General features: G+C 65.3%; 51 protein-coding genes, 1 tRNA gene and 1 pseudogene (1 of these 53 running past the window's edge). 12 read left to right on the plus strand and 41 right to left on the minus strand.

The genetic code is table 11. From position 1 onward, the window contains the following. Positions 1-41 precede the first annotated feature (41 nt). From TEP_RS13525 to ffh, 11 genes are all read right to left on the minus strand, one after another. Positions 42-449, minus strand: a complete 408-nt coding sequence (locus TEP_RS13525) for a DUF1801 domain-containing protein (RefSeq protein ID WP_132825618.1) — start codon at positions 447-449, stop codon at positions 42-44. Positions 450-483: 34 nt separating this feature from the next. Then, positions 484-918: a DUF1801 domain-containing protein gene (locus tag TEP_RS13530; RefSeq protein WP_132825619.1), complete on the minus strand. Its 435-nt coding sequence runs from the start codon at positions 916-918 to the stop codon at positions 484-486. 77 nt (positions 919-995) lie between these two features. Then, on the minus strand, positions 996-1,370 hold the full coding sequence (locus TEP_RS13535) for a DUF6404 family protein (protein ID WP_025873817.1): 375 nt from the start codon (positions 1,368-1,370) through the stop codon (positions 996-998). Between the two features lie 81 nt (positions 1,371-1,451). Beyond that, positions 1,452-1,853: a 50S ribosomal protein L19 gene (gene rplS, locus TEP_RS13540; RefSeq protein WP_117309826.1), complete on the minus strand. Its 402-nt coding sequence runs from the start codon at positions 1,851-1,853 to the stop codon at positions 1,452-1,454. Positions 1,854-2,004: 151 nt separating this feature from the next. Further along, entirely contained in the window at positions 2,005-2,763 is a 759-nt protein-coding gene (gene trmD / locus TEP_RS13545) for a tRNA (guanosine(37)-N1)-methyltransferase TrmD (RefSeq protein WP_132826538.1), read from the minus strand. A gap of 8 nt (positions 2,764-2,771) precedes the next feature. After that, positions 2,772-3,284 carry a ribosome maturation factor RimM gene (gene rimM / locus TEP_RS13550; protein WP_049470186.1) on the minus strand — a complete coding sequence of 171 codons (513 nt, stop codon included), beginning with the start codon at positions 3,282-3,284 and terminating at the stop codon, positions 2,772-2,774. Between the two features lie 45 nt (positions 3,285-3,329). Continuing rightward, on the minus strand, positions 3,330-3,590 hold the full coding sequence (gene rpsP, locus TEP_RS13555; protein WP_025873821.1) for a 30S ribosomal protein S16: 261 nt from the start codon (positions 3,588-3,590) through the stop codon (positions 3,330-3,332). Positions 3,591-3,740: 150 nt separating this feature from the next. Then, entirely contained in the window at positions 3,741-4,523 is a 783-nt protein-coding gene (locus tag TEP_RS13560; RefSeq protein ID WP_132825620.1) for an aminotransferase class IV family protein, read from the minus strand. Beyond that, positions 4,520-5,596: a nitronate monooxygenase gene (locus TEP_RS13565; protein ID WP_132825621.1), complete on the minus strand. Its 1,077-nt coding sequence runs from the start codon at positions 5,594-5,596 to the stop codon at positions 4,520-4,522. The genes TEP_RS13560 and TEP_RS13565 overlap by 4 nt, the downstream gene beginning before the upstream one ends. Positions 5,597-5,684: 88 nt before the next feature. Then, the gene (locus tag TEP_RS13570) at positions 5,685-6,119 is read right to left on the minus strand and encodes a hypothetical protein (protein WP_025873823.1); all 435 of its coding nucleotides are present in this window, start codon (positions 6,117-6,119) and stop codon (positions 5,685-5,687) included. Positions 6,120-6,174: 55 nt separating this feature from the next. Continuing rightward, on the minus strand, positions 6,175-7,551 hold the full coding sequence (ffh, locus tag TEP_RS13575) for a signal recognition particle protein (protein ID WP_132825622.1): 1,377 nt from the start codon (positions 7,549-7,551) through the stop codon (positions 6,175-6,177). A gap of 122 nt (positions 7,552-7,673) precedes the next feature. Between ffh and ccsA the strand changes: the two genes are divergently transcribed. Then, positions 7,674-8,468 carry a cytochrome c biogenesis protein CcsA gene (ccsA, locus tag TEP_RS13580; RefSeq protein WP_025873825.1) on the plus strand — a complete coding sequence of 265 codons (795 nt, stop codon included), beginning with the start codon at positions 7,674-7,676 and terminating at the stop codon, positions 8,466-8,468. Positions 8,469-8,579: 111 nt separating this feature from the next. Here the strand turns inward: ccsA and TEP_RS13585 are convergent, their stop codons facing one another. The 4 genes from TEP_RS13585 to radA all read right to left on the minus strand — a co-directional run bounded on the left by TEP_RS13585 (position 8,580) and on the right by radA (position 14,874). Beyond that, positions 8,580-9,044: a hypothetical protein gene (locus TEP_RS13585; protein ID WP_132825623.1), complete on the minus strand. Its 465-nt coding sequence runs from the start codon at positions 9,042-9,044 to the stop codon at positions 8,580-8,582. 108 nt (positions 9,045-9,152) lie between these two features. After that, positions 9,153-11,459: a tetratricopeptide repeat protein gene (locus TEP_RS13590; protein ID WP_132825624.1), complete on the minus strand. Its 2,307-nt coding sequence runs from the start codon at positions 11,457-11,459 to the stop codon at positions 9,153-9,155. Between the two features lie 48 nt (positions 11,460-11,507). Then, the gene (locus TEP_RS13595; protein ID WP_132825625.1) at positions 11,508-13,364 is read right to left on the minus strand and encodes an ATP-binding protein; all 1,857 of its coding nucleotides are present in this window, start codon (positions 13,362-13,364) and stop codon (positions 11,508-11,510) included. A 133-nt stretch (positions 13,365-13,497) separates the two neighbouring features. Further along, complete coding sequence (gene radA, locus TEP_RS13600) at positions 13,498-14,874, minus strand: DNA repair protein RadA (protein WP_132825626.1); 1,377 nt, start codon at positions 14,872-14,874, stop codon at positions 13,498-13,500. Positions 14,875-15,022: 148 nt separating this feature from the next. Here radA and TEP_RS13605 point away from each other — a divergent pair, with 148 nt between their 5' ends. Further along, entirely contained in the window at positions 15,023-17,080 is a 2,058-nt protein-coding gene (locus TEP_RS13605) for a bifunctional diguanylate cyclase/phosphodiesterase (RefSeq protein WP_132825627.1), read from the plus strand. A gap of 267 nt (positions 17,081-17,347) precedes the next feature. On the opposite strand, the gene cyoD is transcribed toward TEP_RS13605, so the two are convergent. From cyoD to cyoA, 4 genes are read right to left on the minus strand one after another with little or no spacing between them, the layout of a single operon-like run. Continuing rightward, positions 17,348-17,689 carry a cytochrome o ubiquinol oxidase subunit IV gene (gene cyoD, locus TEP_RS13610; RefSeq protein WP_132825628.1) on the minus strand — a complete coding sequence of 114 codons (342 nt, stop codon included), beginning with the start codon at positions 17,687-17,689 and terminating at the stop codon, positions 17,348-17,350. Beyond that, a complete protein-coding gene (cyoC, locus tag TEP_RS13615; protein WP_025873832.1) occupies positions 17,689-18,327 on the minus strand; it encodes a cytochrome o ubiquinol oxidase subunit III in 639 nt (212 codons plus the stop codon). The genes cyoD and cyoC overlap by 1 nt, the downstream gene beginning before the upstream one ends. Next, positions 18,324-20,321 carry a cytochrome o ubiquinol oxidase subunit I gene (cyoB, locus tag TEP_RS13620; protein WP_132825629.1) on the minus strand — a complete coding sequence of 666 codons (1,998 nt, stop codon included), beginning with the start codon at positions 20,319-20,321 and terminating at the stop codon, positions 18,324-18,326. The genes cyoC and cyoB overlap by 4 nt, the downstream gene beginning before the upstream one ends. Before the next feature lie 2 nt (positions 20,322-20,323). Beyond that, positions 20,324-21,367 carry a ubiquinol oxidase subunit II gene (gene cyoA / locus TEP_RS13625; protein ID WP_080149400.1) on the minus strand — a complete coding sequence of 348 codons (1,044 nt, stop codon included), beginning with the start codon at positions 21,365-21,367 and terminating at the stop codon, positions 20,324-20,326. An 809-nt stretch (positions 21,368-22,176) separates the two neighbouring features. Here cyoA and TEP_RS13630 point away from each other — a divergent pair. Then, complete coding sequence (locus TEP_RS13630; RefSeq protein WP_132825630.1) at positions 22,177-22,545, plus strand: hypothetical protein; 369 nt, start codon at positions 22,177-22,179, stop codon at positions 22,543-22,545. Beyond that, complete coding sequence (locus tag TEP_RS13635) at positions 22,545-22,862, plus strand: hypothetical protein (protein ID WP_132825631.1); 318 nt, start codon at positions 22,545-22,547, stop codon at positions 22,860-22,862. Before TEP_RS13630 ends, TEP_RS13635 begins: the two co-directional genes overlap by 1 nt. A 557-nt stretch (positions 22,863-23,419) precedes the next feature. Here the strand turns inward: TEP_RS13635 and TEP_RS13645 are convergent. The 5 genes from TEP_RS13645 to TEP_RS13670 form a co-directional block, all read right to left on the minus strand. Next, on the minus strand, positions 23,420-23,812 hold the full coding sequence (locus tag TEP_RS13645) for a hypothetical protein (RefSeq protein ID WP_132825632.1): 393 nt from the start codon (positions 23,810-23,812) through the stop codon (positions 23,420-23,422). Between the two features lie 4 nt (positions 23,813-23,816). Further along, positions 23,817-24,806: an RHS repeat-associated core domain-containing protein gene (locus TEP_RS19945; RefSeq protein WP_240790704.1), complete on the minus strand. Its 990-nt coding sequence runs from the start codon at positions 24,804-24,806 to the stop codon at positions 23,817-23,819. 1,256 nt (positions 24,807-26,062) lie between these two features. Beyond that, positions 26,063-27,046 (minus strand): RHS repeat-associated core domain-containing protein, encoded by a 984-nt coding sequence (locus tag TEP_RS19950; RefSeq protein ID WP_240790705.1) that lies wholly within the window; start codon positions 27,044-27,046, stop codon positions 26,063-26,065. A 502-nt stretch (positions 27,047-27,548) separates the two neighbouring features. Further along, positions 27,549-28,226 (minus strand): fibronectin type III domain-containing protein, encoded by a 678-nt coding sequence (locus tag TEP_RS13665; protein WP_132825633.1) that lies wholly within the window; start codon positions 28,224-28,226, stop codon positions 27,549-27,551. 17 nt (positions 28,227-28,243) lie between these two features. Next, a complete protein-coding gene (locus TEP_RS13670) occupies positions 28,244-28,558 on the minus strand; it encodes a DUF5076 domain-containing protein (RefSeq protein ID WP_240790706.1) in 315 nt (104 codons plus the stop codon). A gap of 748 nt (positions 28,559-29,306) precedes the next feature. Between TEP_RS13670 and TEP_RS13675 the strand changes: the two genes are divergently transcribed. Further along, entirely contained in the window at positions 29,307-29,642 is a 336-nt protein-coding gene (locus tag TEP_RS13675; protein WP_132825634.1) for a hypothetical protein, read from the plus strand. Positions 29,643-29,729: 87 nt separating this feature from the next. Here the strand turns inward: TEP_RS13675 and TEP_RS13680 are convergent, their stop codons facing one another. The 6 genes and pseudogenes from TEP_RS13680 to TEP_RS13705 form a co-directional block, all read right to left on the minus strand. Continuing rightward, positions 29,730-30,146, minus strand: a complete 417-nt coding sequence (locus tag TEP_RS13680; RefSeq protein ID WP_132825635.1) for a hypothetical protein — start codon at positions 30,144-30,146, stop codon at positions 29,730-29,732. Between the two features lie 348 nt (positions 30,147-30,494). Beyond that, positions 30,495-31,025, minus strand: a complete 531-nt coding sequence (locus TEP_RS13685; protein ID WP_132825636.1) for a hypothetical protein — start codon at positions 31,023-31,025, stop codon at positions 30,495-30,497. After that, positions 31,003-31,962: an RHS repeat-associated core domain-containing protein gene (locus TEP_RS19955; RefSeq protein ID WP_240790707.1), complete on the minus strand. Its 960-nt coding sequence runs from the start codon at positions 31,960-31,962 to the stop codon at positions 31,003-31,005. Before TEP_RS19955 ends, TEP_RS13685 begins: the two co-directional genes overlap by 23 nt. A gap of 261 nt (positions 31,963-32,223) precedes the next feature. After that, a tRNA-Thr gene (locus TEP_RS13695) sits at positions 32,224-32,299 on the minus strand. 84 nt (positions 32,300-32,383) lie between these two features. Continuing rightward, positions 32,384-33,388, minus strand: coding sequence for a 2-hydroxyacid dehydrogenase (locus tag TEP_RS13700; RefSeq protein ID WP_132825637.1), 1,005 nt, complete (start codon positions 33,386-33,388; stop codon positions 32,384-32,386). Between the two features lie 98 nt (positions 33,389-33,486). Next, positions 33,487-36,384, minus strand: a pseudogene (locus TEP_RS13705) (autotransporter outer membrane beta-barrel domain-containing protein). A gap of 267 nt (positions 36,385-36,651) precedes the next feature. On the opposite strand from TEP_RS13705, the gene TEP_RS13710 reads away from it, so the two are divergent. From TEP_RS13710 to TEP_RS13730, 5 genes are read left to right on the plus strand one after another with little or no spacing between them, the layout of a single operon-like run. Beyond that, positions 36,652-37,152, plus strand: a complete 501-nt coding sequence (locus TEP_RS13710) for a sigma-70 family RNA polymerase sigma factor (protein ID WP_080149532.1) — start codon at positions 36,652-36,654, stop codon at positions 37,150-37,152. After that, complete coding sequence (locus TEP_RS13715; protein WP_117309814.1) at positions 37,149-38,117, plus strand: FecR domain-containing protein; 969 nt, start codon at positions 37,149-37,151, stop codon at positions 38,115-38,117. Before TEP_RS13710 ends, TEP_RS13715 begins: the two co-directional genes overlap by 4 nt. Positions 38,118-38,158: 41 nt before the next feature. Further along, on the plus strand, positions 38,159-40,942 hold the full coding sequence (locus TEP_RS13720; protein ID WP_240790710.1) for a TonB-dependent receptor: 2,784 nt from the start codon (positions 38,159-38,161) through the stop codon (positions 40,940-40,942). Between the two features lie 45 nt (positions 40,943-40,987). Continuing rightward, positions 40,988-41,956 (plus strand): hypothetical protein, encoded by a 969-nt coding sequence (locus tag TEP_RS13725; RefSeq protein ID WP_132825639.1) that lies wholly within the window; start codon positions 40,988-40,990, stop codon positions 41,954-41,956. Next, entirely contained in the window at positions 41,953-42,657 is a 705-nt protein-coding gene (locus TEP_RS13730) for a hypothetical protein (protein ID WP_132825640.1), read from the plus strand. Before TEP_RS13725 ends, TEP_RS13730 begins: the two co-directional genes overlap by 4 nt. Before the next feature lie 8 nt (positions 42,658-42,665). Here TEP_RS13730 and TEP_RS13735 read toward each other — a convergent pair whose 3' ends face one another. The 7 genes from TEP_RS13735 to murJ form a co-directional block, all read right to left on the minus strand. Beyond that, a complete protein-coding gene (locus TEP_RS13735) occupies positions 42,666-43,331 on the minus strand; it encodes a lysoplasmalogenase (RefSeq protein WP_132825641.1) in 666 nt (221 codons plus the stop codon). Then, entirely contained in the window at positions 43,328-45,211 is a 1,884-nt protein-coding gene (locus tag TEP_RS13740; RefSeq protein WP_132825642.1) for a M61 family metallopeptidase, read from the minus strand. Before TEP_RS13740 ends, TEP_RS13735 begins: the two co-directional genes overlap by 4 nt. A gap of 257 nt (positions 45,212-45,468) precedes the next feature. Beyond that, on the minus strand, positions 45,469-46,419 hold the full coding sequence (gene ispH, locus TEP_RS13745) for a 4-hydroxy-3-methylbut-2-enyl diphosphate reductase (RefSeq protein WP_100435971.1): 951 nt from the start codon (positions 46,417-46,419) through the stop codon (positions 45,469-45,471). A 27-nt stretch (positions 46,420-46,446) separates the two neighbouring features. Continuing rightward, positions 46,447-46,971, minus strand: coding sequence for a signal peptidase II (lspA, locus tag TEP_RS13750; RefSeq protein WP_032975973.1), 525 nt, complete (start codon positions 46,969-46,971; stop codon positions 46,447-46,449). Continuing rightward, entirely contained in the window at positions 46,971-49,802 is a 2,832-nt protein-coding gene (gene ileS / locus TEP_RS13755; protein WP_132825643.1) for an isoleucine--tRNA ligase, read from the minus strand. Before ileS ends, lspA begins: the two co-directional genes overlap by 1 nt. After that, the gene (locus TEP_RS13760; RefSeq protein WP_132825644.1) at positions 49,799-50,746 is read right to left on the minus strand and encodes a bifunctional riboflavin kinase/FAD synthetase; all 948 of its coding nucleotides are present in this window, start codon (positions 50,744-50,746) and stop codon (positions 49,799-49,801) included. Before TEP_RS13760 ends, ileS begins: the two co-directional genes overlap by 4 nt. 75 nt (positions 50,747-50,821) lie before the next feature. Next, positions 50,822-52,426, minus strand: coding sequence for a murein biosynthesis integral membrane protein MurJ (gene murJ / locus TEP_RS13765; RefSeq protein WP_132826541.1), 1,605 nt, complete (start codon positions 52,424-52,426; stop codon positions 50,822-50,824). Between the two features lie 116 nt (positions 52,427-52,542). On the opposite strand from murJ, the gene rpsT reads away from it, so the two are divergent. Next, positions 52,543-52,812: a 30S ribosomal protein S20 gene (gene rpsT, locus TEP_RS13770; RefSeq protein ID WP_025873851.1), complete on the plus strand. Its 270-nt coding sequence runs from the start codon at positions 52,543-52,545 to the stop codon at positions 52,810-52,812. A gap of 203 nt (positions 52,813-53,015) precedes the next feature. Here the strand turns inward: rpsT and obgE are convergent, their stop codons facing one another. The 4 genes from obgE to rplU are packed head-to-tail and all read right to left on the minus strand — an operon-like array spanning position 53,016 to position 54,857. Further along, entirely contained in the window at positions 53,016-54,071 is a 1,056-nt protein-coding gene (obgE, locus tag TEP_RS13775; protein ID WP_032975970.1) for a GTPase ObgE, read from the minus strand. Then, a complete protein-coding gene (locus TEP_RS19790) occupies positions 54,068-54,205 on the minus strand; it encodes a hypothetical protein (protein ID WP_165933929.1) in 138 nt (45 codons plus the stop codon). The genes obgE and TEP_RS19790 overlap by 4 nt, the downstream gene beginning before the upstream one ends. 59 nt (positions 54,206-54,264) lie before the next feature. Then, entirely contained in the window at positions 54,265-54,528 is a 264-nt protein-coding gene (gene rpmA / locus TEP_RS13780) for a 50S ribosomal protein L27 (protein WP_049467623.1), read from the minus strand. A gap of 11 nt (positions 54,529-54,539) precedes the next feature. Then, positions 54,540-54,857 carry a 50S ribosomal protein L21 gene (rplU, locus tag TEP_RS13785; protein WP_093817644.1) on the minus strand — a complete coding sequence of 106 codons (318 nt, stop codon included), beginning with the start codon at positions 54,855-54,857 and terminating at the stop codon, positions 54,540-54,542. 318 nt (positions 54,858-55,175) lie between these two features. Here rplU and uvrA point away from each other — a divergent pair, with 318 nt between their 5' ends. After that, a protein-coding gene (gene uvrA, locus TEP_RS13790; protein ID WP_132825645.1) for an excinuclease ABC subunit UvrA crosses the window boundary here: on the plus strand, positions 55,176-57,671 show its 5' portion. The gene runs 498 nt beyond the window's last position; only the first 2,496 of its 2,994 coding nucleotides appear in the window; its start codon is at positions 55,176-55,178; its stop codon lies off the right edge, out of view.

The following is a 57,671-nucleotide window of genomic DNA, read 5'->3' on the forward strand; positions in this document are numbered from 1 at the left end:
ATACCTGGGAAGTCCATGGGATTGCCGGCCAGCGGCCGGCACTACCGTTTTTTCTTTTCCGCGTTGTGCCTGGCGGCGGCGCGCAGCAGTGCTTTCAGCGCCGTAGCGTTGGGCATGCCGCCTTCGTGGATGTCGATCGCGCGGCGGGTACCGCCTTCCAGGCTGGCATTGAACAGACGCTTCGGGTCCGGCAACGCGGCGCCGTGGGCGAAGGTCAGCTTCACCGCCTGCTTGTAGGTTTCGCCGGTGCACAGGATGCCGTTGTGCTCCCACACCGGTGTGCCGCGCCATTTCCAGGTTTCCTCCACGTCCGGCAGCGCCTCGTGGATCAGCGCGCGCACGCGGGTGAGGATGTCGCCGCGCCAATCAGCGAGCTCGGCGATGCGGGCGTCAATCAGGGCGGCAGCGGGGAGAGCGGCATCTGCGGGATCGGACTTCTGCGTGGCCATCGCGTGGTCTCGTTCGGGGAAAGAACCTGGGGGATTACATGCGTTCGCCAGGCAGCTGGCTGGCCTGTCGCACCCAGTGGAGGAACCGCGCCTCGTCCAGCGGCTCGTCCTCAAGGATGTGCAGGTAGCGCGTGTCGGCGCTCTTGGACGGTTCAGGCGGAACAGGCTGCAACAGCGCGCCGCGGAAGAACGCGACCTTGATGTAGCGGGTGAAGCAATGGAAGCTGAGGAACCAGCCCTCATCGGCGGCGATGCCGTACATCGGCGAGTTCCACTTCACCGCCTTGTGCACGCCGGGCACGGCCTGTTCAATCAGTGCGTCCAGGCGCGTCCCGATGGCCCGCTTCCAGCCCGGCATGGCAGCAATATAGGCCTGCACGGGCGCATCGCCCTCACCCTTGGCGATCTGCGGATTACCGCCGGACAGCAGCTTAGGCGCGGCACTGCTGGCGGGTCGCTTGGCGGGCATCGCAAGAGCCATGAAGGGCGAAGGCCCGAGCGTACGCCGCCGCCCCGGCAGCGGTCACGGCGCACTGCGCCATGGCCTCACAGGCTGCTGCGGAACTGGCGCCAGGTGGGCAGCTTGCGGGCCCCGCGCAGGAACCACATCAGGGTGGCCATCACCAGGCCGAACATCACGCCTGCCGCCACCCCGGCAAGCAACAGCAGTTCCAGCGCCGGGGCCCTGCCCTGCCACAACAGCAGCCACATCAGTACCGTCCAGAAGACGCCAAACAGCAGGCCCTGCAGCAGCGTATTGGTCAGGAAACCGGCCAGTATCGGCGGCGGCAGCGCTACACCCAGCCGCCACAGCATGCGGTGCAGCAAGGGGGCCGCCTCCCTCCGTGGCACCCCGGAACGGTCCAGGAAGCGCAACGCTACCTGGATGTCCGCCGGGTATCGATGGTCGGTCTCATCCATCCACTGAAACTACCGAGGCGGCAGCACAAACGCAAACGGCCGCCCAAAGGCGGCCGTCGCGGCAACAACCGGAGTTGTTTATCAGCCCTTGGTTGCCAGGCGGGCAACCTTGGCGGCAGCAGCAGCAGCCAGATCTTCCTTGATGCGGGCAGCCTTGCCTTCCAGGCCACGCAGGTAGTACAGCTTACCGGCGCGGACCTTGCCACGGCGCTTCACTTCGACCGAGTCGATGATGGCGCTGTGGGTCTGGAACACGCGCTCGACGCCGTAGCCGTGCGAGATCTTGCGCACGGTGAACGAGGAGTTCAGGCCGCCGTTCTTGGTCGCGATGACAACGCCTTCATAGGCCTGCACGCGCTCGCGGGTACCTTCCTTCACCTTCACGTTGACGACAATGGTGTCGCCCTGGCTGAACTGCGGCAGTTCGCGGGTGATCTGGGCGGATTCGAATTCCGCGACGATGGACTTGTTCAGCTTGCTCATGGGTTACACCGATTCATTGTTCGGGTGGGCGTGTCATTCGACAGCGTGGGCTCATGCAGTCACCGGACTGTGCTGCACGTTTGTTTTGGGTACTGCGCACCGGCCGGGGCCGGCGTAATTGGCCATGATAGCCGATAAAGCAGGGTTGGCGCTAGGCCTTGCCCTTTTCCGACGGGACCTGGCGGGCCAGGGCCAGAAGCTTGCGGTCGGCCTTGCCCAGCGCCTGTTCATCCAGCAGGTCCGGGCGCCGCTGTGCGGTACGTATCAACGACTGCTGCCGGCGCCAGGCGGCGATGGCGGCATGGTTGCCCGAGCGCAGCACGTCCGGCACGTCCCCCAGCGGATGCTGGGCCGGCTGGCTGTAATGCGGGCAGTCGAGCAGGCCGAGGTCACCCTCGAAACTGTCCTGCGCCGCGGATTCGGCGTCATTCAAGGCGCCTTCCTGCAGCCGGGCCACCGCGTCGATGATGACCGCCGCCCCCAGCTCGCCGCCGGACAGCACATAGTCGCCGAGGGAAATCTCCTCATCGACATTGGCGGCCAGGAAACGTTCGTCGATACCTTCATAGCGGCCGCAGAGCAGGACCATGCGCGGCAATGCCGCCAGTTCCCGCACCTTGGCCTGGGTCAACGGCGCGCCCTGCGGGCTGAGATGGATCACCCGTGCAGGCGTCGGATCGGCCTCGCGGATGGCCTGCAGGCACGCCTGCAGCGGTTCGATCAGCATCACCATGCCCGGGCCACCGCCGAACGGACGGTCGTCCACCCGGCGGTAGTTGCCCTCGGCGTAGTCACGGGGATTCCAGCCATGCAGGCTGAACAACCCCTTTTCCTGCGCACGGCCGACTACACCCAGTCCAGCGGACTGGGCGAGGAAATCGGGGAACAGGGTGATGACGTCGAAACGCATGCTCAAGCTCAGAACTCGGGGTCCCAGTCGACCACGACCAGATTGGCCTCGAAGTCGACCGAGGTGATGAAGTCCGGCAGTACGAACGGAATCATCCGTTCGCGATCGCCGCGCACGACCATCACATCGTTGGCGCCGGTACTGAACAGGTGCGAGACCTGGCCGAGGGCAACGCCTTCGACGGTCTTCACATCCAGGCCTTCCAGATCGACCCAGTAATACTCGTCGGCATTCGGCGGCGGCAGCGCACTTCGGGCCACGAAGACCTCGGTGCCATGCATCGCCTCGACCGTGTCGCGATCCTCGATGCCCGGGAAACGGGCCACCAGGTGCTTGCCGGTATCCCGGCCACGGGCGCCTTCAAGCGTCGATTCCTGCCCGTTGGGGCTGCGCAGGATCCACGGTTGGTAACGGAAAATAGCGGAACGCGGCTCGGTCCAGGACTCGAGCTTTATTTCGCCGCGCACACCAAAAGCGCCGACAATCCTGCCAAGCAGGATGCGGCGCTCGTTATCTTTCATCTGCGTTCAATCAGATGGGCCGCACCAGGGCGCGGCCCGTCAGGATCAGGCCGCAGCGGCCTGGGACTTGCTCGCTTCCTTGATCAGGTTGCGAACTTTCTCGGTCGGCTGGGCGCCGTTCTTGACCCAATGGTCAACGCGGGCCAGGTCCAGCTCGATGCGCTTCTCGCCACCCTGTGCAACCGGGTTGTAGAAGCCGACGCGCTCGATGTTGCGGCCGTCGCGGGCGCTGCGGACGTCGGTGACGATGATGTGGTAGAACGGACGCTTCTTGGCGCCGCCGCGGGTCAGTCGAATCTTGACCATGGTGGTTTTTTCCTATTGCCCAGTCGCCAGGATGGCGCGGTAAGCGGGCGATTATAGCGGCAGAGTCCGGCCGAGCCAACCCCGGGTGTCTACCCCCGGGGTCAGATCCCTTTTGTCGAGCAAAAGGGATCTGATCCCAGCGGTTGCCGTTCAGGAAAGCGACTGCCAGGGCACCCCCGCCAGCACCGCCCTGCCCTGTTCGGCCAGGGCTTGCGAACCCGGCAGCGCCTGACCATTGATGGCATCCAGCGCCCACAGCCCGCTGGCGTTGCAGGCGAAGGCGGCCTGCATGCCGGCCAGCTCCTCCAGCCGCAACGGCCGGGTCTGCTGCCGCCCCACCCAGCCTGCCTGCAGCAGCGCTTCAGCGGTTCCCCGCAGCGCAGGCGCCTGCGGCCAGATCAGGTGTTCGCCGTCATGCACGGCCAGGTTCCAGGTCGTGCCCTCGCTGAACTGCCCGTCGGCAGTGACGAACAGCGCATCGTCGAAACCCGCTGCCAGCGCCGCACGGCGCTGGGCGAACAGGCCAAACGTACCGACATGCTTGATCTGCGGCAGCTCTCGCTGCCATGTCGCGCTGCGTACGCGTTTCGGCGCGGTCAGCGCGACCGGCGCGGAGACGGCAATCAGTACATCCACCGGCACGCTTGCCAGCGGCGCGCGGAAATCGAAACGGCGCGAGAACACGGTGACCCGCATCGATGCGTCGACCTGGCCGGCCTGTTGCAGCGCCTGCGCCATCCACGCCTGCACCTGCGCGATTTCGAGCCCGCTGCCGAAGAGTTCCTGCGTTGCCCGCGCCAGCCGCTGCAGATGCAGATCAAGCCCCTGCACCGCGTTGCCGCGCACCTGCAACGAGGTGAAGTGGCCGTAGTTGGTCAGAGCCGGCAGCAGGTCTTCGGCCCGCGCCGTTGCGCCGTTGCAGGTCACCGTCATCGCAGCAGCGCCTGTGCCTGTTCCCACATGCCACGCAGCACGTCGGCGGCCGGCGCTGCCGGTGCCATCCATGCCGACTGCCCGGCCCAGGCCTGCATCGCAGCAAGCCGGTTTTCCTGCGTGGCCTGCTTGCGCATCGGTCCGGTCAGGCCACGCTGCACCGGGTACGGGCGCGGCGCGGGTGCGCCCTCGGCAGCAGCGGCACGCACGTAGGCAGTCGCCAGGCCGCGGCCCAGGCGCCCACTGAACGCGCGCGTCGGCCAGGTGTCTTCGGGTTCGCTGCGGGCCAATGCATCGGCCCATGCCGGCGCCACCGCTGCTTCGGGTGTGCGCAGGAAGGCCGTGCCGATCTGCACGGCGCTGGCCCCGAGCATCAAGGCAGCAGCAATGCCGCGACCGTCGCCGATTCCGCCCGCAGCGATCACCGGAATATCCAGGTTGTCCGCCAGCCGCGGCAGCAGTGCGAACAGGCCGACCAGCTGCTGCTCTGCACGCATCGGATCGAAGGCGCCGCGATGGCCGCCGGCTTCGGCGCCCTGCGCGACCACCGCGGCAGCACCCGCGTCCTGCGCAGCGCGCGCTTCGGCCAGCGTCGTAGCGCAGGCGATCCAGGCGATGCCCGCATCCTTCAACTGCTGCACATGACGCGGCGACAGCACGCCCATGATGGTCGAGGCCACCGCCGGCCGTGCCGCCAGCAGCGCACTGAACTGCTCCTCGAAATCGGCAGGCGTGGCATCCGCTGCGCTGGCCGCAACCTCCGGCCCCCACTGGCCCAGGAACGCACGCGTGGCGGCCTCGGCGGCCACATCGCGCACCGGCGCGGGATCGGGCAACCACAGGTTCACCTGCGCCGGCCCGCTGGACGCTGCACGGAAGTCCTGCATCCAGCGACCGATATCCGCCGCCGGCGACAACACGGCCCCCATCGCGCCCATGCTGCCGGCGTTGGCCAGCGCGGCGGAAAGCGGAACCGGACAGGCACCGGCCATCGGTGCCAGCAGGATCGGCAGCTGCAATGAAAAACGCCGACAGAAATCGTCGGCGCGTTCGAGAATCGGCGAAAGGCTCACGCGACGCACCTGTGGGAGGAGTCGCTGCCAGCATACGCCAGACACTGTGGACGGGAGCGTCGCCGCGGGCGATCCGCTCCCGCCCGGCTCAGCGTGCAGACACCGCGTAGGTGCGGACGAGCTGGCTGTCCATTTCTTCGTTGAACTTGAACGTCACATAGCGCGCGTCATCAGCGGCGAACTCTTCCTCGGCGCTGGCGCGACCGATCTCGGTGCCCTCGGCATCCAGCGCACGCGCCACCAGCTTGCCCTTGAACGCCTTGTCGGCCACCACGTACACCGCCGCGTCCTTGGAGCCCATGCCACGGCTCTTGCCGAGGGTGACGGTGAGGCCCTGCGCGGCCAGGCCCGGATCGGCCTGCAGCGTCACGTTCATGCGCTTGTCCACGCCCTCGCCCAGCCCGGCGACGAAATCGGCGGCGGTACCACTGATGGCACTGCCGGCCTTCTGCGACACGGAGGTGTCGTCCTTGCAGGCAACCAGGCCCAGGGCCAGCGCCATCACCACGATCGACTTGTTCATGCACATTCCTTTGATTGATTCCGCGGGTTGTTCAAGCGTTCCATGCAGCGCGCGCTCAGCGGAACGGCATGCCACGGCCGCCCATGGCGCCCATCATGCCCTTCATGCTGCGCATCATGCCCTTCATGCCGCCGCCGGCCATCTTGCTCATCATCTTTTCCATCTGCATGTACTGCTTCATGAGCTTGTTGACGTCGGCCGGGGTCACGCCCGAGCCCTTGGCGATGCGGGCGCGACGCGAGCCATTGAGCAGGTTCGGGTTGCGCCGCTCCTTCTTGGTCATCGAGCTGATGATGGCGATCATGCGCGGCACTTCCTTGCCCTGGCTGACCTGCTGCTTGAGGTGCTCGGGAATCTGGCCCAGGCCCGGCAGCTTGTCCATCAGGCCGCCGATGCCGCCCATGTTCTGCATCTGCTCGAGCTGGTCGCGCATGTCGTTCAGGTCGAACTTCTTGCCCTTGGCGACCTTCTCGGCCAGCTTCTGCGCCTTGTCCTTGTCGACCTGTTGCTCGACCTGCTCGACCAGCGACAGCACGTCGCCCATGTCGAGGATGCGGCTGGCGATACGGTCCGGGTGGAACACGTCCAGGCCTTCCGGCTTTTCGCTGACACCGACGAACTTGATCGGCTTGCCGGTGATGTAGCGCACGCTCAGCGCGGCGCCGCCACGGGCGTCACCGTCGGTCTTGGTCAGCACCACGCCAGTCAGCGGCAGGGCATCACCGAAGGCCTTGGCGGTATTGGCCGCGTCCTGGCCGGTCATGGCATCGACCACGAACAGCGTCTCAGCCGGGTTGACCGCAGCGTGCAGGGCCTTGATCTCGGCCATCATCGCTTCGTCGATGGCCAGGCGGCCGGCGGTATCGACCAGCAGCACGTCGACGAACGACTTGCGCGCGTCATCGATGGCGGCGCGGACGATGGCCTCCGGCTTCTGCTCGGCGCTGGACGGGAAGAACAGCACGCCCACCTGGTCGGCCAGCGTCTTCAGCTGCTCGATCGCCGCCGGACGGTAGACGTCGGCCGAGACCACCATCACCTTCTTCTTGCGCTTTTCCTTCAGGTGCTTGGCCAGCTTGCCGACCGTGGTGGTCTTGCCGGCGCCCTGCAGGCCCGCCATCAGGATGATGGCCGGCGCGGGAACGTTGAGGTTCAGGTCGCTGGCTTCGGCGCCCATCACCGCGGTCAGCTCGTCGCGCACGACCTTGATCAGGGCCTGGCCCGGGGTCAGCGACTTCAGCACTTCCTGGCCGACCGCGCGCACCTTGATGCGCTCGATCAGGGCCTGCACCACCGGCAGCGCGACGTCGGCTTCGAGCAGCGCGATGCGGACCTCGCGGGTCGCCTCGCGGATGTTCTCTTCGGTCAGGCGGCCACGGCCGCGCAGGCGCTCGATGGTGCCGGAAAGGCGCTGGGTCAGGGACTCGAACATGCGGCGCAACCTGTCTGAAAGCGGGGGACAATAAGGCCCACAGTATAACGGGTCCATCGCGCTCCCCGGACTGCGACGCCACGCCCGTCGCCAGCACCGCGGGGGTATGCGAAACTTCAACGATGACAATCGTTCTCATCGCCGTCCTGCTCTACCTGGCCGCCAGCGCCCTGCTGGTGCGCGCCCTCGGTCGCAACGACGGGGTCACCTCGCCCGCGTGGCTGTGGCCTGCGCTGCCGGCGATGCTGCTGCATGGCGGTTATCACGTGCTGGTGGCAATGCGCACGACCGGCGGCCCGGACATGCACTTCTTCGCCGCGTTGTCGCTGGTCGGCCTGGGAATGGCCTGGCTGACTTCGCTGGTGGGCGCGCGCGGGCGCATGTCCACCCTGGGCGTGGTGGTGTTCCCGCTGGCCGCGCTGCTGCTGGTGGTCTACCACGGCTACGGCCATGAACCGAGCAAGGTGCTGGGCTGGCGCCTGGCCAGCCACGCCTGGCTGGCACTGCTGGCCTACGCCACGCTGAGCATCGCCGCACTGCTTGCGATCATGCTGTGGCTGCAGGAACGTGCGCTGCGGCGCCGTGAATTCCGTCCGTGGCTGCGTGCGCTGCCGCCGATGGCCGATCTGGAATCGCTGCTGTTCCGGGTGATCACCGTCGGCTTCGCCCTGCTGACCCTGACTCTGGTTACCGGCGTGCTGTTCGTCGATGACCTGCTGGCGCAGAAGCTGGTGCACAAGACGGTGCTGAGCGTGCTGTCGTGGATCGTGTTCGGCGTGCTGCTGATCGGCCGCCGCCGCTATGGCTGGCGCGGCACCAAGGCGGTGCATTGGACGCTGACGGCGATGCTGTTGCTGCTGCTGGCGTTCTTCGGCAGCCAGTTCGTGATCGAGCTGGTGTTCGGGCATTCGCGCTAGAGGCGTGCCGACCAACGGTCGGCACCCACCCCAACATCACCTGGTCGTGCCGGCCAACGGTCGGCAATCGGAGCACGGTAGATCCACGCCATGCGTGGATGCCCCGGATGCTCAGGGCAGCGGTTGGGCCAGGATCCTGCGCACCGAGCGACTACTGTTGGTGAGTATGTCGTCGACCTGCCAGCAGCCCTCGCCTTTGCGCACCATCGGCAAGCGGGTCACGTAGGCCTTGCCCCAGACCGGATAGCGCATTTCGACCTGGCCGGCCGTGGCCGAGGCCTGCTTCCAGCTGTAGCGCACCGGGCTGTCGATCTCCCCGTCCTGCGCGTCCAGCCACGGATCGGAATCGAGCGTGCAGATACCCTCTTCGCGCACCTGGCAGGCACGCTCGCCGTGCAGCGCCTTGGCAAACGCCGCGCTGACCAGTGCCTGCGGCGGCTCAAGCAGGTCGCCCTTGCCGGTGGTCGCCTCGAAGAAGGCCCGCGCCACGTCAGCCGGTTGCTGGCAGGCCGGCGCGGCCTGCACGGTGGGGGCCAGCAGCAGGCCGATGATCACCCACATCCCTGTCTTTCCCATATCCAGTTCCTTGACGGTGGAAGGACGCCGGGCATGGCCCGGCGCTAGCCATGCGTGCTGCCCGGTTGCGCCGGGGCCATGCCCGGCGAACGCGCAGCGCGGCAGGGATTACAACCCGTACCGTTCGATCACGTCCAGATGCGGCTGGCGGTCCTGGTCGCAGGCCTCGGCCAGGCGCAGCCAGCAGTGTGGATGTGCCCAATCCGCCGTGGCCTGCTGCAGGAAGCGGTGCAGCGCCAGCGGCGCATGGTCCTGCGGCTGGGCGACGGTGAACAGCAGGCCCGGCAACGTCCCGCCTTCCACGCCCGGATCGGTCACGGTGTAGTCCTCGCGGTTGTGTGACCACACCTTCCATCCCTGCGCCTCGGCCGCCTCGGCAAACGCACTCCAGGCGTCCTCGCCCGGATGCGCGCCGTCGACCATCCAACTGCGCGCGAAACCGCCACGCTCCAGCACGTGTACCTGCTCATAGGTGGGGATGAACTGCTTGCGGGCTTCCTCGTCCTCCGGCGCCGGGTGCACCAGCGAGGCATCGAACACCACCCAGTCACCCACCTGCTGGGCACGGTTGACCGGCGCATTCTCGACGATGCGCGCAGTGACCGGGCCACTGCGGCGGGCGTAGTACTCCATCGGCTCACCGTTTTCATGGCTGCGGATGATCACCCACCCCCACGGCTCCTCGACCACGCCGTCCTGGCTGGACAGCTCCATGCCGATCGCTGCCGCCGAGCGGCGCACCGCGTCCCAGTCGCGCGCCGCACTGGCGGCGCTCATGTGGTCCCAATGCGCAGCACCCGGTTCCTCCAGCACCTCCGCCAGGTGCGCATAGCAGGCCTGCGCCTCACTGAAACGACCGGTTTCCATGTACATGCGCGCCAGCGTGCCGCGCGCACCATGCGAGCCCGGGGACAGCTCCAGGAGGGCCTTGGCCGCCCGCTCCAGCGCTGGCCAGTCGGACACGCGCCGGGCACGCTGCACCTCGCACCAGTGCGCGAACACCGGCACCCCGGCGCGATAGATGTCTGCCAGCCGGCGCAGTCCTTCGTCATCGCCCTGCTCGGCCAGCCAGCGCATCAGCGTGTAGGCTGCGGGACCGTCTTCGTGCGCATGCGCGCGCACAAAGTCCCACAGCAGGTCACGGGCTTCGGCCCGTGCGCCGCAGGCGTTCAGTGCCGAGGCGGCCGTCTCGGCCAGCGCCTCGTCATCCGGCAGCTGTGCATGCGCCTGCAGCAGCCACTGCGCCTCGCGTTCCGGATCGCGTGCCTGGTTCTGTTCGCCCTGAGCGTCCAGCCAGGCCAGCAGTTCAGCCGCCGGCACCGGCAACGGCGCGACATCCGGCAACGCATCGATGCGTGCCGCCAGGCCTGCCACCAGCGCCGCAGCACCACGATCCTGGCGCAGCTGCGCCAGGTGCGTGCGGGCCAGTTCCAGCTGGCGCTGCGCCACCCAGCGCGCGCCCCGCTGCAGCGCCAGCTCCAGGCTCAACGCGGCGATCTCGATCACCAGGCGATGCGCGCCGACAGCGGCGAAGTGCTCGATGATCGTGTTGAAGCGCGTTCCCAGATCCCAGGTGTTGCGGGCGGCATCACGGCTGCACAGTGTCGAAGCGGTATTGGCCCACAACCGCCAGTGATTCGGCGTCAGTTCGCTCCAGGGCACCAGCTGCTGCAGCGCCTCTTCATCGCGCCCCAGCTGGGCCAGTGCCCAGGCCTTGGACAGCCGGCGCGGCACCGTGCAGTTGGCAGGCTCGTATTCGCCCGCAGCGGCCACTTCGGCTTCGCGCTTCTCGATCAGCGCCAGCGCTTCCTGCGCACGGCCGCTGGCCAGCAGAATCTTGATCTGCATTTCAGGGAAGCTGTCGAACACTTCCTTGCCGCGCGCCTCCACGGCATCAGCCTGCGCCTGCAGGTAATCCAGCGCGTCCTGGCCACGGCCATCGTCGAGCAGCGCATCGGCCTTCTCGCAGCTCAGGCACTGGAAACAGGCCCAGCTCGGATCGATGCGGGCGAGGGTTTCGTCGCACACTTCGATGCGCTCGGGCACCCAGCCCGGGCCATCGATGTTGCCGTAGCAGGCAGCCAGGTCCTGGGTCACGCAGATCGACTGCGGGCACTCCAGGGTGTCCTCGCGATGCGCACGCTCGAACAGCGATACGGCTTCGCCCAGCGCGCTTTCGCCTTCGACGCGGTTGCCGACACGATTGCGCAGCGCCCAATGGCCGACGTAGACGTCGACCCAGGGGTTGTCCAGCGCCTTGCCCAGCGCGCGCGCTTCAGGCAGCAGTGCATCGACGCGGTCAATCTGCAGTTCACTGACTTCATCGGCGAGGCGGTTCAGCAGGTCCGCGTTCTGCGCCTGGCCTGCCTGGCGCAGGTCACCCTGCAGTTTTTCGACCCAGTTCCAGATGTCCATGGGGTAAGTTTTCCTGTCTAGCGAAGGCTGGATGAGAGGGAGCGGTGCTCAGCGCAGCATCTGCTGCAGGGCACCGGCGATATCGGTGAAAGCGCCGTTGAGGTCCGGGCCTGGCGTGGCGGTCGCGCGGGCCAGTGGCCGGCCCTGCGCGGAGACAATGATCTTCAGCGAGCGCAGCAGGCGCGCGGCCGCCCCGGCCTGCGGGTGGCCCTCGCGCTGGGCCTGCAGCAACGCCTGCACCGCTGGATTGTCCAGGTTGAGGTACAGCCGCGACGGCGCACGCGCCTCGATGCGCGCGGTGAACTGGCGCGCCAGCCGCAGTGCCGCCATCGATACGCGCTTGTCGTTCTCGTCGTCTTCCAGGCGCTGCTTCAGTTCGGCCTCGCGGTCGGGCACCACCACCACCGGCAACGCCTCGGGGCTGAACCGCGCCGGCAGCAGCTGTTCGCCGTCGCCCAGGTGTTCGCGCAGCCAGGCCAGCTGCGTATCGTCAAGGCTGTCGTCGGTGCGGAACAGTGCGCGGTTGCCCTGCTCGGTACCCAGTTCGACCAGGCGCAGGCCCTTGGCCTGGGCCCAGCGCCGCAGGAACGGCACCACCGCGTAGCGATGACCATGCGCGACCGGCACGCCCATCGCGCGGAACAGCATTTCCTCGAAGCCACCACCGTTGTCGAGGATCACATGCACTGCGCCGCGCGCCGGCAGCGCACTGGCCGGCAGGTCACCCTGCGAAGTCGGTACGCGCACGTGTTCCAGCAGCAGGTCGAACAGGCGCTCATCGCACAGCGCTGCGCCGAGCAGGGCTTCGTTGTGGCGGCTGAGCACGCGGCGCCAGGCTTCGGGCTGCTGCCGCGCGACGTCGGCCAGGCCATCGATCAGCGCTTCCAGCAGGGCGTGCTGCACGGCGCGATAGTGGTCATCGCGCTGCAGGTCCTCGCGGCTGGCGGTCGGGGTCAGCTTCGACGATTCGATCACCCCGCCGATGAAACCGGCCCACGGCGGCAGCAGGTCGCGTGCATCGTCGTCCAGCAGCATGCCGCGCACGAACACCGACAGGTTGCGGTTGTCGCTGGTGCCGTAGGTGGCACCGTCCTGCACCCAGAGCATGCCGACGGCGTCGCTGCTGCCATCGGGCTGCAGCGGCATCGTCACGATGGGCTCGAAATCGTGTTCGAAACGGGCCGCGAACTGCTGCGCCTGGCGGCGTGCCTGCACCGGATGCAGGGCGACGTCACCCTGCCCGCGCCACGGCGGTGGTTCGGGATTGATCGCGGCGGCCGCCGCACCGATGAAGATCGGCTCGGACAGCAGCGCGCAGTAGCGGCCCAGCACCTCGTGCAGGCGCGCTTCGTTGGCCAGCGGCAGGAAGTCCGGATGCAGCTCCAGCTCGACCTCGGTGCCGATCGCGCGCGCCGGCACTTCGCTGACGGTGTACTGCTCGGCGTTGCTGGACATGTACAGGTGGCCCAGCTGCGGCGCCTGGTAGGAGGTGGTGCGCACGCTGACACGGCGCGCCAATACGAAGGCCGACAGGAAACCCAGGCCGAACATGCCGATCAGGCCTTCATCGTCCTCGCCGTCCTGGCGCAGGCCCCGGGTGTAACCGACACCGACCGTGGCCAGGTAATCGTGGATTTCCTGCCGGGTCAGGCCGGCACCGGTATCGGTGATGCGCAGCACGCCGGCGGCGACATCGACCTGCACGTCGATGCGCGACACACTCTGGATGCCGGGCTGCTCGATACGGCGACGGATGATCGAATCGTGCGCGTTCTGCACAAGCTCGCGCAGCGCCACCATCGGCGTGGAATACAGGTGCTTGCCCAGCACCGTCATCAGTCCATTGAGATCGACCCCGGCGCGGCGGATTTCGGCGGCGGGGGTGCTGAACATCGGGTCCTGCATGTAAACGATTACTCCTTGCCACGGAAGGGCGCCAGGGGGCGCCTTCGTCGAGCCGGGAAAACTAGCACAGGCTGGCTGACCGCTGCTGTGCCGTCGGCCGCATCTGCAGGTCCGGGCACGGACCCGACCCCGGTCACGCCGCGTCGATGGCCTCGGACAGGCGTTCGACCGCGATCACTTCCATGCCCTTCACCGAGCCGCCCTTGGGGGCATTGGCCTTGGGCACGATGGCGCGCTTGAAGCCGTGGGTCGCCGCCTCGCGCAGGCGGTCCTCGCCGTTGGGCACCGGCCGGATCTCACCGGACAGGCCGACTTCGCCGAAGGCGATGGTCTTCTCGGCCAGCGGACGGTCCTGCAGCGAGGACAGCACCGCCAGCAGCACCGGCAGGTCGGCGGCGGTCTCCTGCACGCGGATGCCGCCGACCACGTTGACGAACACGTCCTGGTCGCCGACCAGCACGCCGCCATGCCGATGCAGCACCGCCAGCAGCATGGCCAGGCGGTTCTGCTCCAGCCCCACCGCCACGCGGCGCGGATTGGACAGCGGCGAGGCGTCGACCAGCGCCTGCACTTCCACCAGCAGCGGCCGGGTGCCCTCGCGGGTAACCATCACGCAGCTGCCCGGCTGGTGCGTGCTGGCACCGGAAAGGAAGATCGCCGACGGATTGGAGACCTCCTTCAGGCCCTTGTCGCCCATCGCGAACACGCCCAGCTCGTTGACCGCACCAAAGCGGTTCTTGAACGCGCGCAGCAGGCGGAAGCGGCTGCCGCTCTCGCCTTCGAAATACAGCACGGCATCGACCATGTGCTCCAGCACGCGCGGGCCGGCGATGCCGCCTTCCTTGGTCACATGGCCGACCAGGAACACGGCGGTTCCGGTTTCCTTGGCGAAGCGCACCAGTCGTGCGGCACTCTCGCGCACCTGGCTGACCGAGCCGGGCGCGGCGGTCAGCGTCTCGGTCCACAGCGTCTGTACCGAATCGGCCACGATCAGCCGCGGCCCACTCCTGGTGGCGTGCTGCAGGATGGATTCGACACCGGTCTCGGCCAGCGCGTTGACGCCCTCCAGCGGCAGCTCCAGCCGATGCGCGCGGCCGGCGACCTGGGCCAGTGATTCTTCACCGGTGACGTAGAGCACCGGCAGGACCGCAGCCATCTTCGCCACCGCCTGCAGCAGCAGGGTGGATTTACCGATGCCCGGATCACCACCGACCAGCACCACCGCGCCCTCGACCAGGCCGCCGCCGAGCACGCGGTCGAATTCACCGATGCCGGTGCTGACCCGGTTGTGTTCGGTCTGCGCCACGTCCTTCAGTGCGGTGATCTTCGGCGGGTCGATCTTGCCCGCCCAGCCGGCGCGACGCGACGCGGGCGCCTTGGCCGCCGCAGCGCTCTCAAGGACGATTTCCGACAGCGAGTTCCAGGCATTGCAATCGGTGCACTGGCCTTGCCACTTGCTGTATTCGGCGCCGCATTCATTGCAGACATACGCGGTGCGGGCTTTGGCCATCGGAGATTTCCTGCAGGGGCAACGAGCGTGGCAGGATAGCCGAGCCGGGTCGCAGCTGCTGCGACCACTCAAGTCCCACCCGTCGGTGCCGATAGCGGTGGCGGGCGTGCCCCTTGCGGGCGCCCCTCCCTCCTCCACTGGATTCAACATGACTGGTAGTTACAGTCAGAGCCTGGTCGCCATCTCGTTGCTGGTGGCCATGCTGGCATCGTATACCGCGCTGGACATGGCCGGCCGCCTGGCCACGGCCCAGGGCCGGGTCGCCCGCTGGTGGCTGGCCGGCGGTGCCGCCGCGATGGGCCTGGGCATCTGGTCGATGCACTTCATCGCGATGCTGGCCTTCAAACTGCCGGTTCCGGTCGGTTACGACCTGGCGATCACCCTGTATTCGCTGGCGGTGTCGATCGGCGCGTCGGCCTATGCGCTGTGGCTGGTGTCGCGCCCCAGCCTGCCGTTGCAGCGGCTGGCCGCAGGTGCGGTGCTGATGGGGCTGGGTATCGCAGCCATGCACTACCTTGGCATGGCCGCCATGCGCATGCAGCCCGGTATCGATTACCACCCCGGCTGGTTTGCCGCGTCGATCGCAGTGGCCATCGCTGCTGCCGGTGCAGCGCTGTGGATTGCCTTCCGGCTGCGCGTGGAACAGCGCAACACGGTGCGCCTGCGGATGCTGGCGTCGCTGGTGATGGGCGTGGCCATCGTCGGCATGCACTACACCGGCATGGCCGCCGCGCGCTTCCCGGCTGGCAGCGTCTGCGGCGCCATTGGCAGCGGCGGCATCGATCCCCGCTGGCTGGCCGTGCTGGTGATCTTGACCACCCTGGCCACGCTCGGCATCGCCCTGGTGGCCTCGCTGTTCGACCGCCAGATGCGCGTACGTACCCGCCTGCTGGCCGATTCCCTGGCGCGCGCCAACGACAAGCTGCTCCAGGCCGCACTGCACGACCCGCTGACCCAGCTGCCGAACCGCATGCTGCTGCAGGATCGCATCGAGCAGGCCATCGAGAAGGCGCAACGCCGCCAGCAGTCGGTGGCGGTGATGTTCTGCGACCTGGATGGCTTCAAGGCCGTCAACGATGCCTACGGCCACCAGCTGGGTGACCGCCTGCTGGTCGCGGTGGCCCAGCGCCTGGGCGCGCAGCTGCGCCCGCAGGACACCCTGGCCCGCCTCGGCGGCGACGAGTTCGTGATCGTGCTGGTCATCGATGCACCTGATGATGCGGCGGTGGTCGCCGAGCGGGTGATCGCCGCGGCCGGTGAACCGTTCGTGCTGGACGCGGCGGAGCTGCAGGTCACCGCCAGCCTGGGCATTGCCCTGTATCCGGACGATGCCAGCGACGAACGCGAGTTGATGGCACATGCCGATGCGGCGATGTACCACACCAAGGAAACCGGCCGCAACGGCTATACCTTCTTCATTCCCTCGATGCAGCTCAGCGCCAACCGCCAGCTGCGGCTGTTGCAGGACCTGCGCAAAGCGATCGCGCGCAACGAGCTGCTGCTGCACTACCAGCCGAAGTTCCCGGCGGCCGATGCACCGGCCACCGGCGCCGAGGCACTGCTGCGCTGGCAGCACCCGGAGCTGGGCCTGCTGGCACCGGACGTGTTCATTCCCATCGCCGAGCGCAGCGGCCTGATCCTGCCGATCGGCGACTGGGTGCTGGACCAGGCGTGCGCGCAGCTGCGCGCCTGGCATGACAGCGGGTACAGCAACTGGACGATGGCGGTGAACCTGTCGCCGCTGCAGTTCGCCTCGCCGGCCCTGCTGGAGAGTGTGCGTTCGGTCCTTCAGCGGCACCGCATCGACCCGGCGCGGCTGACCCTGGAGATCACCGAAACCACGGCGATGAAGGATGTCGAGGCCAGCCTGGCGATCCTCAACGACCTGACCGCGATGGGTGTGCACATCGCCATCGATGATTTCGGTACCGGCTATTCCAGCCTGCTGTACCTCAAGCGCATGCCGGCCACCGAGCTGAAGATCGACCGGGCGTTCGTGCATGACCTTGAACGCAATGACGAAGATTGCGCCATCGTGTCCTCGATCATCGCGCTGGGCCGTACCCTGCAGCTGCAGGTGGTGGCCGAGGGCGTGGAGACCCAGGCCCAGCGCGATTACCTGAGCGAGCTGGGCTGCGACCAGCTGCAGGGTTACCACCTGGGGCGGCCGATGGAGGCCGAGGAATTCCTGCGCAAGGTGGGTTGAGCGGCAACTGCATCCACGCATGGCGTGGATCTACTGCATCCTCCGGGTGCGTTGAACGGCAATCGCATCCACGCATGGCGTGGATCTACTGCATCCTCCGGGTGCATTGAACGGCAATCGCATCCACGCATGGCGTGGATCTACTGTGCGGGGACTTCGCGGTGACGGGTAGATCCACGCAATGCGTGGATGCGTTCCCCGCGATCGGCCAACAAACAGAAAGGCCGCCCGGGGGCGGCCTTTCTGCGTGGCAACGTCGCGAAGACGTCAGTGCATCATGTGCACGTTCATGTTGTGCATGACCCACAGGGTACCGACCACGATGATGCCGATCACCACCACGGTGAAGGCCGCAGCGTTGACGTTCCAGCGGCTCTCCGACGAGCGGTCCAGGTGCAGGAAGAACACCAGGTGGACCAGCATCTGCAGCACCGCGGTGACGGCGATCACCACACCGTTGACGGTGCGCGAGAAATCACCCGACATCACCATGTAGAACGGGATGACGGTCAGCACCACCGCCAGCACGAAGCCGATCAGGTACGACTTCACGGTGCCGTGGCTTTCGCCGCCGGCGGCGTGGTCGTGTGCATGGTTGTCATGTGCCATTACAGCGCTCCATTGAGGTAGACGACGGAGAACACGCCGATCCAGATCAGGTCCAGGAAGTGCCAGAACAGGCTCAGGCACGCCATGCGGGTCTTGTTGGTCGGGGTCAGGCCGTACTTCTTCAGCTGCACGAACATCACCAGCAGCCACAGCAGGCCGGCGCTGACGTGCAGGCCGTGGGTACCGACCAGGGCGAAGAACGCCGACAGGAACGCACTGCGGTCCGGACCGTAGCCCTGATGGATCAGGTGCTGGAATTCATAGACTTCCATGCACATGAAGCCGAAGCCCAGCAGCCAGGTGATGCCCAGCCACAGGAACATCTGGCCGACCTGCTTGCGGTGCATGGAGATCATGCCCAGGCCAAAGGTCAGCGACGAGGTCAGCAGCAGCGCGGTTTCCCATGCCACGAACGGCAGCTCGAACAGGTCCTTCGCGCCGGGGCCGCCATCGGTGCCGCCGGCCAGCACCACGTAGGTGGCAAACAGCGAGGCGAAGATGAGGCAGTCGCTCATCAGGTACACCCAGAAACCGAAGACGGTGTTGCCGCCGGTGTCGTGGTGCTCGTGGTCGTCATGGCCATGGGCCGCCGCGTGTGCGGCGTGCCCGTGGCTCAGGGTCGAGGTATTGGTGCTCATGCCTTCAGCTCCGACTTCACCAGGCCCTGGGCTTCCAGGTGCTTGCGGTGTTCGTTCTCGATGCGTTCCACCTCGGCAGCCGGGACCCAGTAGTCCACGTCCTGGTCGAAGGTGCGGTAGATGAACGTGGCGATCATGCCGACGAAGCCGATGATGGCCAGCCACCAGATGTGCCAGATCATCGCAAAGCCGAACACCAGGCTGAAGGCGCCGATGACAACGCCGGTGCCGGTGTTGCGCGGCATGTGGATGTCGCTGTACCTGGCCGGCTTCGGCCAAGCTTCACCACGCTGCTTGCGCTCCCAGAAATCGTCCAGCTCGGTGACGTCCGGCAGGGTGGCGAAGTTGTAGAAGGCCGGCGGCGAAGAGGTTTCCCACTCCAGCGTACGGGCATCCCACGGGTCGCCGGTCAGGTCGGCGGTCTTCTTGCGGTCGCGGATCGACACGGCCACCTGGATGATCTGGCACAGGATGCCGGCACCCACGATGAAGGCGCCCACAGCGGCCACCAGCAGGAACGGCTCGTAGGCCGGGTTGACGGTGCTCTGCAGACGACGGGTCATGCCCATGAAGCCCAGCACGTACATCGGCATGAAGGTCACATAGAAGCCGATGAACCAGCACCAGAACGCGCACTTGCCCCAGAACTCGTTGAGGCGGAAGCCGAACATCTTCGGCCACCAGTAGGTGATGCCGGCGAACATGCCGAACACCACGCCGCCGATGATGACGTTGTGGAAGTGGGCGATCAGGAACAGGCTGTTGTGCAGCACGAAGTCGATGGCCGGGATCGCCAGCATCACGCCGGTCATGCCGCCGATGGTGAAGGTGACCATGAAGCCGATGGTCCACAGCACGGGCGTGGTGAACTGCACGCGACCGCGGAACATGGTGAACAGCCAGTTGAAGATCTTCACGCCGGTGGGGATGGAGATGATCATCGTCGTGATGCCGAAGAAGGCATTGACGTTGGCACCCGAGCCCATGGTGAAGAAGTGGTGCAGCCACACGATGAACGACAGCACGCCGATGCAGGCGGTGGCGTAGACCATGCCCTTGTAGCCGAACAGGGCCTTGCGCGAGAAGGTCGCGATGACCTCGGAGAACACGCCGAAGGCCGGCAGCACCAGGATATAGACTTCCGGGTGGCCCCAGATCCAGATCAGGTTGATGTACAGCATGGCGTTGCCGCCACCGTCATTGGTGAAGAAGTGCGTACCCAGGTAACGGTCCAGGGTCAGCAGCACCAGGGTGATGGTCAGCACCGGGAAGGCGGCGACGATCAGCACGTTGGTCACCAGAGCGGTCCAGGTGAAGACCGGCATCTGCATGAGCTTCATGCTCGGGGTGCGCATCTTGAGGATGGTGATGAAGAAGTTGATACCACTCAACGTGGTACCCAGACCCGCCACCTGTAGTCCCCATATGTAGTAGTCCATACCTACATTGTTGCTGTACTCGATGCCCGACAATGGCGGGAAGGCCAGCCAGCCGGTGGCGGCGAATTCACCGATCCACAGCGACAGCATGATCAGCACCGCACCGGACACGAACAGCCAGAAGCTGAGCGAGTTGACGAACGGGAACGCGACGTCGCGCGCACCGATCTGCAGCGGCACGGCCAGGTTCATCAGGCCGGTGATCAGCGGCATCGCCACGAAGAAGATCATGATCACGCCGTGGGCGGTGAAGATCTGGTCGTAGTGGTGCGGCGGCAGGTAACCCTCGGACCCGCCGACGGCGATGGCCTGCTGGGTACGCATCATGATCGCGTCGGAGAAACCGCGCAGCAGCATGACGAAGGCGACGATGATGTACATCACGCCGATCTTCTTGTGATCCACCGAGGTGAACCACTCCTTCCACAGATAGCCCCACAGCTTGAACTTGGTGATCAGGGCCATCACGCCCAGGCCACCCAGCACCGCACCGACCAGGGTGGTCAGCACGATTGGATCGTGGGGGATCGACTCAAGAGAGAGTTTTCCCAACATGTTCATTCTCCCGAACCCATGTGGCCTTCATGGCCAGCGTGTTCGTGTTCTTCGGTGGCATCCAGGTTCTTCCCGGATTCCTTGGCATCATGCGCGTCGCTCGGGGCGTGCCCCTCGTGCGCTTCATGGCTGGACGCATCGGCAGCAGCCGCACCCGCATGGGAATGCTTCATGCCGTAGTGCTTGTTGTCGCCCATGTGCTTGGCGATGACCCAGTCGAACAGGTTGTCTTCAACCTTGCCGAAGTAGGTGACCGGGTACCACTCGGAATTCTTCGCTTCACCCAGCGCCTTGAACGAGGCCTTGTCCAGGCTCTGCTCGCCGGCACGTACCTGGTCCAGCCACTGGCGGTACTGCGCGTCGGTGACCGAGTAGGCAGTGAAATGCATCTTGGCGAAGCCTGCACCGCTGTAGTGCGAGGACATGCCCGGGAACTCACCCAGTTCGTTGGCGATCAGGTGGAGCTTGGTCTCCATCGCCGCCATCGAATAGATCATGCTGCCCAGGTGCGGGATGAAGAACGCATTCATCACCGTATCGGAGGTGATCTCGAAGTTCAGCGGGGTGTTGACCGGGAACTTGATCTCGTTGACGACCGCGACCTTCTCTTCCGGATAGATGAACAGCCACTTCCAGTCCAGCGAGATCGCCTGGATGGTGACCGGCTTGACGTCCGATTCCAGAGGCTTGTACGGATCCAGCGCGTGCGAGGACCGCCAGGTCAGCACCGCCAGGACCAGCACGATCATGCAGGGGATCGACCACACCACCACCTCGATCGCCGTCGAGTGGGACCACTTCGGCTCGTAGCGGGCCTTGGTGTTGGAGGCGCGATACTTCCACGCGAAGGTCAGGGTCATGATGATGACCGGGATGACGACCAGCAGCATGAGCACGGTGGCCGTGATCAGCAGTGTCTTTTCATCCTGGCCGATCTGGCCCTTCGGACTGAGGATGGCCACGGCATCGCAGCCGGTGAGCATCACCAGCAATGCGAGCAGCAGGCCCGGGCGCAACCAGCGCCCAAGGGTTTTCAACGGAATCATCGGTCGATCCAATTGCGAGGGAATGCCGTTCCCCGTCCTGCCCGCACCGGCCAAAGCCGGGCCTACCCGTCCAGAAGACAGGCAGGTGAGGTGGGGTCGAGTCAGCCTTTCAATTTTAGGCCGTCACCCACCATTTAAGAAAGGCATTGACAATGATCAGGCGCAGGAAAGGCCCGTATCTGGATGCGACACGTTGTCGCACCGCGCCATTGTGGCGGGCAGAACGGGCGGGGACGGCAGCGCAGCATCGGCCACGAGGACGACGAGGGCCCCTCGTTCGGCACAGTCGACTGAATGGGTTCAGCTATGCCCTGCCCCGATGTCGGGCGCGGTCTGCGGTGTTGTCGCGATCGACGCGGGCTGGCGGCCAGTGCGGGCGCTGCGCCGCAGAAGCGCTGCATGACGCATCCAGCTGCGCGGCGCGCTGCGCGCCCCGGGAAACGCCTTGAAGGGCGGGCATTTCGGGGCAACCGCGCGCATGCCAAAATAGGCGGGAAGCGTAAGACATCACTGACCGCACCTGCTCCACAAGTGGCAGCAACGGCGGGGATGTGCACACCATGGCATGCCACTGAAAACGAGTGGCCGGGTCGGCAAACCCGATTACTGCTGGTTGTTTACGCTTGTCAGCCGGCGCCACCTCTGCGTGGCGCCGGCTGGCAATCCGTTCGCGTTCCATGGCGGGCGGTGCGTGGGGGTGCGTGCTTGCATGCGCCCGCCGGGTTCCAGCAGTAACCGGTTTTTGCCGCCACGCATCGTCCGCCACCTTTCCCGGTGGCGCTGCTGTCTGTCCTGCACGGAGCACTGCCATGCACGCATCGGAATATCTTGAACTGAATGCCCGCCATGTCCCGGCCAATGCCGAGAGCCTGGGCGAGCCTGGAGCGGACCCCACCGCCTTCGTCTCCACGCTGCGCAGCATCCAGGCCGGAGCCGCCGCCGACGGTCGCCCGTGGCCGGAAACCCACCTGCGGCCAGGGCGCCGCATGGAACTGGCCGACGCCGACTGCGCGCTGGCCGGCCTGACCGTGGTGCAGGAAATGCTGTTGGCGGCCGAACGCACCCGGCAGAACGGCCCTTCCCACGAATACGTGGGCGAGCGCGCGATGGAAGGCATGATGATGGCCTGCCTGGCCCTTACCGCACAGGTCACCGCCTGCCTGCATGTGCGCAGCTAATGCGCGGCCGGCTCGGCAGGCGGGCGCTGGCGTGGGCCGCCTTGTTGATGGTCCTGGCACTGGGCCCGTTAGTCGCGCACAGCTATCGGCCGGAAGCGCGCGTCACCGTCACGACCTATCGGGAGTTTTCCGATCTGGAGTTTCTGCAACTGCAGGAGGATCTGCGCGTGCGGTTGCAGCGGGAAAGCGTGGCGGGGATGCCGGAATTCAACATGGTCAGCGCGGCGACGTACTTCGAGATCCACCAGGGTGGCACGCCCGTCATTCTGGTGGACAACTCGGCAGGCCGTTTGCTGGTGATCGCGTCCGTGGAATAGCGCGGGTTGGTTTTGGAGCGCCTTCGGACGTATGGGCGAGGTTTGGACTTCAGACCGAGGCAGATGTCCGACACGCATCAACAATCAATCCCCCAGCATGACTCCAGCGCTTTAAGTTGTACGTCGGATCCGGGTAATCCAAGACGTGCGGTTTTCACGCGTTGCCAGCCATGGGCTGGCACTACCGAGGCAGCGGATCAGCGGCCATGCCGCCCGAACAAAAAGCCCCGGCCAAGGCCGGGGCTTTTGCTGAAACTGGTGGCGGAAATAGGAATTGAACCTACGACCTACGCATTACGAACCCAGCCTAGTGCCCCGACTATCGGCCCAGGAGACTAGCAACTGATCCGATAGGCCCTACCCTGGATCCATGTACCGCTGCTGCATGTAGCTCAGTCCGGTGGCCGAGTCGCTTACGTGCCCGGTACACCCTGGTCCGTCCGTGACCTGCCCACCCACCACGACGCCGTAAGGCTCGAAGTCTTAGCGCTTGATCACGTTGCCGCCGGCATCGCTCTCGGCAACAACCGAAACGATTACTATTCTAGACAATTCAGTCAGCTAGCATCTTCCATCTGTGACTGCAGATGTCGGAAGGCCGCGACGCATTCCGGAACCCCCTCTGACAAATCATCGAAAAAGAATTCTCTGTGGAAAATATCTGGCCAAATAAGAACGTCACCATCGCGAACTGCGACCCGCCAAAGTTCCGGAATCGCACCATCGATCACGTCGAATACACCGATCGGCGCGAAGGTTAGGTTCCCGTAATCATCGACCAGCTGACAAATGATCGCCCCCGCCCTATACACACTCGAACTACGGTGCAAACTAAGCCCATAAACCGTGTACTCCTTTCCGCGAGCCACGAACAATTTCGGCTTCGCCTTACCCTCTGCACCAAGGTCAGCGAGAACACTCTCCCAATCATCGATAACTTTGACTCGCATTGACCTACTTCCCCTCTTCAATCAATTTTGTTTTTGGCTCAACAACTTGTCCACTCGTCTGATTTCGATAGGCGTGGGTGGAAAACTGCTGACCATCTGGCGCCTTATGCGATGAGCTCGACACCTTAGTCCAGTCTGATGCCTGCCCTCCATGCACAGCACTGAGGCGCGGCGAATCCCGTAATCCGACACTACTAGCACCGCCAGCAATGACCTGCCCTTCGCCTGACATCAGCTCGCCAAGCTGCTGCTCGCTGGCAAGTTGCTTATTCAACCTAACTCCGTCCGCTATGTTGTCGGCTCCTTTTATCAGCTTCCCGGCCCCATCCCCGACCAGGGGCACGAGACCAACTACTGCGGCAACTATATTGACAGCAGATGGATCCTGAACAGCATCTACGCCTCCTTTTATGTCGCCGACAACCGGGGTGAAGTCTGCAACTATGGAGGCAGCTTCACGGAACGCCTGCCTAGTTTCTGGCTTCGTCCAGTCGGTCTCGTAAACCGAACGCGGCAGACTCTGTCTCCCATCAGGATCCCTGAACTTGTACGGATTCCCGTTCGCATACCGATACCGGTTGAACTGCCCAACCGGCTGCTCATACGCCGTCACCGGATCCACCGACAGGAACACCCCCACCTGCGGATCCATGTACCGCTGCTGCATGTAGCTCAGTCCGGTGGCCGAGTCGCTTACGTGCCCGGTATACCCTGGTCCGTCCGTGACCTGCCCACCCACCACGGCGCCGTAAGGCTCGTAGTCATACCGTTTGATTACGTTGCCATTGGCATCGCTCTGGGCGACAACCGAGCCCAAGGCGTCCGTATGGATGTACGTGACTGTCGTCTGTGCCATTGCGGCTGGCGACAGGCCAAGGCCAACTAACAGCAGCCAGAACAGCCAGGCCCCAAAGACGCCGACCGTTCTGAGGTGAATCTGCCATTTCCCGCGGCCGCATATTGCAGCACCCGCGGCTCTCTCGAACCTTCGCATCCTTTCACTCCTTTTAGCCTGAGGCAGCACGTCTTGGGAGGGCGGCACACCAACCCGCCGCCCTCCAGACACGATCTACCTCGCTGCAGACCATGCCGAGCACGCACCCTGGGTATTGCACGCGCGCACTTTCACGGCTGCCGGGCAAATGCCATCGTGGGTATACCGGTTCGTGTAGACATCAAAGCCTTCCGACAGTGCGTAGTACGCCGCGCCAGAGACCGCGTTCCAGGTGATGCTGCAGCTGGTCGCGCTACGCTGGGTCTTTGTCAAACCCGTCGGAACAGCCGGCGGCGGTGTCACGTTCAGGTAAACGGAAACCTGAGACGACCATGGTCCGCAACCAGAGGTGTTGCACGCCTGCACGCGGTACGACCAGGTCTGCGGGCCACTGTCCTTAGTGAACACACGCGAGGTACCGGTTGCTCCCGTGTACTGCCCGGACCAACCCGACGGCAGCGATTCCTCAATGTTGTAGGAAATGGCACGGTCGACCGCCCCCCAACTCACCGTGTAGGTCAACCCGTTGACCGACCCAGGGGCAGATATGGAAGGCGTACCGGCCACGGGATGCAACACGGTCACCCCCGCCTCGCCCGACCACGGGCCGCATCCGGCGGCATTCCGCCCAACGCCTTCGCGACGTGCCCCTCGGCACATGTTCCTCCACCACAAGCACGGGCAGCAACTTCCCCTGTTCTTACGTTGTAACCAGCAGTCACTGTCGCTGGAGCTTGGCCTTTGAGCGGCGCCAACTCTCCCGCCAAGGCATTACGTGCAGCACGTGCCTCTGCCAGAGTTTCAGCCCCTGCGCGACGACCCGAACCAGCGCCCATCGCTGCACCGGAAACAACGGTCAAACTGTCCGTAAGTGGCGATAAGGCCAACTTAGGACAGGATGCGAGGCGGTGTTTGGATGAGGATCGTCCGCATGCGATTTAATCTAAAGCGAACCTATCGCCGGCATACAGGGCATGCCGTCGATATCCGCTGCAGCGGCCGAGATGCTGATCATGCCTCCTGACTGCATCTCAACCTTCAAAGAAACTCCGCCATCCGTTGACGAATCGTCCCAGGAAGCCTCATTGATTGAACTGCTTGGCCCCCAGTGCTCTCGCCTATCAGCTGAGAATTCGCGCAGCCCTCTGAAGAATATCGACCGGCTCAAAGAACATTCGTCCAGCGCAATGAGCACCGCTGAGCTTGCAGCCCAGTCGATTCGTATTTCCACAAGCGTCCAATCGTGCATCAGAATCTCACTTTGTCTTGAGGGGAAGATGCGCGGCCGGCGACTCCGGAGCGACATGCTTCCCATTGATATCCAAACGTTGGCCACTAGCATCATTCACATGACAATGGGGGCCGCAGGCAGCGTTGGGATGTACCAGTACCCTTTGATTACCGTTCACTGGATCTACGTAGGCCCCTTTTCCAGCAGAGGGGTCCGGGCCCTTGGGCTGTAGACCGCTCTGCTTTGCAATCCCGTCGATCTCTCCCGCAGTACGTCCCGCGATGTCCTTTGGATTTATATCTGGCGACTTCGTTGGCTTGGTGACCGCACCAACAGTAACAACCCCAGTCCGCGGCGGTTGCATACGCAGTGGCGGCGCTCGAATGCCACCAGCATGGGACTGCCCGCCCTTGACGATACCGGAACCAATGGCATAGCCAGTCTGCTCAGCCCAATTGGCATGCAACGGAAATCCGTGCTCGTATCGGGAAGCATTAAGTGTTCCGTTCTCAAAGCCGGTCTGGAAGTCACTCCAACTCTGTCTCCCGTCCGGATCCGTGAACTTATACGGATTCCCGTTCGCATACCTATAGCGATTGAACTGCCCAACCGGCTGCTCATACGCCGTCACCGGATCAACCGACAGGAACACACCCAACTGCGGATCCATGTACCGCTGCTGCATGTAGCTCAGTCCGGTGGCCGAGTCGCTTACGTGCCCGGTGTACCCCGGTCCATCCGTGACCTGACCACCGACCACGGCACCGTAAGGCTCGTAGTCATAGCGCTTGATCACGTTGCCGTTGGCATCGCTCTCGGCCACAACCGATCCGAGCGCATCGGTATGGATGTACGTGACCGTCTGGGCCATCACCGGGATAGACAGGACAAGCCCGATCACCAGAATGCAGCAACGCAACGTGACGTCCGTCATCAGCTTCCCGACGCGGCCTTCAATCCCTCCAAATCGGGCAGGCCGCCCGCCTGAATGTATCTCGATCCTACGCATTCTTTCAGTCCTTTAGGGGCATCATGAAGCAGTGCCGCGTACGTTCAGTCGAACAATCGACGGCCGCCGACGCAACTATCCGCCAGCGTTGATCGGATGAGGACACCCGCGTCTTCACTGCAGCGGTGATGCGGCTGGCGCATCACCGCGCGCACTTCACAATTGCGTGTTGATCCTCTTCTGCGGGAAGGGCGGCGCCGAGTAAGGCGAACACCCACTTGCGTTGCATGCCTGCACGACATGCGATGCTGCGCAGTAGTACGACCCAGCGCGCGTCAGCTCATAGTTCGGTCCGGTGTATTGCACCTGGCCCGACGGAGCCGCCATCAGCCGATAACTGGTTGCCCCCGGGGAAACGGTCCACCGCACGCTGCAACTGACCGTCAACGTCGTACCCACGCGCCGTTCGGTTTTTGCCGAGTACATGATGGATGGTGTCTGGGGAATCGGCGTGGGAGGAATGTAGAGCGACACGATGTTCGAGTAGTCGCTGCAACCTGCCTCATTGCAAGCCTTCAAACGGAAGGCATAGGAGCCCGATTCCAGGCGCAGTACGACGGCCCGACAGTCCTCCACCGTATGAAACCCGCACCCAGTCGCCGCCATTTGTGGACTTTTCCAGATCGTAGTTGTGGCTACCACCACCACTTGCCGCTGGCCAGCTCAACACGTAGCCATTGGCTTCATCAGCAACTGGACCGGACAGCGAAGGCGGATTCGGACGTTCGATCACATTCACTGAAACAGTACTCGAATAAGGCCCCGCACCCGAGCCGTTGACTGCGCGCACGCGATAGCTATACAAACCCATCGGCTTACCAGCGAATGCCCGAGCGCTCAGGTCATTCTCCTGTACTGTGACCCAGCCGCCCCCCTTTACACTCTCCTCCAGCAGATAACGCTCTGCCACCGCAATACCGGTCCAGGTAACGGTGTAGCTACCATTGGTCGACTTCGCGGGAACACTGATGTCCGGCGCAGCTGACGGGGGATACTGGACAACGATGCTCGCCTCCGCACTCGCACCACTGCATCCGCCAGCATTGCACGCCATGACACGGTAGCAGCGAACCCCTTTCGCATCAAAGAGTTCCAGTACAGCCAAAACAAAAAGCCCCGACCAGGGCCGGGGCATTTCATGCAACTGGTGCCGGAAACAGGAGTCGAACCTGCGACCCACGCTACTACGAGCATCACTTAAGGACGATCGATGAAACCACCTTTGATTGCAGGTGAATTCTTGCCAAGCTCATTATTGAAGCACTCCTGTATCTCACGAAGGGAGGCATTCGCATCAGCACCGTACCCGGTTTCCAGCGCGTTCGCCAGATGCCGTGCAACGTCTGCCAAAATTCTTCCCCAGGCCCTTTCCTCAGGCACTTCAAACTGCTCTCTATACATTCCAACCTTCATGGAACAATGCAGCCCTTTTGCTGCAATCCAGACACGCAGCATCTCCACTGCATTCTCATCCTCGAAGGCTGCATCCGGAATGGGGCGTTCATTGATCACTTAGACGCTACCTCTCTGGTGGCCTGATATCTCGCTCCTCCCATCGAGAGGGAGCTACCTCATTTCGCTTGTTATCCAAATATTCTTTGCCACCTCGATCATTTATAGCCTGCTGCTCTTGGTTCTGACGACCCGTCCTGTCACCTTTGGAATAGCTTCCAATTCCTTCAGCGCCACTTCGGCCCCTTCCGTCGGAAGTATCGCGCTGCCTCCGCCCCATGTCATCCGTTGATCCGATGTAATCCTTGCCGGACTGGGTCTTGGATCCGTCTACGCAATAGATACAGCCTTCGGAACTATCTGCATCACCTGGCTGTGCAGGTCACGATCCATGCTTTATGGCCTGAGGGCTGCACCCGAAGGATAAGACCTCGAACCTGAGCATCCCTGAGCTCGTAGGGGCGATCTCGGCGGTCTGCAGTGGGAACAATGCGCTTGGTAAGGGCGGATGACATCGGGCGGGTTGTCGGTAAGTGACGATAAGAGCAACTTAGGACAGGATGCGAGGCGGTGTTTGGATGCGGATCGTCCGCAACCGACTTTGACTTCAGCCGAGCACTACGCGGTTTCAGACCAATGGTTGTGAACTAGCGTCACTTGGTTGACCCAGAAGGTGAGCCTTTTGAGCTGATGCCTGGAACCGCTAAAGGCTCCAATTCCTTCAGCTGCCGCAAAAAATCCTTCACCGGGGGTTGTTGTCACCACCCTTGTGAACCACCAGGGCAGTCAACATTCGACGCCCATTCGCATGCTCGAAGCGAACAATTTCGCCCAGTCGCCGCGCGATATCCTCACGATCCTCTTCTCGGTCCATGTTCAGACCAATCAATGGCGCGACATCCCCACAGGTTGCCAAGGAGCGGGATTCCGCAAGCTCAACCAGCTTTGCGTACAAAGCGCTATCAATAGACACTCTCAGCCTCCGAGCGAGATCCTACGCATCTCATCTGCTATCCAAGTATGCGCCCAAGCCATCACGCACAACTGGATGCCACGTCGATGGACTGAAGCCCCGAGACGATGGATGGCGAATGACGATATGCGCTACCGCTTCGTGATCGACATGGCCACCATCAAGGCCTGACCGCCGCGGTGATGGAACGAGAAAACCCCGGCACTGCCGGGGTTTTTTCATGGTGCACCGTCGGCTGACACGGTCATCCCCGCGAAATCAACCGATACTTCCGGCGCAATGCGGAATGCATTTCATGAAGACGTCAGCGGGCTGTTGCTCAGCCTGCTCCGCCAGCGCCTGCAGAAAGTCCGCATAGGATCCTAGGGCGGGCAGATCCCTGTAGCCCGATCCAGCCCAGAACACGAACCCGATGTTCATCTCGAACGCACGCTTCACCAGCCGGGCGATACGCGAGCCTTCCACATCCGAGTTGGATCTGATGCGCAGGTAGACGTCGTTGATCAGATCACTGGCATCCCCAGCAACTGCGGCGCAACTGACTACCTGTTCTGCCCCAGGGAAGTAGAGGTCGGCAACCCCAGCCAGGAAGTCACTGTTCCGCGCTGACGCCAGTTCATCACGCCATGTTCCCTCTGCGGCAGGATTCTGCTCGAACAGGATGAACTGACTCATGGACCACCTCGATCCTGTCGATTTTCTCTATGCCTCAGCGAGCCATCTTTCAGTCCGGCATCCCCCTTCCTCATCGATTCCGCGAGAGGTGTATCGATCCGTTTACCACTACTGGGGTCGGGACCATGTGCATGTGCGCGCGGATCGCCCGCGTGAGGGTGTGAACTGTGGACTTGCACCCACTCCGGGTTTCGAGGTGGACCGGCCAAGGCCGGGGCTTTTTGTACAACTGGTGCCGGAAATAGGAATCGAACCTACGACCCAGCATTGCCGATTGCCGAATGCCAGCGACTGCCATGAGGCTGGCTGGAGTGAGGGAATGTGCCTGGCAGAACAAAACGATCTTGCTCATTCAATCGCGACGAAAGAGTATTCCCCTGTAGGAAACTGCCAAAAGGCTGGAGCTACCTCTCCCGGCATGGTCAAGAGAAGCGCTCCAGGCACCTCCGACGCCACGGCCGAGAAGGTCTGGCCATCGGCGAAATGCAAACGAATGCCGGAGTCAACGATTAGTCCGTCGCCTTGCCAACGCACGATCTCGATGCGGACAACGTCAAGGTCTTCCTGCAAATCCAGATTGCCCCATTCGCTTGTCGATTCAACAGCACCCCTCGACAGAACTTCGACGTTTATCGTCCCAAATTCATCCCATCCTTGAGCAACGGTACTGGAAGATGTCAATTCAAGGGACATATCCGGATCAAAATCCAAGATCACCTGCCAAGCCGACCTCGCTGTCTGCGTCTTGGGAATCCTGCATGCAAGAAGCCGATGCCCTCGGAGCAAAGCAGCCAATCTATCTAGGTCCGCACCCTGCAGTTGCAGCGGCAAATAGCGTACGCCGTCGGAGACTTGTTCAATCGTAGTGTAGGGTTTCATGTGGCTTATTACCATTTGCAGGGATGTCGATGCTTTTGCCGCCGGAGCTATTTGTCTGGCGACCAAAAACGCCATTCTCTCCAATCTGTGCCCCGGGAGGAGCACTGTCTCCGCGAACCGCAGGCCTTGTGTCCCCTGCAAGCGTCTTGAGATCGCTGTCGTAGTTCCCGGTGCCGCCGAAATCCGGCTTCAGATTGCCACTTGTATGCCGCGTACCATTCTTGTTCGGTCCTGCCAAAGGGCTGCTCTGATCACCAACCAGATCCGTCGGCAAGGCCGGGGGCTTTGCGTCGCCGGAACCTGCTGTAGAGTCGGATGGATCAGCCGCTTCATTTCGATGAACCGTATCAATCACGTTTGAGAGCAACCGGCCACCATAGGCCACCGTTAGAATTACCGGCAGGGCTAGAGCATCGGCAATCGTGTTGACCTCACCAGAACATCGCCTTTCATCGCATGTAACCGCCCGCCCATCCGGGTCCGTGAACTTGTACGGATTTCCATTCGCATACCGATAGCGATTGAACTGCCCCACAGGCTGCTCATACGCCGTGACCGGATCCACCGACAGAAACACGCCCAACTGCGGATCCATGTACCGCTGCTGCATGTAGCTCAGCCCGGTTGTGGCATCACTCACATGCCCCGTGTACCCCGGTCCGTCCGTGACCTGACCACCCACCACGGCGCCATAGGGCTCGTAGTCATAGCGCTTGATTACGTTGCCGTTGGCATCGCTCTCGGCCACAACCGAGCCAAGCGCGTCCGTGTGGATGTACGTGACCGTTGTCTGGGCGATTGCGGCTGACGACAAGCCAAAGCCGATCAGCAGCACACAGCAAAGCCAGGTGCCTAACGCTCCCCACTTCCTAGTTCGATCTCCACATCCCCTAAAGCGGGCCGACACACCGCCTGCAGTTCCCCCGAACCTGTGCATCCTTCCAATCCCTGAGAGAGCCTTGAAGCAAGGCTGGGTATCCATGGCACAGGAATGGCCGGCTGCGGTTTGCAGGTCAGGAACGCTGCCAGGACCTAAGCACTTGGGAAGCCGCTGGGGCGAGTGGGTCGCGCGGCTCGAAAATCCTGGGCTGCCAGCCATGGGCTGGCACTACTGGAGGACCACGCATTCCGCCGGGCATGGCCCGGCGCTACCAGAGCACAAAAAAGCCCCGACCAGGGCCGGGGCTTTTTGTACAACTGGTGCCGGAAATAGGAATCGAACCTACGACCTACGCATTACGAATGCGCCGCTCTACCAACTGAGCTATTCCGGCGAAGCAGGCGATTTTACGGTCGCCCTGCCCCTGCGGTCAATGCGGTCGTGACGATTGCCGTCAAACGCCCACCCGCCCGGGCTCTCAACCCGCCGCCACCCGGTTGCCACACTCCCGCCCCGCCGCGAAATCGGCCAGGTTGCCCAGCGTGATCGCCGAGATCTCCTGCAGCGCCTCCACGGTGAAGAAGCCCTGGTGGCCGGTCACCAGCACGTTGGGGAAGGTCATCAGGCGCTGGAAGGCCTCATCGTCGATGATCTCGCCGGACAGGTCCTGGAAGAACAGCGCGCTTTCCTGCTCGTAGACGTCGATGGCCAGGTGGCCCAGCCGGCGCGACTTCAGCGCGCGGATCACCGCATGGGTATCGACCAGGCCGCCACGCGAGGTGTTGACCAGCATCGCGCCGGGCTTCATCCGCGCCAGCGAGGCGTCGTCGATCAGGTGCTGGGTATCGGGGGTCAACGGGCAATGCAGCGAGACGATGTCCGAGCGCGAGAGCAGCTCGTCCAGCTCCACCATTGCGCCGATCCCGGCGAACGCCGGCGAGGGATACGGATCGTGTCCCAGCACGGTGCAGCCCATGCCGCGGAAGATGCGCGCGGTGGCCAGCCCGATCTTGCCGGTGCCGACGATGCCCACGGTCTTGCCATGCAGGGTGCGGCCGAGCAGGCCATCCAGCATGAAGTTGCCCTCACGCACGCGGTTGTAGGCGCGATGGGTCTGCCGGTTGAGGGTCATCACCAGCGCCAGTGCGTGCTCGGCCACCGCTTCCGGCGAGTAGGCCGGCACGCGGGCGACGAACAGGCCGAGCGCATTCGCGCTGGCCAGGTCCACATTGTTGAAGCCGGCACAGCGCAGCAGCACCGCGCGTACGCCCAGTGCATGCAGGGCCTGCAGCACCGGCGCATCGAGCCGGTCGTTGACGAACACGCAGACGGCGGCGCAGTCCTGCGCGAGCGCGGCGGTGTGCACGTCCAGCGCCGCGTCGAAGTACACGAACTGGAAATCCTGCCCTGCCCCCTCGCGCTGGTTGGCTTCCTCGAGAAAGCGGCGGTCGTAGGGACGGGCACTGAAAACGGCGATCTGCATGGCAAGGCCTGCGCGGAAATCCGCCACGACCATAGCGCACCCGCACCCCGATGGGGATGGCACCGGCGGCGCGATGGCCGCCGGTGCCGGTACTGCCTTTAGAACGTATAGCCCAGGCCCAGCATCACGCCGTTCTGCAGCTGGCCGTCGCGGCGCTCGCCCACGTAGTCGACCATCACCGACAGGCGATCAGTGGCGCGGCTGGTCACACCCAGGTTCCAGGCCAGCACCTGCTCGCCCACGGTCTGGCTGCTGGCACCGAACACCAGGTCCGGCGCAGCGGCGAAGCCGGCGCTGTAACGGGCCTGGGTGTCGCCCAGTTCCTTCTGCCACACAACGCGCGCGCGCGGGGTGATGCGCTCGCCGTTGTTGCCTTCGAAGGTCTTGAACAGCTGCAGGCCCGCGCCGACACGGATGCTCTCCAGGCTGTCACCACGCCCCACCAGTGCGCCGGCCCCCTGCCCTTCATTGAAACGGGTGGCCGAGGTGCGCGCGTAATCGACCACCGGCAGCAGCGGCTGGATCACCACGCCCTTGCCGGTGGTGAACGAGAAGCCGTGCTCCAGCCGGGCGGAGATGGCATCGTTGTTGTACTTGGCACGCAACGGGCCCTGCAGGCCGTCGATGCCGTCGATGCTGCGGCGGGTGTCGTGGCGCAGATCGGTATAGCGCACCGAGGCCGACAGGTAACCCCGCGAATACGTGGCATCCAGGTAACCGCCCACATCCAGCGCGCGCACGTCGCCGGTGAACGCGGAACCATCGCGGCCCTTGGTCGACATGTCCGCGGCGGCAACGCTGACGCCGAGCGTCACCCGGTCATCGGCCAGCTGCGTATCGGCACCGAGCACGATGCCGCCTACGGTATGGCTCAGGCCGGCCACGCCGCTCTCGCCATCGATGCGGCCATGGCTGCCGAAGCCCCGGCCCCAGAAGCCGTGGTTGCGCGGCGCTTCGTCGCCGAAGTTGGTGCTGCTGCCACCGCCCGCCCCCGCCGGCTCCACCAGATGCATCGCCAACTGGTTGAACAGGCTGCCGTTGGCCATGCCCGGTTGCGCCGACGCCGCCTGCGCGGCCTGTGCCGCCAAGCCACCGGCGTCACCGCTGCCGCTGCGTCGTGCGGCCTGGTGCTGCTGCACCACGCTGCCGATGCTGCCAACCAGCGCGTTGTCGGCCAGGCGCAGGCTGGCGTGGCCATCACCACGCAGTGCACCGGCCTGCTGGGCGATCACATCGCGGTCAGCGAACTGCAGCGCCCCCAGCAGCGGCTTCAGGCCGGCATCCTGGCGCTGGCCGGCAGTGGCCAGTGCGCGGCCGAGTCCATCGTTGCCATTGTTGCCGGTGAGCTGCGCGAGCTGGTCGAAGCCCGGGTTGGCGGTCAGCGACAGGCCTTCGGCGGTCTGGTTGATGTTGAAGCTCAGCAGCGAATTGTGGCGCGGCCGGAACACCTCGCCGTCGGTGATGCTGGCCGTATAGCCGGTGTCACCCAGGCGCACCGCATCGGTGAAACCGCCCTGGTAGATCGGGCCGCTGACCAGCTCACGCTGATAGTTGCCGGCGTAGAAGCCCTGCGCCACGTTCAGTTCAAGGTGGGCGCCCGGCGAGATGACCAGCGCGCCCTCGTTGGCGCCGCTGTCGTAGAAGTCGCCCACACGCAGGCGCCCGGTCTGGGAGCCGCCGGCTTCAGTCACGTCGAACAGCACCTTGCCGCCCGGCATGATGTTGACGTAGCCGTGGGTGACCAGGTCACCACCACGCGGCATCAGGGTGCCGTACACGCGCAGGCGGTTGAAGCCATCCTCGCGGTACGACGGGCCGGTGGCATCGAGCAGTGCGTTCGAGTCGGTGGCAACCGAGGCGATGTCGCCGTGGCCGACCACCATGCCGGCCGCCAGCACGCGCAGCTCCGGGGTGCGCAATGCGCCGCCTTCCAGGGCGATGGTGCCGTTCTCCACCAGCATGAAATCGGCGCCGGTGGTTTCGGCGGTGCGCCAGGTGCCGCCCTTGGCGACGCGGATCACGCCAGCCGAATTGCCCAGCGTGGAGGCGTCCAGCTCCGACAGGCGCAGGCTCGCCAGCAGGTCGGCCTGGATGCCCGGATCGCTGAGGAAGTCCTGTACCGAGAAGGTGCCGATGCCGTTGGGACCGCGTGCAGCCGCGTTGTAGATGGAGACGGCCTGGTTGATGTACGTGGTGGCAAAATCGGTATCGTTCCAGCGCGCGAAGTCGTCATCGACGAACGCCTGCAGCTGGCGCGCAGTGCGCAGGTAGCCTGGGTTGATGTCGCCGCTGACATTGCCGGTGACCGTCAGGGTGTCGCCCGGATCGCGGTAACCGGCGGCGGTGATGATGTTGTTGCTGTAGATGTCCTGACCGGGGAAGGTCTCCAGCCTGCGGCCGCTGCCATCGGGATCGAAGGTGACCGAAGGGCCGGTGGTCCGGGCCGGATCGCGGAACACCAGCAGGCCGTTGGGCTGCACCACCTCGTACATGGCCTTGTGCAGCAGGCCGGCATCCATGCCGCCGCCGTAGTTGCCGGTGTAGATCTAGATCTCGGTCATCCGCGGCGACGGCGTGTAGATCACCTTGCCACCGCTGCTGGCGGCGTGGATCTGCACCGAGTCGACCAGCGGCAGGTCACCGGCCAGGTAACGCTCGACGCCACCGGACTGCATGATCGAGCACGACGAGATGCAGTGGCCGGACACGATGGTGTTCAGGCCGTTGGTGCGGATCACGCCCTGCAGCCACTCACCGGCAATCAGCGCGCCACCATTGGAGGTGCGCAGCACGACTTCGCGGATCGGGCGGCCTTCGGCCTGCGCTTTGGCCAGCAGCGCCGGCAGCGCGACGACGTCGGCGACGGTGACACCGCCACTCAGCACGACGCGATCGCCCTGCACGTGATAATTCATTGCCATGACGTCATCCATCTGGCCCAGGGTCGCGATACCCACCAGGCCTGCCAGGGCGATGCTCAACTTCGAATGCTTCATTGCGTTCTCTCTCTCCGCCCGCACCACGCGGGTCGAAAGCAGAACGCAGCAGCGGGCGCGACGCCCCCAGTCGACGGCGAGAAAAAACATGAATGCATTCACAATGGAAATGCGGGAGAAACGTGGGCTTCCCCATCCGGTCACCGTCGCGTAAAACTCGGCGACGCGTCCGTCATCGTCGTCCGAGGCCCTCCCCTGTCCGCGCCCTCCCCTTTGCTCCGTCCTGCGCCGGATCTGCCCGGGGTCCCGGATGCCTTCATCGCATTCGTGCGCGAGGAACGCGCGCCGCTGTGCGCTTTCCTGCGCGCCCGCGGTGTCGGCCCCGAGGATGCCGAGGACATCGCCCAGGACTGCATGGAGCGCCTGATCCGCTACCGCGCGCACGGCACCGAGGAGCTGCGGCTGCTGCTGTACCGCATCGCCCGCAACCGCCTGGCAGACCGCGGGCGCTCGCCGCAATCGCGCAACCACCTGTCGCTGACCGAACGCGACGGCAACGAAGAAGCCGCCAGTGCTTCTCCTGATCCGCTGCGTCAGGCAGAATCCGGGCAGATGCTCGCCCTGCTGCGCCAGGCACTGTTCAAGCTGCCCGAACGTGCCCGCGAGGTGTATCTGCTCAACCGCATCACCGGGATGAGCTATACACAGATCGCCCGGCATTGCGGCATCACCGCCAAGACCGTGGAAAAACATATTGCCCGTGCATTGCAGGGCCTGCGCAAGGAGCTGGGCCCCGATCCTCTCCACAATGATGGAGATGCCGAATGATCCGCAACGACAACAGGGATGACACGTTGCTTTTTGAACACGCAAGCGCCTGGGTAGCCCGGCTGGACGCCCCCGACTGCAGCGCCGAGGAACGGCAGTCCTTCGAGGACTGGTTGGCCGAGGATCCGGCACATGTCAGCGCGTGGGTACAGGCCGAGAAGCTGCACCAGCGCAGCGCCGGCCTGGCCAGCGACCCGTGGCTGCGCACCGCCGCCGCGCGTGCGGCACGCCGGCCGCAGCGGCGTTGGCTGCCCGGTGTCGCCGCCGCTGCAGGCGTGTGTCTGGCCGTTGGCCTGGGCTGGATGCTGTACACCGATGGCAATCCCACACCGCTGACCTACGCCAACGCCAGCCTGCTGCCGCAGCAGCGCACCCTGGCCGATGGCAGCATCGCCACGCTCGACGCCGGCACCACGCTGACCGCACGCTTCGGCTGGCGCAAGCGCGAACTGGCGCTGGAACACGGCCGCATCCAGCTGCAGGTCGAACCGTCATCGCGCTCGCTGCGGGTGCAGGCCGGCGGCAGCTCGATCCGCGATATCGGCACCACCTTCCAGGTTGAACGCCTGGCTGACGGCCGGGTCGAGGTCGCGCTGCTGGAAGGCGTGGTGGAAGTCACCAGTGGCAGCGCGCAGCACACGCTCTCGCCGGGCCAGCAGCTGCAGGTCCTGGCCTCCGGCAAGATCCAACCCGGCCCGCAGCTGTCCTCGACTGCCGCCGCCGAGGCCTGGCCGCAGGGCAGGCTGGTGTTCGACGGCACGCCCCTGTCCACTGTGGTCGAACGCATGAACCGCTATGGCACCACGCCACTGGTGGTCGCCGACCCGGACATCGCCGACCTCGCGGTCAGCGGCACCTTCCGCGCAGGCGATGCGCATGAACTGCTTTCCGCCCTGGAACTGGGGTGGTCCATTGCTGGCCAGCCGCGCTCGGATGGCGCGCTGGAACTGCGCCGCACCTACTGAGGCTACGGCCGATGCCGGCGCCGGCTGTGCTTCGTTGGAACGTGCTTCGTTGGGACGTGCTGCGCTGGGGTCTGCTGCAGGCCCTGCTGTGCGTTGTGCTGGTGCCCGGCGTCGCGGCGACGGTGGCGGCGGCAGAAGCCGTCACCCAGGTCGAGTACCGGATCGCTCCCGGCGCCCTGCCGCCGGCCTTGCAGCAATGGGCACGCCAGAGTGGCATTGCCCTGGTGTTCGACGCACGTGAACTGACCGGCCTGCGTACCGGCGGTGTCGCCGGCTCGCTGGCGCCGGCCGCGGCACTGAAGCAGCTGGCCGCCGGCATGCCGGTGAACATCCTGCAGACCCCCAGCGGCGGATTCGTGGTGCGCCGGCACGCTGCCCCACCCGCAGTGGTCGCACAGCCGGTACGACAGCCACCGCCGCCCGCCCCAGCCAAGCCGGTGCAGGTGGAACTGGCGCCGATCCATGTCACCGGCAGCCGCTTGCCGCGCACCTCCGTGCAGACCACGCTGCCGGTAACGGTGATCGATCGCGAGGACATCCTGCGCAGCGGCTACGGCACGTTGTTCGACCTGTTGCGCCACCTGCCCGGCATGAACGGTCATCCGCCATTGAGCACCTCGCGCAGCGGCGACTCGCTGTACCTGCCGGTCGGCGCGGCCGCCACCACCAGCCTGGACGGCATGGGCCCACGCGCCACCCTGTTCCTGGTCAACGGCCGGCGCCTGCCGCGTTATCCGATGGTGTCGCTGGAGGAAGGCGGACTGACCGACCTGGGAGGCATTCCGCTCAGCTTCGTCGAGCGCATCGAGCTGGTGCGTGGCGGTGCTTCGGCCATCTACGGCGCCGATGCGATGTCCGGCGTGGTCAACATCATTCTGCGTGACCAGGCAGAGGGACCGGAAGCCACGCTGCAATCGGGTGTCAGCAGCCGTGGCGATGGCGATCAGTACCGACTGCAGGCGGCCACGGGCGGCGTGCGCGAAGGCGGCGACCGCTGGTTCGCCGGCATCGATCTGCATCGCCTGCAGCATGTGGCCGGTGACCAGCGCGACTGGCATGCGGAAACCTCGCTGTACCCGATCGGGCTGATCATGCCCAACGGCGACTACTACCCGGCCACGCAGTGCCATCCGCCACTTCAGAACGAAGACGACGGTTGCTGGTTCGACAACGCGCGCCCGCGCTCGCTGCAACCGGCGTCGGAAACGCTGTCCGGCTACCTGCGTTATCGCCACGAGCGCGGTGACGGACGTTACGCCTACGTGGAAGCACGCGCCAGCCACAACCGCCAGCGTTTTGAACTGGGCCCGACCGCCGTCGCCCTCAATTTCAGCCGTGGCGCGATCCTCAACGTGGTCCTGCAGGAAGGCGGCGAAGTACGCCCACGCGTGCATGCCACCGAAGGCGACCTCAGTGTCGGCATGGGCCGTGAGCGCGCCGGCCGCAGTTGGGATGCTGGCCTCAGCGCGCAGCGCAGCCAGGTGGACCTGCGCACCGAAGGCACCGTGCGCAGCGAACGCCTGCTGGAAGCAGCACGCACGCTGGACTTCCTGCCCGGATTTTCCACCCTGCCGGCGGGGCTGGCAGAGGAGCTGTTCCCGGCCATCCACAACCGCGGACGTACCGAGCAGTGGCAGGGCTGGTGGGGCACGCAGCGCACGTTGATGACACTGCCCGGTGGTGCTGCGCAACTGGCCACCGGTATCGATCTGCGCCGCGAGCGCTGGACCTCGCTGCCCGATCCGCTGCTGGGCAAGGGCGAGCTGGCGCTGGGACTGCCGATGGAGCAACGCCGGCTGTCGCGGCAGAGCAACGCCGCTTACGCCGAAGTGGGCCTGCCGTTGGCGCCGACACTGCGCCTGGACGTGGCCGCGCGACTGGACCGCGATGGCGGTGACACTGCGTTTTCGCCACGTGCCGGCCTGCGCTGGAGCCCCAGCCCGCACTGGTCGTTCCTGCTGGCCAGTGGCCGCGGCTACCGCGCTCCCAGCATCTTCGAGCGCCGGCGGCCGCCGGGCTACTTCGGCCTGTATGGCCTGCCCGCTTCGGAGTCCCTGCCGCCGTGCGCGCGCCCATTGCGCGATGGCGGCTGCGCCGTGGAAGTGCAGGTGGTGGAGAACGATGGGCTGAAAGCCGAGACCTCGCGCAGCCACTCGCTGGCCGCCAGCTGGACACCCAATGATGCCTTCTCGCTGTCACTGACCCACAACATCGTTGAACTGCGCAACGAGATCCTCGCCCTGCAGCCCAGCGATGCACTGTGGAATCCCGGCACCTGGGAACTGGACGAGCAGGGTCGCCTGCGTGATCTTCGCCTGTCATTCGACAACATCGGCCGCACCACCTCGCGCAACTGGGTGCTGCGCGGCGAGTACCGGGTGGATACCGGCCGCAACGGGCAGTGGCTGTTCTCGCTGGATGCGTTGAAACAGCAGGAGCTGCGTCGTGATCGCGGCCACGGCGAATCGGTGGACCTGCGCGGGCATGCCACGCCGGCGAACGCGGGCATCCTCAACGTGCAGTGGCAGAACCCGTCCTGGGACATCGCCCTGCGAGGCAACCGCGTCGGCCGCACCCGCGCATGGTTGGCCGGTGAAGCGTGCGCGCAGGAACAGCATGACCAGGGCCGTTGCATGAACCCGGCGCAGCTGCGCTGGAACCTGCATCTGGCACGCCGGCTGAGCCCGCGCGTGATTGCCGCACTGGACGTGCACAACCTGCTTGACACGCAGCCGGTGAACCACCTGGTCGGCAGCGGCGGGCAGATGCCGGGGTTGGACGATCCGCTGGGGCGCTACTTCCTGCTGACCCTGCAATTCCGTTGAGCGTAGTACCCTACGCCGCCTGTTCCACGGCGTCGAAGGCGAGTCATGAAAGCCTATCTCTGGTTCCTGGGCGCGCTCATGCTGTTCTTCGCGCTGCCCTTCCCCTGCCTGCTCTACTTCGGCACCAGCTGGCCGCTGGAAGCGGGCGACCGCAGCGCGCCCTGGCTGGCACTGGGCCTGCTGGCGACGTCGCTGACGCTGTGGCTGGTGCTGCTGTACGCCTTCCTGCATTACCTGCTGCTGGCGCCACCCCGTGCGTTGCAACGTGTGCGCGGCATCCTGGCCGACGGCACGCCACGCAGCGCACGCATCGAGCAGGCCGAACAGACCGGCGTGCAGGTGCGCGGCTTCGCGCAGTGGCGGCTGCAGCTGGCCTTCGACAATCTGTCCGGCACGCCGATCACCGAAACGCTGGTCGTGGTCGACAGCAAGCCACAGCTGCAGCGCTTCACCGTGGGCAGCCAAGTGGAGGTGCTGCTCAGCCGCACGCCGGGCTCCGCGCCCAACCTGATGCTGGCGGGATCGCAACCCGAGCTGGACCGCGCCAGCCTGTGGCGCCGCGCCATCGGCGGCCTGATCGGCATCGTCGTGGTCGCTGCCGCGTATGTCATGGCCTATCGCCTGCAGAGCAATGGAATGGGTTGGACGTTCCTGGGCTTCGGCCATCCGCTGCTGGTCTGCCCGCTGGTGCTGTGCGGCTACCTGATCGGCCTGCGTCTGCTGGCGCGCCTGCTGGCCGGCACCCTGCAGATCGACGCGCGCGGCGAAGCCCTCAAGTACCGTGGTATCGGCGCCGAAGCGCGGGTGCTCGACGTGCGCCAGACCGGCACCTACGTCAACGAACAACCGCAGGTCGAGTTCAAGCTGGAATATCTCGACCGCGAGGGCAACGTGCAGCACGCCAGCGTGCGCCGCTTCGTTGCGCTGCTCGAACTGGCCAACGTCCCTCGCGGGCAGGTCGACATCCTCTACGACCCGGATGATCGCCGCAGCGTGCGCATGGAGCACGCGTGAAGCGGCCCGTGTCCACGCCGCTGGTGTTCGCCGGGGTGGTGCTGGCCCTGGCCGGTGCCGCCACGGCGGGCGGCGCATTGCAGACCGTCAAAGCGACCCTGCGTGGCGCCGCATCGACCGTGCCTGCGGATGCGATGCAACAAGACCCATGGGAACAACCGTTGCGCACGGCGGCCATCGCAACGCCACGGGCGGCGCCCGAACCGATGCCGCTGCCAAGGCGCGCGCGGCCGAACCTGCTGCTCGACAGCGAGCGCCTGCAGGCTGCACGGCAGGCGCTGGAGGCGATGCCCGGACTGGCCGGCGAACGCCTGGTCGTTTTCCACAGCATCCACTTCCATGACGACGGCCGCATCGACATCGACCTGGTCGATCCACAGCAGCCGGGCCACGTGGATAGTTACCACTACCACCGTGGACAATGGCGCAAGGGCGATGCGGTGAACCCGCAGCAGTTCGCGCCGACCATCACCCTGCGCCGCAGCAGCACTGCACTGGCCAACATCGATTTCGATGCCGTTCCACGCGTGGCGCAGGCCCTGCAGGAACGGCGCAATGCACTGATGCGCACGCCCGCCGACGTCGGCCATGTGTATGTGGTGATCCGCAAGGGCGGCAAGCTGGTGTGGTTACCGGATGAAGTGGCCGGCGACCGCCAGACCGTGCGCCTGCGCTACGACGCCAAGGGCAACCTGCAGTAGAAAAAGGGCTATCTCACCGAGCGGGCGATGGCGTACTGCGCGGCGTAGTAGGTCGACAGCACCAGCAGGCTGGCCATCGGCAGGCCACCGCCGAAGCGATCCCACGCCAGCAATGAATCACTGGCCACGAACAGCAGTGCGCCAGCGGCAGCCCAACGCGCGCTGCCCGCTTCCAGTGCGTCGACGTGTGGCCGCTTCCAGTAGCGGGCCAGTGCCAGCACTGCCATCAGCGCCAGCACCACGACATAGGCCAGCACCGGAATACGCATCGGCAGCGGTAGATGCGGCCACAGGCCGGTGACGTTGATCGAAGCGAATGCGGCAAGCAGCACGAAGGCAGCGAGCAATCCGCGGCCCGCGCGCAGGCCGGCACGGAACGCGGCGATGTAGCACAGATGCGCCAGCAGGAAGGCAACCAGCCCGGGCACGAACGCGTCGATCGGCAGCATCAGCGCGATGTCGCCCAGGCAGGACAACAGCATGCCGGCCAGCACCGCGCGCCGATAGAATGCATCGGCCGCCGGCCGCGCCTGCCAGGCGATGGCGGCGATCAGCAGCGTGGTTGCCGGTTTCGCCAACCAGTGCAGCCAGCGCCCGTCGCCCTCCAGGTAGGTGCCGATGATGGCCAGCACGGCCATCACCAGGATCACCCCATCGCGCGTGCGCAGCTTCATCGCGCCTTCCACAGCTCTGCAAGGCGATCCGGGCGACCGGCGATGCGCTCCAGTACCGGATACTGCAGGCCGCCGTGGTAGTCGATCTTCATCGTGTCGATGCGGTCGAACTGCTTGACCAGCAGCGTGATCGGCGCCTTGTCAGTGGCGGCCGCAGCCACCGCATCCTTCAAGCGCTGGCTGCTGTATTCGCGGCCGCCAACGGCGATCACCTTCATGCCCGGTGCCAGGCCGGCATTGAACGCCGGGCTGTCCCAGACCACATCACCGACCACGCCACTGTCGAGCACCGTCGCTCCCAGCGAGTAGGCCAGCAGCGCTGCCTTCGCGCGCTTTTCCTGCGCCTTGTAGGCCTCGTTCGGCGCATCGCGGTAGACCAGCTTCCAGCCCGCCAGTTCCAGCCCGCCGGTCAGCGATCCGTGGCCGTCCAGGCGCTGGCGCAGGAAGCTCGCCCAGTCGTACGGCGCGATGTCGTTGAGGGTCGCCACTACGTCATCGAAGGTGTACGGATTGACGTCCCAGTCTCCGTTGCCGACGCCGAAGAAGGCGCGCGCGAAGTCATCCAGGCTGCGCCGGTTGCCGGTCAGCCCACGCAGCTTGCCCTCCACCTCCAGCCACAGCATCTGCCCGCCGGAGTAGTAGTCCTCGCTCATCTGGTAGTTGCGGTACGGCAGGGTGCGACGCTGGGCGATGGTCGGGTCGTTGGTGGTGTCCTGCAGCGGTCGCCAGGCCAGGCCCGGGCGGCCCCGATCATAGGTGGCGGCCACGTTGGCCAGCATGTCGCGCGCCTGCTCGCTGGACCACAGCCCCGAACGTGCGGCCAGCACCTGGCCCCAGAACTGGGTCTGCCCTTCGTACACCCACAACAGGCTGTCGCCCATCGGCGTATTGAAGTTGGCCGTGGCCAGGTCGGCACCGCGACGGTACTTGCCGTTCCACGAGTGGGTGTACTCATGCGGCAGCAGGTCGCGCATCCACGCGTTGCTGTCCCACTCGGTGAAGTAGCCCGGGTCGGCGCTGTTCTCGCTGGAACGATGGTGCTCCAGGCCGATGCCGCCGAGGCGATCGGTCAGCGCAAGCAGGAATTCGTAGTGGTCGTAGTGGCGCGCGCCGTACAGCTTGTCCGCCTGCTGCACCAGCGCACGGTGCGCCTTCAGCTGCGCGTCGGTCGGCTTCAGCGATTTGGCATCGTCGGCGAACACGTTCAGATGTACCGGCGCCTTCGCGCCCGGGTCGAGGTCGATGCGCTGGTGATGCTCACCGGCAAACAGCGGCGAATCGACCAGGTGGTCATAGGAAATCGGCTTGAACACCACGGTGTCGCCATCGCGGCGTGCGGTTTCCAGTGCGGTCGCGTAGGTCCAGCCCTTGGGCAGGGTCACGCTGGCCTGCGCCTGCAGGTTGCGCGCGTCCACGCCCGCCGGATACAGCGAATTGGCGTTCCACTGCAGGTTGAGCATTTCCGGGGTCATCACCACCCGGCCCTGGCTGCCGCCCTGCGAAGACAGGAAATCGAAGTGGGCGACGATCTCGCTCACGCCCGCCGGCACATCCACCTTGAACGCGTACACGTTGTACTGGTCGCGCTGCCAGGCCAGCGGCTTGCCGTTGGCAGTAACGCGCAGGCCGGCCAGCTTGTCGATCGGGCCGGTGGGCGAATGGTTGCCGGGAATCCACTGCGGGTACAGCAGGGTCAGCGGGCCGGGCTTGGCCGGCACGGTGGCGGTCACCTTGAAGATGCGCCGGGCCAGGTCGCGTGCATCGACGTCGATGCGCAGCAGGCCGGGGGCGGCGGCATCACCCGGTGGCGGAGTCTGCGCCAGCGCGGGCGTAGCCGCCAGCGCGAACAGCACGGACATCACCAGGGCACGGGTTTTCATCGGCAACTTCCAGCAGCGAAGGATTCCCCGATGCTAGGCCTGTGAGATGCCGAGCCCCATGGCCGAAGGTCATGGTCAGTGGCGCATCGACCAGATGCGGCAAAGCCTCATCGGAGCGTTGGCGAAGACTGACAGCATCCACGCATGGCGTGGACCTGCTGGAAAGCAGAGCAGTACCGCGTAGATCCACGCCATGCGTGGATGACGTACCGCCGACAGTGCGAACCAGGGTTCGCACCCACCAGCAGCGCTGCCGGTCAGTCGACCAGGCGCAGGCGCAGTTCCTTCGGCAGCGCGAACACCATCGATTCCGGCTCGCCTTCCAGCTCGCCCACGCCGCTCGCACCCAGCTCGGCCAGACGCGCCAGCACGCCATCGACCAGCACCTGCGGTGCCGACGCACCGGCAGTCACGCCGATATGCTGCTTGCCCACCACCCAGGCCGGGTCGATCTCGTGCGCACCGTCGATCAGGTAGCTTTCCACGCCTTCACGGCGAGCCAGCTCGCTCAGGCGGTTGGAATTGGAGCTGTTCGGTGAACCGACCACCAGCACCAGGTCGCAGCGCTTGGCCAGGTCGCGCACGGCGTCCTGGCGGTTCTGCGTGGCGTAGCAGATGTCGTCGTTCTTCGGCCCCTGCATCGCCGGGAAGCGCTCGCGCAGCGCATCGATGATGCCACGCGTGTCATCCACCGACAGCGTGGTCTGGGTGGTGTAGGCGAAGTTTTCCGGCTGGTTGATGTGCAACGTGGCCACCTGCTCCACATCCTCGACCAGGTAGATCTGGCCGGTGCCCGCTTCGCGGTTCCACTGCCCCATGGTGCCTTCCACTTCCGGGTGACCGGCGTGGCCGATCAGCACGACGTCACGGCCGGCACGGCAGTGGCGGGCGACTTCGAAGTGGACCTTGGTCACCAGCGGACAGGTGGCATCGAACACTTTCAGGCCACGCCGCTCGGCTTCCTGGCGCACGGCCTGGGACACGCCATGGGCGCTGAAGATGACGGTGTTGTTGTCCGGCACTTCGTCGAGTTCTTCGACGAAGATCGCGCCGCGCTGCTTGAGGTCATCGACCACGAAGCGGTTGTGCACCACTTCATGGCGGACATAGATGGGCGCGCCCAGCGTTTCGATCGCGCGCTTGACGATCTCGATCGCACGATCGACACCGGCACAGAAACCACGCGGGTTGGCGAGCAGCACATCCATCAGTTCAGTCTCCCGGCAGCGGCCGGCTTACGGTTTCGGGTTGGCATTATCCGCCTTTTTGGCGGACTTGCCGTCGAACAGGCCAAACAGGGCGATGCCTACGGCACCCACCACGATGGCCGAATCGGCGATGTTGAACGACGGCCAGACATGCTCGCCGACGTACCACTGGATGAAATCGACCACGTGGCCATGCACCTGGCGGTCGATCACGTTGCCGATCGCACCGCCGATGATCAGCGCGTACGGCACGGCGGCTTTCCAGTTGCCACGAGCGGTAGCGCGCAGCCACCAGGCCATCAGCCCGCTGATGGCGATCGCCAGCACGGTGAAGAAGTGCTTCTGCCAGCCGCCGGCATCGCTCAGGAAGCTGAACGCTGCACCGGTGTTGTAGGTGCGGTACCAGTTCCAGAAGCCGTCGATGACCACCACCGGCTGGAACTCCGGCAGGCTCGACAGCACCCAGGCCTTCGACCACTGGTCCAGGCCGATGATGACTGCCGACAGCAGCAGCCAGATCAGCGCATTGGGATGCGGGCGCGCGGCGGCCATCAGAACCAGCTCCGCACTTCGCCGGCACCGGCGACGTTGGTCACGCAGCGGCCGCACAGTTCCGGGTGGTCGGCACTGCTGCCGACGTCGGCACGGTGGTGCCAGCAGCGCACGCACTTGGACTTCTGCGTCGGCTGTGCGCTGACGAACACCTCATCGGTGGTCGCCGGGCGCACCTGCACGTCACCGCTGATGAACAGGAAGCGCAGTTCATCGGCCAGCGGCTGCCAGCGGGTCGCCTGCTCTTCGTTGGCGGCGATGGTGATCTCCGCTTCCAGCGCGGCGCCGATCGCACCATTGGCGCGCATCGGCTCCAGCACCTTGGCCACCTGCTCGCGCAGGGCCAGCAGCTGGTCGAAGTCGGCCGCGTTGAGCTGTGCGTCGGCCGGCAGCGGAGCCAGGCCCTCGTACCAGGTGGTGAACAGCACGTGGCCGGCACGGTCGCCCGGCAGATACCCCCACAGCTCATCGGCGGTGAAGGTCAGGATCGGCGCCACCCAGCGGGTGAACGCTTCGGCGATGTGGTACATCGCGCTCTGCGCCGAACGACGACCATCCGAATCGGTCGGCATCGTGTACAGGCGGTCCTTGGTCACGTCCAGGTACAGCGAGCCCAGGTCCACGCTGCAGAAGTTCAGCAGCAGCTGCACGATCTCGGCCATGTCGTAGTTGTCATACGCGGCCTTGATCTTCTCCTGCAGTTCCCAGGCGCGATGCACGATCCAGCGGTCCAGCGCGACCATCTCCTCGAGCGGGCGCAGGTGCTGGGCCGGATCGAAACCGTCCAGGTTGCCCAGCAGGAAGCGGGCGGTGTTGCGCAGGCGACGGTAGGCGTCGGCGGTGCGCTTGAGGATTTCCTGCGACAGCGACATCTCGTTGCTGTAGTCGGCCGAGGCGATCCACAGGCGCAGGATGTCCGCGCCCAGCTTGTTCATGATTTCCTGCGGCTCGATGCCGTTGCCCAGCGACTTGGACATCTTGCGGCCGTGCTCGTCCACGGTGAAACCGTGGGTGAGGCACTGCTTGTACGGCGCGCGCTTGTCGATGGCCACGCCGGTCAGCAGCGAGGACTGGAACCAGCCGCGATGCTGGTCCGAACCTTCCAGGTACAGGTCGGCCGGCTTGCCGAAGCCACGGGCAGCCAGCACGGCCTCATGGGTCACGCCCGAGTCGAACCAGACATCAAGGATGTCGGTGACCTTCTCGTAGTCGGCCGCTTCAGCGCCCAGCAGTTCGGCCGCGTCCAGCGAATACCACACGTCGATGCCTTCAGCCTGCACGCGGTCGGCCACCTGCTGCATCAGCTCCACCGAACGCGGGTGGATCTCGCCGGTCTGGCGATGGGTGAACAGTGCGATCGGCACGCCCCACGTGCGCTGGCGCGAGATGGTCCAGTCCGGGCGGCCGTCGACCATGCTCTGGATGCGCGCCTTGCCCCACGTCGGGAACCAGCCGACGGTATCGATGGCGGCCAGCGCATCGCTGCGCAGGTTGGCCTTTTCCATCGAGATGAACCATTGCGGGGTGGCGCGGAACACCACCGGCGTCTTGTGCCGCCAGCAGTGCGGGTAGCTGTGGCGGATCTCGACGAAGGCCAGCAGCGCGCCGCTGGCGCGCAGCACCTGCACGATCGCCTCCTGCGCCTTCCACAGGTGCTGGCCCGCCAGCACCACCTCGCCTGCCGGCGGGGTCGATTCCAGGTAGACGCCACGGCCATCAACCGGGGTCACCTGGCCGGCGTTGTACTTGTCCAGCAGGCCGTACTTCTGGCTGACCACGTAGTCTTCCTGGCCGTGGCCGGGGGCGGTATGCACCGCACCGGTACCGTCCTCGTCGGACACGTGTTCGCCGTTGAGCACGAGGATCTCGCGCTCGGGGTAGAACGGATGGATCAGCAGCTGGTTTTCCAGCGCCGAACCTTCGGCCTCACCGTGCAGCACCACCGCGTCCACGCCGTAGCGCTGCAGCGAGCGCTCGGCCAGTGCAGCGGCCAGCACCAGCCAACGGCGCTTGCCGTTGTGCGCCGGGCCTTCGGCCAGCACGTAGCGGATGTCCGCGCCCAGCGATACCGCCAGCGAGGCCGGCAGCGTCCACGGGGTGGTGGTCCAGATCGGCACGGCCACTTCCACGTCGGCCGGCAGGCTGACGCCGAACGCCTGTGCCACGGCCTGCGCATCGCGCGCGGTGTAGGCCACGTCGATCGCCGGCGAAGTCTTTTCCTGGTATTCGATCTCGGCCTCGGCCAGCGCCGAACCGCAATCGAAGCACCAGTACACCGGCTTGGCGCCGCGCAGCAGGTGGCCGTTGGCGATGACCTTGGACAGCGCGCGGATCTCGTTGGCCTCGAAATCGAAGCTCAGGGTCTTGTACGGGTTGTCCCAGTCGCCGGTGACGCCCAGGCGCTTGAAGTCGGCGCGCTGGATGTCGATCTGCTCCTCGGCGAACTCGCGGCACTTCTGCCGGAACGCGACCGCATCGAGCTTGACCCCGACCTTGCCCCACTTCTTTTCCACCGCGATTTCGATCGGCAGGCCATGGCAGTCCCAGCCCGGCACATAGGGCGCATCGAAGCCGGCCAGGTAGCGCGACTTGACGATGATGTCCTTGAGGATCTTGTTGACCGCATGGCCCAGGTGGATGCGCGCATTGGCATACGGCGGGCCGTCATGCAGCACGAACAGCGGGCGGCCGGCGGCGTTGTCGCGCAGCTGCTGGTAGAGCCCCTGCTCTTCCCAGCGCGCCAGAATGCCCGGCTCGCGCTTGGGCAGGTCGCCGCGCATCGGGAATTCGGTGGCCGGCAGGTTGAGGGTGGTCTTGTAGTCCTGGCTCACGCAGTGGCTCGCAATCTATGTTCGGAAAGGATGGCACGCGCCTGGTCGGCGTCGCGGTGCATCTGGTCGGTCAGCGCCGCCAGATCGTTGAATTTCTCTTCGTCACGCAGTTTGGCAACGAATTCGACTTCGATGTGGCGCCCGTACAGGTCGCCCTGGAAATCGAACAGGTGCGCTTCCAGCAGCGGTTCCACGCCATCCACCGTCGGCCGCGTGCCGAAGCTGGAGACCGACGGCCAGGGCTGGTCGAACACACCGTGCACCCAGGTCGCGTAGATGCCCGACAGCGCCGGCGTCTTCGGGAAACGCAGATTGGCGGTGGGGAAGCCCAGCGTACGGCCGAGCTGGCGTCCGCGCACCACCCGCCCGCTGATCGAGTACGGGCGACCGAGCAGGTCGCCGACGCGGGCGAAGTCGCCTTCCTGCAGCAGCTGGCGGATACGGGTGCTGGAGATGCGGTCACCATGCAGGTCGACCGCTTCGATCTCGCCGGCACTGAAACCCAGCTCGGCACCCAGCGCCTGCAGCAGGGCCAGATCGCCACGGCGACGGTTGCCGAAACAGAACTCCGGCCCGATCCAGACCTCGCGGGCATTCAGGCGCTGCGCCAGCAGCTGGCGCACGAAGGTTTCAGCGGGCATCGCCGCCATCGCCGCGTCGAAGCGCAGCAGGCCGATCGCATCAACGCCCAGTTCGTGCAGGATCTCGACCTTGCTGCGTGCCAGGGTCAACCGCGGCGGCGGCGTACCCTGGGCGAAGAACTCACGCGGCAAGGGCTCGAAGGCCACCGCCACCGCAGCCACACCCAAGGCGCGCGCGCGCGCGACCGCGTGCCGCACCAGTGCACGATGACCCAGGTGGAGGCCGTCGAATGCACCGATGCAGACCACGCTTCCGTTGGGGAACAGCTCCCCGCCCTCGACGCTTCTGAACAGCCTGCTCATCAACTCCCGTTCCGGCCGGCCGAAGCCCGCCCCTTCAATGGTGTAACCCTGAAGTATAGCCGCCGGGAGCCACGATCAATGGCCACGCAGGTCGCGCGGACGGAAGCCCATCGCCACCATCGCCAGCAGGTAGGTCAGCCCGCCACCGCCGACCAGCAGGCCGAGCGCGCCGATCCGTTCCCACACGCCCATCGACGAGAAGCCCGGCAGCCAGTACAGCAGGGCCAGCAGCACGCCGACCATCGCCGCGCACGCCAGCAGCAGGCGCAGCAGGTAGCCGCCCCAGCCCGGCCGCCGCTGATAGACATCGGTCTTGCCCAGCCAGTACCAGAGCAGCCCCAGGTTCAGGTAACTGGACAACGCGCTGGCAATGCCCAGCGCCAGATGCAGGCCGGGTTGCTTGCCTATGGCGGCCATCACCCCCTGCGCTTTCAGCTCATCGGGCACCATCACCTGGTACAGCACCGCCAGCAGGGCGAAGTTGAACACCATGTTGGCCACCAGTGCGGCAACGCCGGCACGCACCGGTGTCCTGGTGTCCTGGCGCGCGTAGAACGCGGGCAGCACTACCTTCAGCAGCGCGAACGCCGGCAGGCCGAAGCTCAGGCCGTACACCGACAGCGCCGTCATGCGGGTGTCGAAGGCGGTGAACTGGCCGTGCTGGAAGATCGTGGAGATCAGCGGTTCGGCCAGCAGCAACAGGCCCAGCATGGCCGGCACCGAGATCAGCAGGGTCATGCGCAGGCCCCAGTCCAGCGAGCGCGAGAAGCCTTCGCGATCGGTGCTGACATGGTGCCGGGCCAGCGCCGGCAGGATCACCGTGCCCAGGGCCACGCCGAACACGCCCAGCGGCAGTTCCAGGAAGCGATCGGCCAGCGACAGCCAGGACTGCGAACCGTCGGTCAGCTTGGCGGCGATGACGGTGTCCAACAGCAGGTTGATCTGCGCCACCGACGAGCCGAACAGGGTCGGCACCATCAGCGTCATCACCTTGCGCACGCCCGGATGGTTCCAGCCCCAGCGCGGCAGGGTCAGCAGGTCGATGCCCTTCAACGAAGGCAGCTGGAACAGCAGCTGCAGCAGGCCGGCGGCGAGTACCGCCCAGCCCAGGGCGAGGATCTGCTTTTCCGGGGTGCCACCCAGCCGCGGCGCCAGCCACAGTGCGCCGGCGATCATGCACAGGTTGAGGATGACCGGGGTCAGCGCCGGCATCGCGAAGCGCTGGAAACTGTTCAACGCACCGCCGGCCAGGGCGGTCAGCGAGACGAACAGCAGGAACGGGAAGGTCAGGCGGAACAGATCGACCAGCAGGCCCTGCTTGGCCGGGTCGGTGTCCACCCCACTGGAGAAGACCGAGGCCAGCTGCGGGGCGAAGATCAGCGCCAGCGCAGTGACCAGCATCAGCACGCCGCCCAGGGTGCCGGCGGTGCGGGCCATCAGTTCACGCAGCTCGGCGTGGCTGCGGGTTTCCTTCACCTCGGTGAACACCGGCACGAAGGCGGTGGCAAAGGAGCCCTCGGCGAACAGCCGGCGCAGGAAATTGGGTATCCTGAAGGCGACCCAGAAGGCATCGGTGATGGCGTTGGTGCCGAAGGTCGAGGTCACCACCTGGTCCCGGACCAGGCCGAGAACCCGCGAGACCATGGTCATGCTGCTGAACGACAGCAGGCCCCGCAACATCTTGGGTGAACTCACTCAACGTCCCTCTTGACAATCGACTTGACGTACATTTCTTACGCCATCATACTAGCTAGCTTGCTGTTCCCATAACACCGATTTTTCAGGAAACCACCACCGTGGCCAATATCAAGTCCGCCAAGAAGCGCGCCAAGCAGACCGTCGTGCGCAACGCGCGCAACGTGGCTCAGCGCTCGATGCTGCGCACCGCTGTCAAGAAAGTGATCAAGGCGCTGGACGCCAACGATGCCGCCGGCGCTCAAGCCGCCTTCGCCGTTGCCCAGCCGATCCTGGATCGTTTCAGCGCGCGTGGCCTGATCCACAAGAACAAGGCTGCTCGCCACAAGAGCCGCCTGAACGACCGCATCAAGGCCCTCCAGGCCGCCTGATCCGGTTGGTTGCTGGAGCCCCGGCTCCGGCAGCACGCAAAAGCCCGGCCTCGGCCGGGTTTTTTGTTGCCTGCAATCTTGCGATGCCCGGGGTCAGATCCTTTTCCTGTGGGAAAGGGATCTGACCCCCATTCGGCGACCGCATTCGGCCGCCAACAAAAAACCCGGCCGANGCCGGGTTTTTCGCGGGAACCACAACGGCATTACTGCGCGTTGCGTGCCGCCTCGAGCTCGTCTTCCTTCTGGCGATCGAAGAACGCCATGATCCGGCTCATGATCGGGAAGGTGCCTTCGCGACCCAGCGCGGACACCAGGAACCACGGCTCCTTCCAGCCCAGCTCGGCGACGATCTTCTCGGCAGCAGCCTTGGCCTCGTCCTCGAACATCAGGTCGGCCTTGTTCAGCACCAGCCAGCGCGGCTTGGCCAGCAGCTCCGGATCGTGCTTTTCCAGTTCGCGCTCGATGGCACGCACCTGCTCGACCGGCGACACACCTTCCACACCACCTTCCATCGGCGAAATGTCGACAAGATGCAGCAGCAGGCGGGTGCGCTGCAGGTGGCGCAGGAACTGCGCGCCCAGGCCGGCACCGTCGGCAGCACCTTCGATCAGGCCCGGGATATCGGCGATCACGAAGCTGCGGTAGTTCTCCACCTTCACCACACCCAGGTTCGGGTACAGCGTGGTGAACGGGTAATCGGCCACCTTCGGCGTCGCCGCCGAAACGGCGCGGATCAGGGTGCTCTTGCCGGCATTGGGGAAGCCCAGCAGGCCGACATCGGCCAGCAGCTTCAACTCCAGTTTCAGCGTGCGCTCCTCACCCGGCTCACCCGGCAGCGCCTGGCGCGGCGAGCGGTTGGTGGAGCTCTTGAAATGCATGTTGCCCAGGCCGCCGCGGCCGCCCTTGGCCACCAGCAGGCGATCACCATGCTGGGTCAGGTCGCCGATGATTTCATCGGTGGCCACGTTGATGATCACGGTGCCGACCGGCACGGTGATGACCAGATCTTCGCCACCCTTGCCATAGGCCTGGCGGCCCATGCCGTTCTCGCCACGCTGCGCCTTGAAAATGCGGTCATGGCGGAAGTCGACCAGGGTGTTGAGGTTTTCGTCGGCGCGGATCCACACGCTGCCGCCCGCACCGCCGTCGCCGCCGTCCGGGCCGCCGAGCGGAATGAACTTCTCGCGACGGAAGCCAATGCAGCCGTTGCCGCCGTTGCCGGCGAACACTTCGATTTCTGCTTCGTCTACCAGTTTCATTGTTTCGATGCCTGCGATGGGCGCGGCATGCACGCCGCCACCTTGATGTAGTGCCGGCCATCGGCCGACAACCGGGCGATGCCCGTTTTACCATTGATTCCAACGAAAAGCCCCGCCGAAGCGGGGCTCTTCATGCAGCGATCTCTTCATCCAGCACGGCCATGCCGAGGCATGGGCGCCGGACGCAGCCTTATCAGGCTTCGACCGAGACGACGCTGACGGTGCGACGCTTCTTCGGGCCCTTCACCGAGAACTCCACCTTGCCGTCCGTCAGGGCGAACAGGGTGTGGTCACGGCCGAGGCCGACGCCGGTACCCGGGTGGAACTGGGTGCCGCGCTGACGCACGATGATGTTGCCTGCTTCGATGGCCTGGCCGCCGAAGATCTTGACGCCGAGGTACTTCGGGTTGGAGTCGCGACCGTTGCGCGAAGAGCCTACGCCTTTTTTATGTGCCATGACCTATCTCCTTACTTGCTGCCACCGGCAATGCCGGTGATCTCGATTTCGGTGTAGTACTGACGGTGACCCTGGCGCTTCATGTGGTGCTTGCGGCGACGGAACTTGATGATCCGGACCTTGTCGGCACGACCCTGGGACAGGACGGTGGCGGTGACCGCAGCGCCGCTCAGGGCGTCGCCGATCTTGATGCCATCGCTGTCGCCGAGCAGCAGGATGTTGTCGAACTTGATCTCGCTGCCGACGTCGGCTTCGAGCTTTTCAATGCGGAGCTTTTCGCCCTGCGCCACGCGGTATTGCTTACCGCCGGTGACCAGTACTGCGTACATGACCAGACTTCCTCTGTAGTTATTGTGGTCTATGGACTGTCGCCATCGAGGGCGGACAGGAGCGGAATTGTACGTGGACCACCGGGCGCGGGTCAAGTCAACCCCTGAACGGCCCTGGAGGCCGGGCCGGAACGGGTCAGATCCCTTTTCACACGGTGAAAAGGGATCTGACCCCTGCCTGACGGGCGGTCTCACCGGGTGAGACACCGGGCTGGCATTGTCGCCCATTGCCCCCATCTGGTCACCTCGGTAGGCTGACCGATTGCCGCCCTATCGCTGGCCCGGCGGCCCAGCCACGCCCCCACAACCGGATTCCCCATGGCGATGGATTTCATCCGCATCCGCGGCGCGCGGACGCACAACCTCAAGAACATCGACCTCGACCTGCCCCGCGACAAACTGATCGTGATCACCGGCCTGTCCGGCTCGGGCAAGTCGTCGCTGGCGTTCGACACCATCTATGCCGAGGGTCAGCGGCGTTACGTCGAGTCCCTGTCGGCGTACGCGCGGCAGTTCCTGAGCGTGATGGAAAAGCCGGACCTGGACCACATCGAAGGCCTGTCGCCGGCGATCTCGATCGAGCAGAAGTCGACCTCGCACAACCCGCGCTCGACGGTCGGCACCATCACCGAGATCTACGACTACCTGCGCCTGCTGTATGCACGCGTTGGCACGCCGCGTTGCCCCGACCACGGCTATCCGCTGGAGGCGCAGACGGTCAGCCAGATGGTCGACCATATGCTGACGCTGGACCCGGAACAGCGCTACATGCTGCTGGCACCGGTGATCCGCGACCGCAAGGGCGAGCACGCCCAGGTGTTCGACCAGCTGCGCGCGCAGGGCTTCGTACGTGTACGCGTGGATGGCGAACTGTACGAGATCGATGCGGTGCCGCCGCTGGCGCTGCGCCAGAAGCACACCATCGAAGCGGTGATCGATCGCTTCCGCCCGCGCGAAGACATCAAGCAGCGCCTGGCCGAGAGCTTCGAAACCGCCCTGAAGCTGGGTGATGGCATGGCGTCGGTGCAGTCGCTGGACGATGCCGCTGCAACCCCTACCCTGTTCTCGTCCAAGTATTCGTGCCCGGTCTGCGACTACTCGCTGCCGGAACTGGAGCCGCGCCTGTTCTCGTTCAACGCACCGATGGGCGCCTGCCCCGGCTGCGATGGGCTGGGCATGGCCGAGTTCTTCGATCCCTCGCGCGTGGTGGTGCATCCGGAGCTGTCGCTGGCGGCCGGTGCCGTGCGTGGCTGGGATCGCCGCAACGCCTATTACTTCCAGCTGATCGCCTCACTGGCCAAGCACTACAGGTTCGACGTCGACGCGGCGTGGAACTCGCTACCGGCCAAGGTGCAGCAGGCCGTGCTGTACGGCAGCGGCGAGGACGCGATCACCTTCACCTACTTCACCGAGGCCGGTGGCCGCACCCAGCGCAAGCACCGCTTCGAAGGCATCATTCCCAACCTGGAACGCCGCTACAAGGAAACCGAGTCGGCGGCGGTGCAGGAAGAACTGGGCAAGTACATCAGCGAGCATGCCTGCCCCGAGTGCAATGGCGCACGCCTGAACAAGGCCGCGCGCAACGTGTTCGTGGCCGACCGCCCGCTGCCGGAACTGGTGGTGCTGCCGATCGACGAAGCGCTGAAGTTCTTCAGCAGTCTGAGCCTGCCGGGCTGGCGTGGCGAGATCGCCGCGAAGATCGTCAAGGAGATCGGTGAACGCCTCGGCTTCCTGGTTGACGTCGGCCTGGATTACCTGACCCTGGAGCGCAAGGCCGACACCCTGTCCGGTGGCGAAGCCCAGCGCATCCGCCTGGCCAGCCAGATCGGCGCCGGCCTGGTCGGGGTGATGTACGTGCTCGACGAGCCCTCCATCGGCCTGCACCAGCGCGACAACGAGCGCCTGCTCGGCACCCTCACCCGCCTGCGCGACCTTGGCAACACGGTGATCGTGGTCGAGCATGACGAAGATGCGATCCGCCTGGCCGACTACGTACTGGACATCGGTCCGGGCGCGGGCGTGCATGGCGGTGAGATCGTCGGCCAGGGCAGCCTGCAGGACATCCTGGATGCGCCGCGCTCGTTGACCGGCCAGTACCTGTCGGGCAAGCGTGCGATCGAGATCCCGGCGCGCCGGCACAAGCCGAACCCGAAGATGACGCTGCACCTGCGTGGCGCCACCGGCAACAACCTGAAAGGCGTGGACCTGGCCATTCCGGCCGGGCTGCTGACCTGCGTGACCGGCGTGTCCGGCTCGGGCAAGTCGACCCTGATCAACGACACCCTGTTCTCGCTGGCCGCCAACGAGATCAACGGCGCCTCGCACCCGATCGCGCCGTACAAGGAGATCGACGGCCTGGAGCTGTTCGACAAGGTGGTGGACATCGACCAGTCGCCGATCGGCCGCACCCCGCGCTCGAATCCGGCCACCTACACCGGCCTGTTCACTCCGCTGCGCGAACTGTTCGCACAGGTGCCCGAAGCGCGCGCGCGCGGCTATTCGCCGGGCCGTTTCAGCTTCAACGTGCGTGGCGGCCGCTGCGAGGCGTGCCAGGGCGACGGCCTGATCAAGGTCGAGATGCACTTCCTGCCCGACGTGTACGTGCCCTGCGACGTCTGCCATGGCAAGCGCTACAACCGCGAAACGCTGGAGATCCTGTACAAGGGCTTCAACATCAACGACGTGCTGGAAATGACCGTCGAAGATGCGCTGAAGCTGTTCGAACCGGTCCCGTCCATCGCCCGCAAGCTGGAGACCCTGGTCGATGTCGGCCTGAGCTACATCAAGCTGGGGCAGAGCGCGACCACGCTGTCC

The organism is Stenotrophomonas sp. TEPEL, assembly GCF_004348785.1.
Classification (GTDB): Bacteria; Pseudomonadota; Gammaproteobacteria; order Xanthomonadales; family Xanthomonadaceae; genus Stenotrophomonas; species Stenotrophomonas indicatrix.

Coding starts and splice junctions, on each gene's coding strand:
- TEP_RS13525 (WP_132825618.1), bottom strand. CDS start 449: ATGGCCACGCAGAAGTCCGATCCCGCAGATGCCGCTCTCCCCGCTGCC.
- TEP_RS13530 (WP_132825619.1), bottom strand. CDS start 918: ATGCCCGCCAAGCGACCCGCCAGCAGTGCCGCGCCTAAGCTGCTGTCC.
- TEP_RS13535 (WP_025873817.1), bottom strand. CDS start 1,370: ATGGATGAGACCGACCATCGATACCCGGCGGACATCCAGGTAGCGTTG.
- rplS (WP_117309826.1), bottom strand. CDS start 1,853: ATGAGCAAGCTGAACAAGTCCATCGTCGCGGAATTCGAATCCGCCCAG.
- trmD (WP_132826538.1), bottom strand. CDS start 2,763: ATGCGTTTCGACGTCATCACCCTGTTCCCCGATTTCCTCGCCCAGTCC.
- rimM (WP_049470186.1), bottom strand. CDS start 3,284: ATGAAAGATAACGAGCGCCGCATCCTGCTTGGCAGGATTGTCGGCGCT.
- rpsP (WP_025873821.1), bottom strand. CDS start 3,590: ATGGTCAAGATTCGACTGACCCGCGGCGGCGCCAAGAAGCGTCCGTTC.
- TEP_RS13560 (WP_132825620.1), bottom strand. CDS start 4,523: ATGACGGTGACCTGCAACGGCGCAACGGCGCGGGCCGAAGACCTGCTG.
- TEP_RS13570 (WP_025873823.1), bottom strand. CDS start 6,119: ATGAACAAGTCGATCGTGGTGATGGCGCTGGCCCTGGGCCTGGTTGCC.
- ffh (WP_132825622.1), bottom strand. CDS start 7,551: ATGTTCGAGTCCCTGACCCAGCGCCTTTCCGGCACCATCGAGCGCCTG.
- ccsA (WP_025873825.1), top strand. CDS start 7,674: ATGACAATCGTTCTCATCGCCGTCCTGCTCTACCTGGCCGCCAGCGCC.
- TEP_RS13585 (WP_132825623.1), bottom strand. CDS start 9,044: ATGGGAAAGACAGGGATGTGGGTGATCATCGGCCTGCTGCTGGCCCCC.
- TEP_RS13590 (WP_132825624.1), bottom strand. CDS start 11,459: ATGGACATCTGGAACTGGGTCGAAAAACTGCAGGGTGACCTGCGCCAG.
- TEP_RS13595 (WP_132825625.1), bottom strand. CDS start 13,364: ATGCAGGACCCGATGTTCAGCACCCCCGCCGCCGAAATCCGCCGCGCC.
- radA (WP_132825626.1), bottom strand. CDS start 14,874: ATGGCCAAAGCCCGCACCGCGTATGTCTGCAATGAATGCGGCGCCGAA.
- TEP_RS13605 (WP_132825627.1), top strand. CDS start 15,023: ATGACTGGTAGTTACAGTCAGAGCCTGGTCGCCATCTCGTTGCTGGTG.
- cyoD (WP_132825628.1), bottom strand. CDS start 17,689: ATGGCACATGACAACCATGCACACGACCACGCCGCCGGCGGCGAAAGC.
- cyoC (WP_025873832.1), bottom strand. CDS start 18,327: ATGAGCACCAATACCTCGACCCTGAGCCACGGGCACGCCGCACACGCG.
- cyoB (WP_132825629.1), bottom strand. CDS start 20,321: ATGTTGGGAAAACTCTCTCTTGAGTCGATCCCCCACGATCCAATCGTG.
- cyoA (WP_080149400.1), bottom strand. CDS start 21,367: ATGATTCCGTTGAAAACCCTTGGGCGCTGGTTGCGCCCGGGCCTGCTG.
- TEP_RS13630 (WP_132825630.1), top strand. CDS start 22,177: ATGCACGCATCGGAATATCTTGAACTGAATGCCCGCCATGTCCCGGCC.
- TEP_RS13635 (WP_132825631.1), top strand. CDS start 22,545: ATGCGCGGCCGGCTCGGCAGGCGGGCGCTGGCGTGGGCCGCCTTGTTG.
- TEP_RS13645 (WP_132825632.1), bottom strand. CDS start 23,812: ATGCGAGTCAAAGTTATCGATGATTGGGAGAGTGTTCTCGCTGACCTT.
- TEP_RS19945 (WP_240790704.1), bottom strand. CDS start 24,806: ATGCGAAGGTTCGAGAGAGCCGCGGGTGCTGCAATATGCGGCCGCGGG.
- TEP_RS19950 (WP_240790705.1), bottom strand. CDS start 27,046: ATGCGTAGGATCGAGATACATTCAGGCGGGCGGCCTGCCCGATTTGGA.
- TEP_RS13675 (WP_132825634.1), top strand. CDS start 29,307: ATGCTCGAAGCGAACAATTTCGCCCAGTCGCCGCGCGATATCCTCACG.
- TEP_RS13680 (WP_132825635.1), bottom strand. CDS start 30,146: ATGAGTCAGTTCATCCTGTTCGAGCAGAATCCTGCCGCAGAGGGAACA.
- TEP_RS13685 (WP_132825636.1), bottom strand. CDS start 31,025: ATGAAACCCTACACTACGATTGAACAAGTCTCCGACGGCGTACGCTAT.
- TEP_RS19955 (WP_240790707.1), bottom strand. CDS start 31,962: ATGCACAGGTTCGGGGGAACTGCAGGCGGTGTGTCGGCCCGCTTTAGG.
- TEP_RS13700 (WP_132825637.1), bottom strand. CDS start 33,388: ATGCAGATCGCCGTTTTCAGTGCCCGTCCCTACGACCGCCGCTTTCTC.
- TEP_RS13715 (WP_117309814.1), top strand. CDS start 37,149: ATGATCCGCAACGACAACAGGGATGACACGTTGCTTTTTGAACACGCA.
- TEP_RS13725 (WP_132825639.1), top strand. CDS start 40,988: ATGAAAGCCTATCTCTGGTTCCTGGGCGCGCTCATGCTGTTCTTCGCG.
- TEP_RS13735 (WP_132825641.1), bottom strand. CDS start 43,331: ATGAAGCTGCGCACGCGCGATGGGGTGATCCTGGTGATGGCCGTGCTG.
- TEP_RS13740 (WP_132825642.1), bottom strand. CDS start 45,211: ATGAAAACCCGTGCCCTGGTGATGTCCGTGCTGTTCGCGCTGGCGGCT.
- ispH (WP_100435971.1), bottom strand. CDS start 46,419: ATGGATGTGCTGCTCGCCAACCCGCGTGGTTTCTGTGCCGGTGTCGAT.
- lspA (WP_032975973.1), bottom strand. CDS start 46,971: ATGGCCGCCGCGCGCCCGCATCCCAATGCGCTGATCTGGCTGCTGCTG.
- TEP_RS13760 (WP_132825644.1), bottom strand. CDS start 50,746: ATGAGCAGGCTGTTCAGAAGCGTCGAGGGCGGGGAGCTGTTCCCCAAC.
- murJ (WP_132826541.1), bottom strand. CDS start 52,426: ATGTTGCGGGGCCTGCTGTCGTTCAGCAGCATGACCATGGTCTCGCGG.
- obgE (WP_032975970.1), bottom strand. CDS start 54,071: ATGAAACTGGTAGACGAAGCAGAAATCGAAGTGTTCGCCGGCAACGGC.
- TEP_RS19790 (WP_165933929.1), bottom strand. CDS start 54,205: ATGAAGAGCCCCGCTTCGGCGGGGCTTTTCGTTGGAATCAATGGTAAA.
- rpmA (WP_049467623.1), bottom strand. CDS start 54,528: ATGGCACATAAAAAAGGCGTAGGCTCTTCGCGCAACGGTCGCGACTCC.
- rplU (WP_093817644.1), bottom strand. CDS start 54,857: ATGTACGCAGTACTGGTCACCGGCGGTAAGCAATACCGCGTGGCGCAG.